The sequence below is a fragment of the Peptococcus simiae genome (genome assembly GCF_046569735.1).
GTDB classification, from domain to species: Bacteria; Bacillota; Peptococcia; order Peptococcales; family Peptococcaceae; genus Peptococcus; species Peptococcus simiae_A.
In genome coordinates this window covers 56,645-98,309 of sequence record NZ_JBKICG010000006.1, presented here as the reverse complement: position 1 = coordinate 98,309, position 41,665 = coordinate 56,645, and the positions used below count along the sequence as shown (strand labels likewise).

44 protein-coding genes and 1 riboswitch (1 of these 45 only partly in view) are annotated in these 41,665 nt (G+C 56.3%); of the genes, 18 read left to right on the top strand and 26 right to left on the bottom strand.

Annotated elements, in window-relative coordinates; all coding sequences use genetic code 11:
• Positions 1-104: 104 nt before the first annotated feature.
• The 9 genes from ACLGL1_RS03980 to ACLGL1_RS03940 form a co-directional block, all read right to left on the bottom strand.
• Positions 105-533 carry a hypothetical protein gene (locus ACLGL1_RS03980; RefSeq protein WP_411007496.1) on the bottom strand — a complete coding sequence of 143 codons (429 nt, stop codon included), beginning with the start codon at positions 531-533 and terminating at the stop codon, positions 105-107.
• Complete coding sequence (locus ACLGL1_RS03975) at positions 514-1,086, bottom strand: TetR/AcrR family transcriptional regulator (RefSeq protein ID WP_411007495.1); 573 nt, start codon at positions 1,084-1,086, stop codon at positions 514-516. Before ACLGL1_RS03975 ends, ACLGL1_RS03980 begins: the two co-directional genes overlap by 20 nt.
• Before the next feature lie 142 nt (positions 1,087-1,228).
• Positions 1,229-2,200 (bottom strand): hypothetical protein, encoded by a 972-nt coding sequence (locus ACLGL1_RS03970; protein WP_411007494.1) that lies wholly within the window; start codon positions 2,198-2,200, stop codon positions 1,229-1,231.
• 96 nt (positions 2,201-2,296) lie between these two features.
• Positions 2,297-2,560, bottom strand: coding sequence for a 30S ribosomal protein S20 (gene rpsT / locus ACLGL1_RS03965; protein WP_411007493.1), 264 nt, complete (start codon positions 2,558-2,560; stop codon positions 2,297-2,299).
• 170 nt (positions 2,561-2,730) lie between these two features.
• Complete coding sequence (gene holA, locus ACLGL1_RS03960; protein WP_411007492.1) at positions 2,731-3,717, bottom strand: DNA polymerase III subunit delta; 987 nt, start codon at positions 3,715-3,717, stop codon at positions 2,731-2,733.
• The gene (locus ACLGL1_RS03955) at positions 3,714-5,102 is read right to left on the bottom strand and encodes a D-alanyl-D-alanine carboxypeptidase family protein (RefSeq protein WP_411007491.1); all 1,389 of its coding nucleotides are present in this window, start codon (positions 5,100-5,102) and stop codon (positions 3,714-3,716) included. The genes holA and ACLGL1_RS03955 overlap by 4 nt, the downstream gene beginning before the upstream one ends.
• Before the next feature lie 89 nt (positions 5,103-5,191).
• On the bottom strand, positions 5,192-7,414 hold the full coding sequence (locus ACLGL1_RS03950) for a DNA internalization-related competence protein ComEC/Rec2 (protein WP_411007490.1): 2,223 nt from the start codon (positions 7,412-7,414) through the stop codon (positions 5,192-5,194).
• Between the two features lie 33 nt (positions 7,415-7,447).
• Entirely contained in the window at positions 7,448-8,089 is a 642-nt protein-coding gene (locus ACLGL1_RS03945) for a helix-hairpin-helix domain-containing protein (protein WP_411007489.1), read from the bottom strand.
• Positions 8,090-8,098: 9 nt separating this feature from the next.
• Entirely contained in the window at positions 8,099-9,604 is a 1,506-nt protein-coding gene (locus ACLGL1_RS03940; protein ID WP_411007488.1) for a hypothetical protein, read from the bottom strand.
• 222 nt (positions 9,605-9,826) lie between these two features.
• Here ACLGL1_RS03940 and ACLGL1_RS03935 point away from each other — a divergent pair, with 222 nt between their 5' ends.
• On the top strand, positions 9,827-10,690 hold the full coding sequence (locus ACLGL1_RS03935; RefSeq protein WP_411007487.1) for a hypothetical protein: 864 nt from the start codon (positions 9,827-9,829) through the stop codon (positions 10,688-10,690).
• Positions 10,691-10,752: 62 nt separating this feature from the next.
• Here the strand turns inward: ACLGL1_RS03935 and ACLGL1_RS03930 are convergent, their stop codons facing one another.
• The 3 genes from ACLGL1_RS03930 to cls form a co-directional block, all read right to left on the bottom strand.
• Entirely contained in the window at positions 10,753-11,535 is a 783-nt protein-coding gene (locus tag ACLGL1_RS03930) for a PhzF family phenazine biosynthesis protein (RefSeq protein WP_411007486.1), read from the bottom strand.
• 63 nt (positions 11,536-11,598) lie between these two features.
• The gene (locus ACLGL1_RS03925) at positions 11,599-12,600 is read right to left on the bottom strand and encodes a DMT family transporter (protein ID WP_411007485.1); all 1,002 of its coding nucleotides are present in this window, start codon (positions 12,598-12,600) and stop codon (positions 11,599-11,601) included.
• A 143-nt stretch (positions 12,601-12,743) separates the two neighbouring features.
• A complete protein-coding gene (cls, locus tag ACLGL1_RS03920) occupies positions 12,744-14,291 on the bottom strand; it encodes a cardiolipin synthase (RefSeq protein ID WP_411007484.1) in 1,548 nt (515 codons plus the stop codon).
• 726 nt (positions 14,292-15,017) lie between these two features.
• On the opposite strand from cls, the gene ACLGL1_RS03915 reads away from it, so the two are divergent.
• The 8 genes from ACLGL1_RS03915 (at position 15,018) to ACLGL1_RS03880 (ending at position 21,732) form a co-directional block, all read left to right on the top strand.
• Entirely contained in the window at positions 15,018-15,701 is a 684-nt protein-coding gene (locus tag ACLGL1_RS03915; protein ID WP_411007483.1) for an ATP-binding protein, read from the top strand.
• 30 nt (positions 15,702-15,731) lie between these two features.
• On the top strand, positions 15,732-15,956 hold the full coding sequence (locus ACLGL1_RS03910; RefSeq protein WP_411007482.1) for a ferredoxin family protein: 225 nt from the start codon (positions 15,732-15,734) through the stop codon (positions 15,954-15,956).
• A gap of 7 nt (positions 15,957-15,963) precedes the next feature.
• Positions 15,964-17,025 (top strand): 3-methyl-2-oxobutanoate dehydrogenase subunit VorB, encoded by a 1,062-nt coding sequence (locus tag ACLGL1_RS03905; RefSeq protein ID WP_411007500.1) that lies wholly within the window; start codon positions 15,964-15,966, stop codon positions 17,023-17,025.
• A complete protein-coding gene (locus ACLGL1_RS03900) occupies positions 17,025-17,786 on the top strand; it encodes a thiamine pyrophosphate-dependent enzyme (protein WP_411007481.1) in 762 nt (253 codons plus the stop codon). Before ACLGL1_RS03905 ends, ACLGL1_RS03900 begins: the two co-directional genes overlap by 1 nt.
• Position 17,787: 1 nt before the next feature.
• Positions 17,788-18,357 (top strand): 2-oxoacid:acceptor oxidoreductase family protein, encoded by a 570-nt coding sequence (locus ACLGL1_RS03895; RefSeq protein ID WP_411007480.1) that lies wholly within the window; start codon positions 17,788-17,790, stop codon positions 18,355-18,357.
• Positions 18,354-18,839: a ferritin-like domain-containing protein gene (locus ACLGL1_RS03890; RefSeq protein WP_411007479.1), complete on the top strand. Its 486-nt coding sequence runs from the start codon at positions 18,354-18,356 to the stop codon at positions 18,837-18,839. The genes ACLGL1_RS03895 and ACLGL1_RS03890 overlap by 4 nt, the downstream gene beginning before the upstream one ends.
• Before the next feature lie 232 nt (positions 18,840-19,071).
• A complete protein-coding gene (gene brnQ, locus ACLGL1_RS03885) occupies positions 19,072-20,451 on the top strand; it encodes a branched-chain amino acid transport system II carrier protein (RefSeq protein WP_411007478.1) in 1,380 nt (459 codons plus the stop codon).
• 93 nt (positions 20,452-20,544) lie between these two features.
• The gene (locus tag ACLGL1_RS03880) at positions 20,545-21,732 is read left to right on the top strand and encodes a PLP-dependent aminotransferase family protein (RefSeq protein ID WP_411007477.1); all 1,188 of its coding nucleotides are present in this window, start codon (positions 20,545-20,547) and stop codon (positions 21,730-21,732) included.
• A 213-nt stretch (positions 21,733-21,945) separates the two neighbouring features.
• On the opposite strand, the gene ACLGL1_RS03875 is transcribed toward ACLGL1_RS03880, so the two are convergent.
• Positions 21,946-22,473 carry a biotin transporter BioY gene (locus tag ACLGL1_RS03875; RefSeq protein ID WP_411007476.1) on the bottom strand — a complete coding sequence of 176 codons (528 nt, stop codon included), beginning with the start codon at positions 22,471-22,473 and terminating at the stop codon, positions 21,946-21,948.
• 91 nt (positions 22,474-22,564) lie between these two features.
• Positions 22,565-23,458 (bottom strand): DMT family transporter, encoded by an 894-nt coding sequence (locus ACLGL1_RS03870; protein ID WP_411007475.1) that lies wholly within the window; start codon positions 23,456-23,458, stop codon positions 22,565-22,567.
• Between the two features lie 135 nt (positions 23,459-23,593).
• Positions 23,594-23,687, top strand: a riboswitch (TPP riboswitch).
• A gap of 52 nt (positions 23,688-23,739) precedes the next feature.
• Between ACLGL1_RS03870 and thiW the strand changes: the two genes are divergently transcribed.
• Both thiW and cytX read left to right on the top strand, forming a co-directional pair.
• Entirely contained in the window at positions 23,740-24,228 is a 489-nt protein-coding gene (gene thiW / locus ACLGL1_RS03865; protein ID WP_411007474.1) for an energy coupling factor transporter S component ThiW, read from the top strand.
• A 70-nt stretch (positions 24,229-24,298) separates the two neighbouring features.
• Positions 24,299-25,501: a putative hydroxymethylpyrimidine transporter CytX gene (cytX, locus tag ACLGL1_RS03860; protein ID WP_411007473.1), complete on the top strand. Its 1,203-nt coding sequence runs from the start codon at positions 24,299-24,301 to the stop codon at positions 25,499-25,501.
• A gap of 111 nt (positions 25,502-25,612) precedes the next feature.
• Here cytX and ACLGL1_RS03855 read toward each other — a convergent pair whose 3' ends face one another.
• Genes ACLGL1_RS03855 through ACLGL1_RS03845 form a run of 3 tightly spaced genes read right to left on the bottom strand, consistent with a single transcriptional unit; the run spans position 25,613 to position 28,923 of the window.
• On the bottom strand, positions 25,613-27,664 hold the full coding sequence (locus tag ACLGL1_RS03855; protein WP_411007472.1) for a hypothetical protein: 2,052 nt from the start codon (positions 27,662-27,664) through the stop codon (positions 25,613-25,615).
• Positions 27,639-28,538 carry an ABC transporter ATP-binding protein gene (locus tag ACLGL1_RS03850; RefSeq protein ID WP_411007471.1) on the bottom strand — a complete coding sequence of 300 codons (900 nt, stop codon included), beginning with the start codon at positions 28,536-28,538 and terminating at the stop codon, positions 27,639-27,641. Before ACLGL1_RS03850 ends, ACLGL1_RS03855 begins: the two co-directional genes overlap by 26 nt.
• The gene (locus ACLGL1_RS03845; RefSeq protein WP_411007470.1) at positions 28,525-28,923 is read right to left on the bottom strand and encodes a GntR family transcriptional regulator; all 399 of its coding nucleotides are present in this window, start codon (positions 28,921-28,923) and stop codon (positions 28,525-28,527) included. The genes ACLGL1_RS03850 and ACLGL1_RS03845 overlap by 14 nt, the downstream gene beginning before the upstream one ends.
• Positions 28,924-29,281: 358 nt before the next feature.
• Between ACLGL1_RS03845 and ACLGL1_RS03840 the strand changes: the two genes are divergently transcribed.
• The 4 genes from ACLGL1_RS03840 (at position 29,282) to ACLGL1_RS03825 (ending at position 32,227) form a co-directional block, all read left to right on the top strand.
• Positions 29,282-29,938: an HAD family hydrolase gene (locus tag ACLGL1_RS03840; protein ID WP_411007469.1), complete on the top strand. Its 657-nt coding sequence runs from the start codon at positions 29,282-29,284 to the stop codon at positions 29,936-29,938.
• A 63-nt stretch (positions 29,939-30,001) separates the two neighbouring features.
• A complete protein-coding gene (locus tag ACLGL1_RS03835; RefSeq protein ID WP_411007468.1) occupies positions 30,002-31,156 on the top strand; it encodes an LCP family protein in 1,155 nt (384 codons plus the stop codon).
• An 11-nt stretch (positions 31,157-31,167) separates the two neighbouring features.
• The gene (locus ACLGL1_RS03830) at positions 31,168-31,890 is read left to right on the top strand and encodes a WecB/TagA/CpsF family glycosyltransferase (RefSeq protein WP_411007467.1); all 723 of its coding nucleotides are present in this window, start codon (positions 31,168-31,170) and stop codon (positions 31,888-31,890) included.
• 145 nt (positions 31,891-32,035) lie between these two features.
• Complete coding sequence (locus tag ACLGL1_RS03825) at positions 32,036-32,227, top strand: ferredoxin (protein WP_408977587.1); 192 nt, start codon at positions 32,036-32,038, stop codon at positions 32,225-32,227.
• A 111-nt stretch (positions 32,228-32,338) separates the two neighbouring features.
• On the opposite strand, the gene ACLGL1_RS03820 is transcribed toward ACLGL1_RS03825, so the two are convergent.
• The 5 genes from ACLGL1_RS03820 to amaP form a co-directional block, all read right to left on the bottom strand.
• Entirely contained in the window at positions 32,339-33,769 is a 1,431-nt protein-coding gene (locus tag ACLGL1_RS03820; RefSeq protein WP_411007466.1) for a hypothetical protein, read from the bottom strand.
• 180 nt (positions 33,770-33,949) lie between these two features.
• Positions 33,950-34,939, bottom strand: a complete 990-nt coding sequence (locus ACLGL1_RS03815) for an Asp23/Gls24 family envelope stress response protein (protein ID WP_411007465.1) — start codon at positions 34,937-34,939, stop codon at positions 33,950-33,952.
• 64 nt (positions 34,940-35,003) lie between these two features.
• Positions 35,004-35,486, bottom strand: coding sequence for an Asp23/Gls24 family envelope stress response protein (locus ACLGL1_RS03810; protein ID WP_411007464.1), 483 nt, complete (start codon positions 35,484-35,486; stop codon positions 35,004-35,006).
• 74 nt (positions 35,487-35,560) lie between these two features.
• Positions 35,561-35,914, bottom strand: a complete 354-nt coding sequence (locus tag ACLGL1_RS03805; RefSeq protein WP_411007463.1) for a DUF2273 domain-containing protein — start codon at positions 35,912-35,914, stop codon at positions 35,561-35,563.
• 8 nt (positions 35,915-35,922) lie between these two features.
• Positions 35,923-36,480: an alkaline shock response membrane anchor protein AmaP gene (gene amaP / locus ACLGL1_RS03800; RefSeq protein WP_411007462.1), complete on the bottom strand. Its 558-nt coding sequence runs from the start codon at positions 36,478-36,480 to the stop codon at positions 35,923-35,925.
• 362 nt (positions 36,481-36,842) lie between these two features.
• Between amaP and ACLGL1_RS03795 the strand changes: the two genes are divergently transcribed.
• The 3 genes from ACLGL1_RS03795 (at position 36,843) to ACLGL1_RS03785 (ending at position 39,207) form a co-directional block, all read left to right on the top strand.
• Positions 36,843-36,983 (top strand): hypothetical protein, encoded by a 141-nt coding sequence (locus ACLGL1_RS03795; protein ID WP_411007461.1) that lies wholly within the window; start codon positions 36,843-36,845, stop codon positions 36,981-36,983.
• Between the two features lie 70 nt (positions 36,984-37,053).
• Positions 37,054-38,553 carry a DUF1538 domain-containing protein gene (locus ACLGL1_RS03790; protein WP_411007460.1) on the top strand — a complete coding sequence of 500 codons (1,500 nt, stop codon included), beginning with the start codon at positions 37,054-37,056 and terminating at the stop codon, positions 38,551-38,553.
• 3 nt (positions 38,554-38,556) lie between these two features.
• Positions 38,557-39,207 carry a hypothetical protein gene (locus ACLGL1_RS03785; RefSeq protein WP_411007459.1) on the top strand — a complete coding sequence of 217 codons (651 nt, stop codon included), beginning with the start codon at positions 38,557-38,559 and terminating at the stop codon, positions 39,205-39,207.
• A gap of 202 nt (positions 39,208-39,409) precedes the next feature.
• Here ACLGL1_RS03785 and ACLGL1_RS03780 read toward each other — a convergent pair whose 3' ends face one another.
• The 4 genes in view from ACLGL1_RS03780 to ACLGL1_RS03765 are tightly spaced (at most 41 nt apart) and all read right to left on the bottom strand, a layout consistent with a single transcriptional unit that may run on beyond the window.
• Positions 39,410-39,601, bottom strand: coding sequence for a DUF951 domain-containing protein (locus ACLGL1_RS03780; RefSeq protein WP_411007499.1), 192 nt, complete (start codon positions 39,599-39,601; stop codon positions 39,410-39,412).
• Positions 39,602-39,642: 41 nt separating this feature from the next.
• Positions 39,643-40,683: a mechanosensitive ion channel family protein gene (locus ACLGL1_RS03775; protein WP_411007458.1), complete on the bottom strand. Its 1,041-nt coding sequence runs from the start codon at positions 40,681-40,683 to the stop codon at positions 39,643-39,645.
• A gap of 15 nt (positions 40,684-40,698) precedes the next feature.
• A complete protein-coding gene (locus ACLGL1_RS03770) occupies positions 40,699-41,385 on the bottom strand; it encodes a hypothetical protein (RefSeq protein ID WP_411007457.1) in 687 nt (228 codons plus the stop codon).
• Positions 41,382-41,665, bottom strand: partial view of an NAD(P)/FAD-dependent oxidoreductase gene (locus tag ACLGL1_RS03765; protein ID WP_411007456.1) — the 3' end only. 955 nt of this gene lie beyond the right edge of the window; the window shows 284 of its 1,239 coding nt (coding positions 956-1,239); its start codon lies beyond the right edge, outside the window — the gene reads right to left on this strand; it ends in the stop codon at positions 41,382-41,384. The genes ACLGL1_RS03770 and ACLGL1_RS03765 overlap by 4 nt, the downstream gene beginning before the upstream one ends.

The following is a 41,665-nucleotide window of genomic DNA, read 5'->3' as shown; positions in this document are numbered from 1 at the left end:
GCATGGTCCCAAAGAGCTGTCAACTGTTTTTTGGCCTTTTTTTCTTTTTTGCAAAAAAAGCCTGCACTAGGCAGGCGCCGGCGAAAATGGCTGACCCCTCTCAACTAGAAGGGCTTGACCCGCCGGGCGGTCAGCCGGTACTGGCGGAAGAAGAGCAGGCCGGCCAGGGTCAGGGCGGCCCCCAGGCCGCTGTAGAAGACGGCGATACAGATATCCGGCAGGAGCCGGAGCTGGCGGAGGCTGATGCCCAGGCTGATCATGAGGGTCATGACGATAAAGCCCTTGCGGTCTAGGAAGCGGTAAAAGGGCTGGAGGGTCGGGTAGGCGGTGATGCGGGCGGTATTTTTACGGACCAGGGGGCCGAAGACAAAGTGGATGAAGGCGTAAAAGATGGCCAGGGTCAGGAGGCCGTCTAGGCAGTTGAGATAACCGGAGAAACTGATGAGGCCAATCCGGAGGACATTCAGGCCGGCAAGAAGCCAGACCAGGCCGGCGATAAAGAGGAGTTGTTGGTTAGTAAAGGCTGGACGCATGGGGATCCTCCTTTTCTAAAAGGGCGACCAGGATGGCCAGGAGGTCATCACAGTTGGACCGGTGGTCACTGGCGGCGTATTTGAGGTGGGTCAGGGCAAAGTGGACGACTTGGTCCGGGGATAGGCCTGTCTTGGCGGCGGTGGCGGGCCAGTGGGGGTCGGCTTCCAGGGTCCGGACCAGGGCGGCTTGGATGTGGGCGTGCATGGCCTGGAGGCCGGGACTGGTGGCCATGATGGTCCGGTGGTCATGGGCGGCCATGAGGTCGGGGTACTGGGCCTGGGCGGCCTGCATCCGGCTGTAAACCCAGGCCAGGGCCGGCAGGAAGGCTTGGGGCTGGTGCTGGTTTTGGCCATGGAAGGCTTGGAGCCAAACGGACCGGATGACGGCTTCAATAAGGGCTCCTTTAGAGGGAAAGTAGTTGTAGACGGTGCCGACGGAAACGCCGGCGGCGCTGGCCAGTTTTCTGACGGTCAGTTTTAAAAGACCTTCCCGGGCGGTGAGGGCCCGGGCGGTGGTCAGCAGGGCTTCTTTAGATGTAATGGGGCGGTTCATGGCATTCCTCCATTAAGGCTGGCAAGGCTATAAAAATGAACGTCGTTCATTTTTATATTATAGCAGACCGCCGGGCCGGTGAAAAGGGACCTGTTTAAAAAGGGCATGAAAAAAGCCCATCGCTGGGCGATGGGCGGGCCGCTTATCTGGGCCGGTTCATTTGAAGTTCTTCTAAGATATCGTCAATGGTTTGCAGGTCTTTCCCGATGACATCCATTTCCCTTTCAAAGATATCGGTGACCTTGGCCAGGACGAGGTCGGACTGTTCCAGGGCGGCCTGGAGGGTTTGCTCCGCCCGGACCCAGTAACCCTGGTAGTCATCTTCGGCCTTATCCATGTAACGGTTTAAGATATTGACGGCCTGTTGCCGGGAGCTGGTTAAGGCGGTGCGGGCTTCGGTGAGCCGCTGTTGGGACAGGATTTGGGCCCCGTCCAGCTTGCTTTTGATGTCGGCGTCGACTTCATCGTAGCGGGCCTTGATTTGCTCTTCGGTATCCTGGAGGAGCTCCTTGGACAGGACGCGGGCATCGTTAACAATATGGTCCGCTTGAACGGTGGCTTCGGCGATAACGACTTGGGCCCGGGCTTTGACCCGGCGCAGGGGTTTGTAGGTCTCATCGTTGTGCCCATCGGCGGTAAGGGCGTCCATGAGGTTGTCGTCGGCAGCGGGCCCTTCAGACTCACAGTAGGCCAGGAGTTCTTCAACCAGGGCCAGGGTGCTGGCCCTGTCGATGATGACGCTGTCTTTGCGCAGGAGGGGGCTGGGGGCCTCGATGAGTTCATCGGCCAGGGCGGAGAGTTTTTCCGTTAGGGGTCGGCTACCGTCGGCGATGATGTCCCGGCGGCTGGCCGGGACCGGGGAGACTTCCGGGGGGTCCGGGGCATCGGCAGGGGTCTCTTCCGGGTAGGGGTCGACCGGATCATCCAGGTCATCCGCCGGAACATAGGCTTCCCCTTCATCTAAGAGACTTTCGTCCAGGGGGGTATCGTTAAAATAGGCCTCGTCTTCAGCTGGGGCCTCCAGTGCCCGGGAGACGTCTCGCGGGTCATCCGTCTGGGCTGCGGACCCATCAGACGGGGGATGGGTAGGGGGCCGGTATTTATCGTCTGACATCTCTTTCCTCCTCTGCTACAGCTACTTTGTGGGCATGGGACGGCAGGCCGGGCCTGCTATAAAAAAAGCCACCGACAGGTGGCACAGCAAGCGTGATTACGCCATGTTGTTAAAAGCTTTTGCGATTCTGGATTTTTTGTTGGCCACGTTGTTTTTGTGTAAAAGCCCTTTGGAGCCGATTTGGTCAATGCGTTTGATAGCGACGGCCATGGCTTCCTTAGCGGCCTCTTTATCTTGAGCTTCAACGGCTTTGTCAAAATTCTTGATCGCGGTACGCATAGCAGTCAGTTTGCTGTTGTTGCGCACCCGGCGAACGTCAGCCACTTTAGCACGTTTTTTAGCGGATTTAAGATTTGCCATACAAAACACCTCCCTTGACTTGGGTTACAAATAGCATGGGCTTGCCCCATGCTATGAACCATTTATTGTAACAATCCTCATTATATCATTTGAAAGCTATGACTACAAGAAAAATTTTGCCGGGATACCGGCCCAGGAGGTTTTTTAGGCCGGAGGGCCGGCGGATGGGCCTAGCGCCGGCTGGTGATGGCAATGAGGGTTTCCCGGATGAGGGCTTCTTCATCGAGGCCGGTCAGGGTCTTGACCCGGATGTCCTGGTCCAGGAGGTAGCTGAGCCGGTCGACCAGGCGGCCGGTGGGGATGCCCCGGGCCTGGGCCAGGGATTTTTTGATGACGAAGGGGTGCTTGCCCAGGCGTTTGGCCATGTCGGCCTGGGTGCGGTGCTCGCTCTGCAGGCCCTGGACGGCCAGGAGGGTCCGGGTGGAGTCGATGAGTCGGGCCAGGACCTGGGGGGCGGACTTCATTTCACCGGTGCCCAGGAGGTCGTCATAGGCGGCCAGGGCCTTGGCGGTTTGGTTGGTCATGGCGGCGTCCAGGAGGGTAAAGATGGTGGTCTGGACGCTTTTGGAAAAGACCCGGGCCAGGTCTTCGGCGGTAAGCTTGTCCTTGTCGACGTAATAGAGAAGAACCTTGTCCAGCTCGGCCTGGAGGGTGGCGGCGGTCCAGCCCCGGGCGGCCTGGAAAAGGAGGGCATCGGCCTCGTAGTCCAGGCTTTTGCCGGCGGCTTTGAGGCGGTCCCGGGCGGCCCGGTGGAGGCTATCGGGCTTGGGTTTGGTGCAGTCGTGCCAATCGGCTTTTTCGGCCAGGGCTTTGAGGAACTTGCCGGGGGTGGCGTCGGTTTCCAGGCGGAAGATGAGGCCATGGACCGGGTTGGGGTTATCCAGGTAGGCCAAGAGGGCCTTTTGGTCCTCGGTCAGGTGGCCGCCGGGGCGCTTTTCCAGGGCAAAGGCGGGGTTTTTGACCAGGGTCAGCCGCCGGTCGGCGGCAAAGGGCAGGGTGGCGGCGGCTAGGATGACGGCGGCGGCCCCGGTATCCGGACCCAGGGTTTCAAAATTAAAGGGGCGCACCTCTGCCGGGAGCGCCCCTTGGATATAGTTGTCAATGCCTGTGTCTAAGGCGTAAGCGTCGTCACCGTAGAAAACGGCGAGGGCCTTCATCGGTCATCACCCGGGTATTCCCGGTGGATGGTGTAGGTGGTGCGGCGGTTTTGCTCCTTCCGCACCCGGTCTTCCAGGCCGCGCCGGCCCCGGTCAGACCCCTGGGAGGGGTTGTGGGGAAGGCTGGCTTTGGGGGCCTGGGCACTTTTCAGGGCCCGGGTCGGCGGACGACGTTTTTTCCCTTGATGGGGGCTCTTGGGCCGCCGGCGGCTCAGGGCGTAGAGGCGGATAATGACCAGGGCCAAAAGGGCTAATAATAGGACAATGGCCAGGCACTTCCACCAGTCGAAGGGTTTTTTCACGTCATCCAGGGCGACCAGGGGGACGCCGGTGGCCTTGCTCCCCTCACCGACCTTGGCTTCCCCGACGACATCCCCTTTTTTGATGGGGAGGTCGATTTTATTGAGGACGGTGGCGACATCCGGTCGGAGGCTGTTGCTGGAGACGGTGGTAACGCTGACGTCCTTTTGGGCGGCGACCCGGAGTTTCTGGTCACCGGCCAGGGTCAGGGTGGCCAGGGGGGTGTCCTTGCTGATGAGCTTCATGCTCTTGGTGTTTTCCATGCCGAAGGTAAGCAGGTTTTCGATATCGACATAAAGGCCCGCTTCGCTTTCGGCACCGGCTACGACAGCAATGACGGTTCGGCCGCCATGGGTATAGCTGGCAGCCAGGTGGAGCTTGTCTTCCTTGCTGCCCTTTTCATTGGAGAGTTTGAGGCCAATGCCGTCTTCCATAATTTGTTGGAAGCCATTGGCATTGGGGATATTGTCATGGGCGAACATTTCGCCATTCCAGTTCATGGTGGGCTTGAGGGTATATTCGACGTATTTTTTCAGGCTGGAGGCCTTGGCGGCCAGGAGGGCCATGTCATGGGCAGTACTCTTTTGTCCCTTGGCACCACCGTAAACGCTCTTGAATTCGGTGCTGTTCATGCCCAGTTCCTTGGCCCGGGCATTCATCATGGCCAGGAATTTTTCCTCGGACCCGCCAATGTGGACAGCTGCGGCGTAGGCGGCGTCATTGGCGTTATAGACCAGGATGGCTTCCAGGAGCCGGGAGAGCTTGAATTCTTCATTTTTCCGCAGGAAGACGGTATTGCCGGAATTGATGGCGGCCGGCATTTCCGGGGCGGTGACGGTATCTTTTAAGTTGCCCTTTTCGATAATCAGGACAGCGGTCATCATTTGCACCAGGCTTTGGGGATCGAAGGTTTGGTCGTATTTTTTACCAAACAGGACTTCATGGCTATCGCCGTCCATGACCACGTAAGAGGCACCGGCCACTTCAGGCAGGCCTTCTTTGAGGACATCGGCATGGGCTGCCGGCGGCAGAAGGCCGGCCACAAGGGATAGCAGGAGCCACAGGGCTACAAGCTTCTTCTTCATTAGATCACTCCTTGACACAGGGTTGGATTTTTTATCATTATACCGCTTTTTGATAGGAATATCCATAGGCAAGACCGGGGCCGGTCTTTTTAGGCATAGGGGGTGCGGACTTCCAGCCCTTCCGCCTGCCGGAAAACATAAAGACTGCCGGCCTCGGCGGTCAGGTAAAAGGGGATCTCGGCCCGGCGGTAGGCAGCCCGGACCTGGGGGTGGGGGTGGCCGTAGCGGTTGTGGGGGCCGGCGCTGCAGCAGGCCAGCTGGGGCCGGTGGGCCCGGAGGTCGGCCGGGTCCAGGCTATAGCGGCTGCCATGGTGGGGGACCAGGAAAATGTCGGCAGCAGGCCGGTCCCAATGGGCCAGGCTATCAGCCGGGCTGTCGCCGGGAGCGGCCAGGGAGAGCCGGCCATCTGTCAGGTAGGCAGCGAGCTGGTTGGCATTGGCTCCGTCTTCGCCACTATTTAAGAGGGTCAGGCGGAGGGCCAGGTCCTTGAGGCTAAACCTTTCCCGGTCGGCCACCGGGACCAGGGCCGTATCAGCCAGGCGGGGGGCCAGGGCTTGTAGGGCCTCTTCCTCCATTAACGGGGCGGGGATAAAGAGCCGGTCCACCCGGACGTCATCCAGGAGCCGGGCCAGGCCATTGATATGGTCGCTGTCGCCATGGCTCAGGATGACCCCGTCCAGGCGGTTGACGCCCAGGACCCGCATGGCGGCGGCTGCCCCATCGGTGCCGGGTCCGGTATCTAAAAGGAGGCGGGCGCCGGCGGGGCTCTGCCAGAAGGCACAGGACCCCTGGCCCACATCCAGGACCAGGCAGCTGAGGTCATCCCGGACCGGGGTCCAGAGGAGGGCCACCATGACTGCCGGCAGGGCCAGGGCCAGGATTCGGTGCCGCGAGTCGATGGCCTTGAACCGGCAGCTGATGACCAGGCCCAGGATGAGCAAGGCATAGGCCAGCAGGACCATTTTGAAGGAGGGGGCGCCGATGTTCACATGCCGGTCGGCCAACCAGGCCCCGGGGACCTGGACCAGCCAGATGAGGAGGGCTGCCAGCCGGTCTGCCAGCCAAAATAGGAATAAGGATAAGGGCGGCAGGAAGGGACCGGTCAAAAGACCCAAGAGGACCAGGGGCACGAGGACCCCAACAATCGGCACAAAGAGGACATTGGCCAGGACGGATAGGGGGGTCCAGAGGTTGAAATAATAGGCCAGGAGGGGCGCCCCGGCCAGTTCGGCGGCTAAGGCTACAGCCAGAGTGCCGGTCAGGGCCGGCGGCAGGGGGGCCAGCAGGCGCTGGAGGGGCCGGATGAGGAAGACCAGACCGGCGGTTACGGTAAAGGACAGCTGGAAGCCGATTTGCCAGAGGCAAAAGGGGTCCATGAGGACCAGGGCCAGACCGGCATAGGCCAGGATGCTGGGCGGGTCCCCATAGCGGTAGCTGCCCAGGGCCAGGAGGGCCAGCATGGCCATGACCACTGCCCGGATGGCCGAAGGCGGGGCCCCGACCATGAGGGCATAGCCGATTAAAAGGGGGGCGGCCAAGAGGAGCCTGGCCCAGGGCGAGGTCAGCCGGAAAAGGTGCAGGATGGCCATGATGAGGCCCAGGATCATCCCCACATGGAGGCCGCTCACTGCAAAGACATGGACCATGCCCAAGAGCTGGGCCCGGTGGTAAAAGTCCGGGTGGAGGCCGGCGGTTTCCCCCAGGAGGATGGCCCGGCTCAGGGCAGCCCCTTCCGGGGAGAGCCGACCATCCAGGCTGGTCTGCATATACCGGGCCACCCGGTCGGGCAGGCTATCCGCCGGGGGCAGGGCCCGGACCGCTTCCTGGGCCCGGGCCACAGCAAAGGCCCCCTGACCATGGAGGTATTGGGCCTCATCAAAGCCACCCGGGGCCCGCCTCTTAGCCGGCGATTCCAGGCAGGCGGCCACCCGGATCCGCTGGCCCCGGTGGAGGGGGGACTCATCCCCGTAGGCCCGGCGGAGGGAGACCCGGAAGGACTTATCCAGGGGCCGGTCATCGACCCGGTCCACTTGGACCAGCTGGCGGGTCGGGCTGCTTTTGACCACCCGGGCAGTCAGGAGGACTTCCTGGCCAGTATCCAGGGGCTCCGGGGGCAGGGCCACCGCCCCCTGGCCCCAGAGGCCGCCGGCCAGGGCGACGATGATGGCCAAGGGCAAGGCCCACTTGGCCGGCCGACAGGCCCAGAGTAAAAGGGGGACGGCCAGGAGGGGCCAGTAGACACCGGCCAGCAGGAGCCGACCAATGATAAAGGCCAGGGCCAGCCAGGCGCCGGTTCTTTTCAGATGCCACATGCCATCACCCCCGATGATTGGTCGTCAAGTGTGTTAGAGTTGGATATCGGCCGCCAGGCGTTCGTAGGTTTTGTCGCCAATGCCGGAGACTTCTTTTAATTCTTCCAGGGCCCGGAAGCCGCCATGGGCCTCCCGGTAGGCCACAATGGCCTGGGCCTTGGCCGGACCGATACCGGGCAGCTTTTGCAGCTCTTCCACTGAGGCGGCGTTAATGCTCACCGCCCCGGCCCCGGTTGACCCGGTGCCGACCGTACCGGGCGCCGGAGCCGGCGGGGCCTCGCCTTGGCGGGGGACGGCGATTTTAGTCCCGTCGATGAGTGGTTGGGCCAGGTTGAGGGCATCCAGGTCGGCCTCGGGCAGGGGGCCGCCGGCCACTTGGATGGCGTCATTGACCCGAGCATCGGCCGAAAGGGTGTAGACGCCGGGCTTGGCCACAGCCCCGCTGACGTGGACAGTGGCCTCGGTGGGCTTGTCCTTGTCCTCATCCAGGGCTGCGAATTCATCCGGGGCGTCGGTTTTGATGAGCTTGGCCGTATCGGCAACGACAGGCAGGCGGTCCTCGCCCGTAGGGCCCTGCTGCCAAAACCAGACCCCGGCTAAAAGCAGGGCCAGGATGACCATGGCCCAGGTCCGTCGACCGCCATGGTCATCCAGCCAATTGAAAAACTTATCCATGGTCCCCTCCTAGTCTGTGACAGAGAAACGGATAATCCGCCACTGGCCGGCAAAGAGCTGGTAGCGGATGGCAACCTTTCGCCATTCACTCCGGCCGGCGTCATCGGTGGCCACCAGCTGGAGGTTGCCTTCAGCCAGGCCGGAAACCGGGTTGATGACCCCCTCTATCCAGCTGCCTTCCACATGGCGGTTGGCGGCCAGGGGCTTGTCGGTATCGCACTGGTCGGCCATGGTCTGCTTGACCAGGTCAGTGCCGGCCAGGTCCTGGAGACTGGCCAGGCCCGCCGGGTCGCCCAGGAGGCTGTCACCAAAATAGCGGACGGTGTCGGTCAGGGCCTTTTCCAGGCCCAGGGGGGCGTAGAGCCAGGGGCTCTGCCAGGTTTTTTCGGAAAGCAGACTGCCGGTGGTCAGGTCCAGCTGTTCGGCAGCCGGCCCGGCACACTGGGCCCTTTTTCCGGTCGGGTCCACCAGGAGACCGGCACCGGATAGGGTCAGCCGCTTCTGCTCGTGGCCGTCCGGGGCCAGGATATGGCAAAGGTAGGCATCCTTATCCGGCTTGGCGGCCTGCTGGACGCCGTTGTCGCCGATCCAGTAGATGCCGCCATCGGCAAAGAAGCCGGCCTGGTAGACATATTGGTCAGTGATTGTGAGGGCCTTTTCCGGGGCGTTAAAGTCGGTCACCAGGGTCAGGCCAAAGCGCTGGTCGCCCAGGAGGAGGACCCCGGTCCCATAGGCATCCAGGTAGCTGCCCCGGCCCAGGGCCCGGACCGTTTCCCGCCGGTTATCGGCGATGACAGTCCAGAGGCCCTTTTCCAGGTCTTTTTCCTCCTGCCGCCATTGGTTGGCGTAAAAGTAGGTCTTGCTCAGGGGGGCCATATCATAGATCCGCTCCTGCATTTCATAGAGGGGGACGCTCCGGCCGGTATCCGGATAATAGGCAAAGGTCCCCCGGCCCTGAGGAGTCATGTAGAGCTTGCTGGATTCTGTAGGAGAAATAAAAAGGTCGGCCAGCCGGGTGGGGCTGGCCATATCTGCCGGGCCGTCCAGGCTCTTACGGCGGAGGTCTCCGGTGTAGAGCTGGCCGCCGGCCAGCCAGTAAAGGCGGCCGGTGGTCCGGTTGACCCGGACCTGGTCCGGGGCCGGCACATAGCTGTCTAAAACCGACCGGGTCCCGGTTTGCAGGTCCTCGATGAAGAGGGTGCCCCAGGCGGTGGGCGGAGCCAGGATCCCGGTGGATTCGAGCCCCATGGGGTTGGAATCGGCCCGAAAAAGCCACATGACCTGGGCCTCTTCATCTATATAAATAGGGCTTTCATTGGGAGCCGGCGTCATCCCCGGGAGGGCATCGTCCTTAAAGGGCTGGGGCCCGTCAGCGGTAATGACGCTCACCAATTCATCTTTATTGGTCTCCCCCCGGTTGACCATGTAGACCTGGTCGTCCCGGTAGAGACTGTTCTGGCATGCACTGGTCAGGAGCAAGATAGCCAGCAGGCATGCCACTCCGGTTTTTTTCATGATAACCTCCTCCGGCCGCACCGCCGCCCGGGCCGGCTTGTCGTCGCCGGGTGGTAGGATCCCTGACCCGGCCCTTGTATATTCGCTTCCGTATCCGTATAATAAAGCCACCGCCCGGGATGGGACAGGGATGGCCCGGTCCGGCCCGGTGGTGTAAGATTACCTTAAGTATACCTATTGGCGCGGCGCTCGTCTAGTAAGGCCGGCAGAAAGGAGACCGCTATGGCATTTTACCCCCAGCTCTTTAACGCCTCTCTCCCGGGCAAGCGGGACGATACCTTCTACCTCCACCACGACCCGGCAGCCTTTGAGGCCCTCTGGCAGCACCCGGACAACCGCTACCACAGCCTGGCCGCCTGGCAGGGCCGGTATGACCTGGTCAGCCTGCCGGTGACCCATGAGCTTATTGATATCATCATCTACCGACCGGAAGGCAGCGGGACCCTGCCCAGCTACCACGCCCATATGAACGGGCCCTCAGTTTGGGAGCTCCTTCCCCAGTATGCCGCTGTCCAAGACCTGCCCGAGGCCCATGTAGCCACCATGATTATGGGCCTCTTTACCCCCCATGTCCAGGTGGTCCTGCCGGTGGATGTGCCTACCCGGCATGTCCTGACCCCAGAGGCCCAGATAGAACCCTTTTCCGCCCAGGTCTGCCTCCTGGCCAAGTCCCTGGACCTCTTCCGGACAGAGAAGGAATACCTCAAGGCCCTGGTCCAGGCTGAGGGTCTTCCGGTCATGCCCGGGCTCATCGTGGCCCCGGCCTTTGCCATAAACCGGACCACCACCGAGGATGGGGACTATATCATTGACCACGAGGCCCGCTGGGCAGCCGACCGGGTGGGCCGGCGGGAAAATTATGTGGTTGGCTGCGGCCAGGTCCGGTATGTAGAGGACCTGCACCTGGACGGGGCCCCCTTTGCCTGCGCCATCCAACTGAACACTTTCTTTGGCGGCCTCACCCTCTGGGCCAGCCCGGAAAACCTTGACCACCGGCCGGCCCAGCCCGGCGACTTATGTTACTTTATCGGTAACCTATCCGCTGACTGCGCCATTTATGCAGCAGCTGGCGGTTTTGGCCATTAAAAATCCGCCCTTGGGCAAGTTGAGCCCAAGGGCGGATTTTTTTGTTGCTTTATATTGTCACTTTAATCTTCCGGGAGAAAGATTTCCCCCCGGGAAAAGAGGGCTGCCTGCCCACCGAGTTGGACCCGGTCTCCAACCAGACGGCCGTCAATATCGCCACCGCGGGCTGAAGCCTGGTAGCCCTTGAGGGCCGGCTTATCCAGGACCCCGGCCCAGTAGGGAAAAATATGGCAATGGCCTGACCCGCAGACCGGGTCTTCCGCTATGCCAAGCTTGGGCGCGAAGGACCGGGAGATGGCGTCATAATCCTCTCCCTGGGCAGTCACGTGGACCAGGAGCCCGTCCAGGTCAGCCAGTTTGTCCTGGTCCGGGGCCAGGGTGCGGACATCCTCCTCCCGGTCCAGCCGACAAAGGAGGTCCCGACCCAGGTAGGCCTTAATCGGACGGACCCCCAGGGCCTCGGCCATCCGGTCGGTGACCGGGACCTCTGTCAGGTCATAGGCCGGGAAGTCCATCCAGAAGAAACCCTCTTCTCGTCGGACGGTCAGGGTCCCGCTCTGGGTTTGGAAGGCCACCTCATCCTTATCTGGGGTCAGGATGGTCAAGACCACAAAGGCGGTGGCCAGGGTAGCATGGCCACAGAGGTCTATTTCCGCTTCTGGGGTGAACCAGCGCAGGCGATAGCCGCCGGCTTCCTCTGTTAAAAAGGCCGTTTCAGACAACTTGTTTTCAGCAGCGATCTTTAGCATGGTTTCATCGGTCAAGGGCCGGTCCGGTAGGCAAACCGCCGCCGGATTCCCCTTAAAGACCTGGTCGGTAAAGGCATCTACGATAAACTGTTGCATAAGGATCCCTCCCTGGTTGGCGTGCTCCATATCTACCAAGGACTTACCCGCTGGGCAGGTTTTTTAAAAGGCGATCGGCTTATTTCCTACAGCCCCTCTTTCAGGCAAACCGGCCCGGCTCCGGCTGGCTGACCGGCCAGCCTTGAAGCTTTCCAGGGTAATGGCCAGGGACCCCACAGCGACAATGAAGATACCCAGGACGGCTGAGAGGGTTTGCCCCTCGCCCAGAATAAGATAACAAAGGATGGGCGCCAAAACCGGCTTTATAAGGAAGGTGATTGAGGCCACCGTCACCGACCCATACTCAATGGCCAGGCCATAGGCGGCAAAGCCCAGGCCGGTGACAAAGATAGAAATATAGAGCAGGAGGGGCAGGCCGGTCAGGCTGATGCCGGCGAAAAAGGGAACCTTGGCGAAGGCATCCAGGCCGATCCGGGTTAAAAAGGCAGCTACAGGCGTCGTATGGGTCAGGCCCATGAGGACCAGAAGTTCAGCCGTCCCTAGGAGGAAGGTGTAGGCCGTCGGGATGAGGCCATGGTAGGCACTCCTGCCCTGGCCTACCTTGACCAGGACTGCATAAAGGGCAAAGAGGACGGCCGACCCGATGGCCAGGAGGATGCCGGTGGCGTCCCCGCCCATATGGAAGGGGTCCATGAGGATAAAAAGACCGGTAAAGGCAATGACCAGGCCCAGGGCCGTCGGCCGGCTAACCGGCTGGCGGAGGAAGGCAGCGGAAAAAAGCACCGCAAAAAAGGCATTACAGCTGAAGATGACCGCCACTGTCGAGGCATCCGTATAGCGGATGGACAGGAGGTAAACGGTCATGGAGAGGACAAGGCAGATAAAGCCTGTTAGGCCGTAAAAAGCGTACTCCCAGAGGGGCAGGCGGCGGGGCAAGTCCCGGTTCTGCCGGTGGGCCAGGGGAAGGAGGATGATTCCCCCGATCAAAAAACGCAGGGCATTTAATTGTAGGGGCTGGTAGCTGGTGCCCGTCATCTTGAGGGCAATTTCCATCGAGCTGAAGAGGACCGCTGCCAGCAGCATATAAAAGATTCCTTTTTTCATTTTTGGCTATCCCTTCTTTCTTCCACCCCGTTATAACGCCGGCGGCGGTAAAAGTCAAGGCAAAGAAAAAAAGACCACCCTGAGGCGGTCTATACCTATCGTCAGCTTGGGCAATGCAGGTATCCCCTTACATGAGAGGGCCGTTACATGAGAGGGCCGAAAATCCGCATGACCCGGCCGATGGCCCGGTGGTGCCAGGGGGTCATATTGTAGTCCTCTATGGTCATCTGGTGGCTGACCTGGGCAGAGGCCTGGAAGTCGGCCTCGACCTGGCTAGCAAAGTCATCATTATAGACCAGGACCCCGTTTTCAAAGTGGAGGTAGAGGGACCGGTAATCGAGGTTGATGGTCCCCACCACTGCCAGGCAGTCGTCAGAGACAAAGGTCTTAGCATGGACAAAGCCCGGTTCGTATTCTAAAATCCGGACCCCATGCCGGATCAGCTCCGGGTAAAAGCTGCGGGCAATGTAAAAGGGAATTTTCTTGTCCGGTACATGGGGCATGAGGATGGCCACGTCCACCCCCCGCCGGGCGGCAAAGATCAGGGCCTGGACCATCTCATAGTCCAAAATCAAATAAGGGGTCATAATATGCACATAGCGGGTGGCCATATTCAGGATGTGCATATAGACATGCTGGGCCAGGATGGCCCCGTCCTCCGGAGCGTCCGCATAGGGGATGACCCAGTTGGGGGCATCGACTGGCAGGGCATGGGGCTTCCGGTCCAGCCAGTGGGCGTAGTCGGTCCGGTCCTCCTCTTCCACATGCCAGAGCTGGAGGAAGATGGCCTGGAGGGACTGGACCGCATCCCCTTCCAGGCGGATGACTGTATCCTTCCAGTGGCCAAAGCGTTCTTTTTCATTGATGTATTCATCGGCCAGGTTAATGCCCCCGGTATAACCCACCTTACCGTCGACAACCAGGATTTTCCGGTGGTCCCGGTTGTTTTGGTAGGTGGAAAAAACTGGCTGGAGGGGCGAAAAAATCCGGCAGTTAATACCGGCATCGATGATCTTCCGCTGGAAGCCCTTGGGCAGGGAAAACATATTGGTCCCGTCATACATGAAGCGGACAGTGACCCCTTCTGCCGCCTTGCGTTTTAAGACCTCAAAGAGGGTATCCCATAATTTTCCTTCCGCAACGATGAAAAATTCCATGAAGATGTACTCTTCCGCCTTTTCCAGGTCCTCGAGCATGGCCGGGAAGGCATCATCCCCCAGGGGGTAGTAGCGGGTCCGGGTATCCGTGTAGGTGGGGTGGACGCCCACCTTAAAAAGATAGTCGGCCAGGCCGGCAAAGCGGGCACTGTGCACACGCAGACTTTCAATAGCCACTTTATTTTGGGGAAGAAAGGTAGACGTCGCCCGGATCCGCCAGGTCACCCGCTCAGCCAACCGCCGGGTGCCGGGGATCAGCTGGATCACTAGGAAAAAGAGCCCCCCAAAGATGGGCATCAGACACATAATAATGACCCAGGCAATTTGATAAGCCGGGTTTTGGTGTTTATTCAGCAGATAAATGACCAGGCTGATGGCCAGGGCATACCAGAAGGCAGTCGCAATTTCCAGGTAACTGCGCAAGAGGTAGTAGCCTGCAAATATCAATAAAATTTGCAAGACCAGCAGGATGGCCATAATACCAATAGGCTTCATAATAACTTCTTTGGGCTTGCTGGTATTGATTTTAGACACTGGATGGCCCCCTCTCTCAGGCTTCAACAGAAAGCAAAAAAATTATAATTCTATTATATGAAATTAACCCAAGGGTGACAAGGCTCTTTCAGGGCCCAGAAAGTCCAGCTGCCGGCTATCTATTTGAAGAAGTAATAAAGTAATAATATCTCTTTTAAAGCCTCACTACCCCCTGCTTGGCTTAGGAAACAGCTCCGGAAATCAGGCTAGTGACCGCTTAATTGATAGATCAATAAGTCATATGAATTCTGAGTCAGGGACATTATTGCATCCATTAGTTTTACTTATATTGTCTTTCTTCTTCTTATTTGTAGGCAAGTCTTATCATTTTATTGACAATATTAGTCTATATGTGGATAATTGTGCATCATTTCTCATAAGTGTACTATAATACTTTCCCAATGCAAGACCAGGCCGTGTTTTTACCATTAAACCAGATATATCCGCATAAAAATAACTTTTATCCGGTATTTATTCATCAATTTGTATATTGCACCATCCAGCACATTAGTTTTAAAAACTTGTTTAAAATTTTTCGTAAACTGTATTATAATATCTGTTCGTTGCATATTATTTACTCGTTTGCTCTCATTTTCTTATCTCATTTTACGTATTCCCTGTTTTTTCTCTTCACCAATTGTTGATTTTTCATCTTATTTAAGCTATTATAAGAATGAAAGATATCTAAATTGTCGCATTATTCAACCTCTTGAAAGGGGGGCCGCCATGGAAAAAAGACAAGATCAAGCACGGATCCACCTGGTCAGCGGTCATTATGGCAGTGGTAAAACAGAGTTTGCTCTGAATTATGCCCTCTACTTACGCCGCTATCACCAGAAGGTGGCTATTGTAGACTTGGACATTGTCAATTTGTATTTCCGTAGCCGCGAGTATGAAGATATGCTGGCAGAGCACGATATTCAAGTCTTTGGCAGTTCGGTAAAGGGCAGTCAGGTAGACTTGCCGGCCCTAGCGGCCAATATTCAGATGCCACTGCAAGATTCAGCCTACCAAGTTGTCGTGGATTTAGGTGGAAACCCTGTCGGTGCGCGCGTACTCGGTTATTATCGCGATGTGCTGGAAGGGCACAATGCAGAATTATTATTTGTTGTCAACCGCCACCGGCCTGAAACGAATACGTTGAAAGATACCGAGCTCTTTATGCAGGATATCGCCCGCTTAGCCCGGATGCCGGTCAGTGCCCTGGTCAACACCACTCACCTACTCAAGGAAACCACCGTCCAGGATGTCTTATACGGTCAAGAGCTTTGCGAGGCCATCCGGGATAAGTATGATATTCCCATTCGTTACATTGCTTGTCGCTCTGAGATCTGCGATGAATTGCCTGAAAATTTAGATGGCGAGGTCTTTCCGCTAAAGATTTTCATGCGCGCAGATTGGATGCTATAAATATGCCAAGAGGCAATTGGAGGTAATCAAATGGCAAAACCAAAAGGAAAGGTCACATTCGATTCTAACCTGTGCAAGGGGTGTGGCGTCTGCGTAGCATCATGTCCCGTAGGCATTTTAGCCCTGGACACGTCCATCATTAACGACAAGGGCTATAGCCCGGCCGTTTGTGTCGAACCGGACAAATGCATCGCCTGTGCCAGCTGCGCAATCATGTGCCCAGACTCAATCATCACTGTTGAAAGAGTTCAGTAGGAGGTAAATTATGGCAAAAACACTAATGAAAGGGAACGAAGCCTTGGCAGCTGCGGCCATTGCCGCCGGTTGTAAATACTTCTTCGGCTATCCAATTACCCCTCAGAGTGAAGTGCCCGAGTATTTCTCCCGGGAATTACCCAAGGTGGGTGGGGTCTACCTGCAAGCGGAATCCGAAGTGGCTTCTATTAATATGGTTTATGGGGCTGCCGGCGCTGGCGCCCGGGTTATGACCTCTTCATCCAGCCCAGGTATGGCGCTCATGCAGGAAGGGATTTCCTACATTGCAGGTGCAGAACTCCCTTGCTTAATCATTAACATGATGCGTGGGGGCCCCGGTCTCGGCGGGATTCAACCCTCCCAGACAGACTACTACATTGCTACCCGCGGCGGCGGTAACGGGGACTACCGGTTAATCTCCTTTGCCCCGGCCAACCTCCAGGAAATGGTTGACCTCATCGGCGAAAGCTTCGACATTGCCGATAAGTACCGGAACCCGGTTATGATTATCGGTGATGGGATGCTTGGGCAAATGATGGAACCGGTCGAAATTAAAACCCGGGACCAAAAGGCCATCGACAAGCCCTGGGCCAGCACCGGTACCGAAGAAAAGCGGGAACCGAACATCATCAACTCCCTCTACCTGGACGTAGAAGGCCTGGAAGCCCACAACAAGCACTTACAAGAAAAGTATGCTGAAGTCACGAAGAACGAGGTCCGCTATGAAACCCAGGACCTGGAAGGGGCCGAAATCGTCCTCTGTGCTTATGGGACGGTCAGCCGGATTTGTAAGTCCGCTATACAGCAACTGGCCAATGAGGGCATTAAAGTTGGGCTGATCCGCCCGATTTCCATCTGGCCTTATCCTTTCCAAGCCTTTGAAGAAATTGATGACACGACCAAGAACCTCTTAGTTGTGGAAATGAACACCGGGCAAATGCTTGATGACGTCAAGATTGCCTCTCACGGCAGATGGCCGGTTCACTTCTACGGCCGTCAGGGCGGGGCTATTCCGTCTATTGAAGAAATTGTCGACGAGGTCAAAAAGATTGTGGGAGGGACGAAATAATGTCAACGATGACGCAAGACAACATTGTCTATAAAAAAAGTAAGGGTCTGACTGACGCCGTCCTCCACTACTGCCCGGGCTGCACCCATGGTGTGGTACACAAACTGGTTGCAGAATGCTTAGTGGAACTTGGCGTTTTAGGAAAGGCCATCGGTGTGGCCCCGGTCGGCTGTGCCGTGCTGGCCTACAAGTACTTCAACTGCGATATGCACGAAGCCGCTCACGGCCGGGCTCCGGCTGTGGCCACCGGCATTAAGAGAACCCGTCCAGATAACTTTGTCTTCACCTACCAGGGGGACGGGGACTTGGCCTCTATCGGGACTGCTGAAATCGTGCAAGCCGCCCACCGGGGCGAACACTTCAGCACCATCTTTATTAACAACGGGATTTACGGGATGACCGGTGGACAAATGGCCCCGACTACCCTAGTAGGCCAGGTCACCACGACCAGCCCCCTGGGCCGTGACCAGGCCCATTGCGGGAAGCCCATCCGGATTGCTGAAATGCTGGCCACCATTGACGGGGCACGGTTTGTTGAACGGGTCGCTGTCAATAACCCGGCCAATGTCCGTAAGGCTAAACGGGCCATTATGAACTGCTTCAAGAACCAGCTGGAAGGTAACGGCTTTGGGATTGTTGAAGTCCTGTCTACCTGCCCGACCAACTGGGGCTTAACCCCTGTGGATGCCCTAAAACGGGTGGAAGAAGAAATGATGCCTTACTATCCGCTTGGCAACTTAAGAAACGGGGAGGGCTTATAATATGGAAGAACGCATCTTATGTGCCGGTTTTGGTGGCCAGGGTGTTATGGCCATTGGTCAAATGCTCACCTATGGCGGCATGGTAGATAACTATGAATGCTCCTACCTACCGTCCTATGGCCCGGAAATGCGCGGGGGCGCTGCCAACTGTTCGGTTATTCTGTCTGATAAGCCGGTTGGCTCACCAAACGTTACCGCTCCTGCCGTTCTAATTGCGATGAATAAACCGTCCTTAGAAAAATTTGCACCAACTGTTATCCCTGGTGGGGTTATCTTTGTCAATTCTTCTTTAATTGATACCAAGGTAGACCGGAAGGATGTCAAGGTCTTCTATATTCCGGTTACGGATATTGCCCGCAATGATATCGGTAATGCAAAAGCCGCTAACATGGTTATGCTCGGGGCCTACCTGGGCTACAGCAAGCTCCTTTCAGATGAAGCCGTTAAGGATGCCTATATGCACGTTTTCGGTGAACGAAAGGCCAAATTCTTTGATATGAACCGCCAGGCTATGGACGCTGGGATTAAAACTGTTGAAGAACAGCACGCTGAAATGGAGGGCGCTCAATGAAAGAAATTAAGGATATCATCAACCAGGCCATCTTAAATGAGGTAGAAGGCGCCCAGTTTTATCGGATGGCGGCCAGCCAAAATACCACCCCTGAAGCGGTAGAAGCCCTTAATAAACTGGCTGAAGAAGAACTGGCCCATATTGACTTCTTGAAACGCTTTAGCGAGGAAGTGGCCGGCGGCGATATTACCGTTGACGAAGCCCTAAGTGCCAATGTCCCCTCCCCAGAAATTTACAGCTGGGGCAAGCTGGACAAGCAAAACTTAAGCCTGGCTCTTTCCGTTTTTAGCGTCGGCATGCAAATGGAGCGTGATTCCATCGCCTTTTATGAAGATGCTAAAAAACAGGTCGATGACCCCAAGGCTAAAAAGGTATTTGATGAGCTCATCAAGTGGGAACAAGTCCACTTGGAACAGTTTTCTACCCAGTATGAAATTCATAAGCAAGAATGGTGGGCTGACCAGGGCTTCTCTCCCTGCTAAGACACCTGCCAGACCCCTAGGATAATCAGATAGAATGATCGCGCCCTCGAGTTTTTGACAATTGTTAACTCTTTTTGCTAAAAGGCTCGACAGGCGCGATTGTTTTTGCTATTATATAACACACCTATGTACAAGCGGCCTCTCCCAGCTTCTTGTTTATAGGCTAAAGGCGACTCGCCGGCAATGGGCAATCTCAGCCTGTATTTATTTTACTGAAAAGAGGGGAAATTGTATGAACAAGAAAACAAAAGACGTCATTATTGTAGGTTTTGCATTATTTGCCATGTTCTTGGGCGCCGGGAACTTAATCTTCCCGCCCTACCTGGGCTTTAACTCCGGGACGGCCTGGCCCATCAACTTATTCGGCTTTATTCTTACCGGGGTAGGTTTACCCTTCTTAGGGGTCTACTCTACCATGAAATCCGGCGGTAACGTCATGACCCTGGGCCGGTATGTCGGTCGGGGTTTCTCCATCGTCCTTGGGGTGGCCATTATCTTAGCCATCGGCCCCTGCTTCGCTATTCCACGGACCGCAGCCACCACCCACGAAGTCGGCGTTATGCAGTTTGCACCCAACCTGCCACCGATTGTTACCAGCCTGGTCTTCTTTGGCCTGGTTATTTTCTTCTGCATCAACAGTGCTAAAGTTATTGACTATATTGGTAAATTCCTAACACCCTTTTTGATGATTACCTTGTTCTCCATCGTTATTCTAGCCGTTATTAAGCCCATTGGTGCCCCTGTTGAATTAACCGGCGAAAACGTCTACAACTTTGCCGGCAGTTTTACTGAAGGTTACCAAACCCTGGACGCCTTGGCTGCTACCATGTTCTGTGGGACGGCCTTGGCCTCTATCGTCAGCCGGGGCTATAACACCTTAAAGGACCAGCTGAACTTAACCATTTATTGCGGGATCATCGCAGCCGGCCTCCTGGCCATCGTTTACGGCGGTCTGCTCTATGCCGGTGCTTCCGCTTCCGGCACCATGACCTTCCCGGAAGATGTTACCCGTCCGCAAATGCTGATCCAGATCGTTCACGAAATCTTCGCCGGCGTGGCCACCAGCTGGGGGCCCATCGGGGCCGGCCTCTTGGCTTTAGCCGTTTCCCTGGCCTGCCTGACCACGGCTGTTGGGCTCGTTACCACCTGTGCCCAGTACTTCAACAAGCTCTCCAATGGTAAATTAAGCTACCGGATGCTGGTCCTGGTGACCACCGGTTTCTCCTTCCTCGTATCCATCATGGGCGTTACCTGGATCATCAACGCCGCTGTACCGGTCCTCTACTTAATGTACCCGGTCCTGATCGTCCTCTTGATTTTCACCGCCTTTGATAAGTTTATCCCGAACAAAAATGCCTACACCGGCGGGATCATCGGTGCTTTCTTAATTTCTATCATTGACGCCCTGTCCACCTTACAAGGCGGCTTTGGCTTTGAATCCAGCTTCATTGACAGCTTGGTGGCCTTTAAGGGCCGGATTCCTCTGGATAGCCTAGGCCTGGCTTGGGTCATCCCGGTTATCGTCTTAGCTGTCATCGCCAGCTTCTTACCGCGCAAACGGGTTGACCAGGAAATGACCGAACTCGTTTACTTTGAAGAAGGCACCAAATAAATCAAGTACCTGTAGATAGAAAAGAGGCCAAGTCATTTGTCTCTTTTTATAAAAGACACTTCCCGACCGACCATTGAAAGGAGTCTTAACGTTATGGCACTTAAATTTGCAAAGCGCATGGACAACATGAAGGCATCGGAGATTCGTGAACTCTTAGCCCTAACAGCCAAACCGGAAATCATCTCTTTTGCAGGTGGCCTCCCGGCCCCAGAACTTTTTCCGGTCAAAGAATGGAAGGAAGCCGTCAATAAGGTCTTAGATGAAAGAGGCCAACAGGCCCTCCAATACGGCCCGACCGATGGCTATGAACCCCTCCGCAAGCACATCGTCCAACGGATGAACAAGGTTGGTGTGAAAGATGCTAAGCCGGAAGACTTTCTGATTTTATCCGGGTCCCAGCAGGGCTTAGACTTTATGGCCAAGGCCTTTATCGACCCCGGTGACCAAATCATCGTTGAAAGCCCCACCTACCTGGGCGCCTTAAACGCCTTCAAGGCCTATGAGCCCTCCTTCCTGGAAGTTGAATTGGATGACAATGGCATGAAGATGGACCAGTTGGAAGACCGGCTCAAAAATAACGACCGGGTGAAATTCATCTACGTAATTTCCGACTTCCAAAACCCCTCCGGTAAAACCTGGACCATGGACCGCCGGGAAAAACTCATTGAATTAGCCAACAAGTATGATGTGGCCATCTTAGAAGACAACCCCTACGGGGAATTACGGTTCGAAGGGGAAATCCAACCTTCCCTGAAGTCCCTGGATACCGAAGGCCGGGTCGTCTTCATGGGGACCTTCTCCAAGGTCTTCTCCCCCGGGATCCGCTTAGGCTGGTTCTGTGCCGCTCCTGAAATCTTAGACAAGTTCAACAAAATCAAGCAGGGCGCCGACCTCCAGACCTCTACCATTTCCCAGATGGAATTGGCCCAGTGGCTGGATGACAATGACCTGGAAGCCCATATCCAGAAGATTATCGAAGTTTACGGCAAACGTAAAAACATCATGGTTGACGCCATGAAGGAATACTTCCCTGAAGGCGTCACTTTCACCAACCCTGAAGGGGGCCTCTTCCTCTGGGTTGAACTGCCGGACTATATGAATGCCCGTGACCTGGCTGTCAAGGCCATTGAAAAGAAGGTCGCCTATGTGCCGGGTGGCGCCTTCTTCGCTGACAATATCCGTGAAAACTGCTTCCGTTGCAACTACTCCTGCATGGACGAAGAAAAAATCGTCGAAGGGGTTAAACGGTTGGCAGAAGTCATCAAGGCTGAAATGAAATAAGGCCAAGGCGCCTGATATGGGCCCCAAGGGCTCGCAAAAAGTCCCTCCTCAAGTGATTGAGGAGGGACTTTGCTTTGTCCATCACCGGCCGCTCATTAGGAGGACACCAAGCTGCTGCCGGACCGAAGACCAGACGATATAGAAAAAGGGGCAGGTGAGAAGGATAAGGCCTTCTCACCTGCCCCCGGCTTATACATGTTTGGCCGTCGGCCCCTACAGGGGCAGGCGCCGACGGATTTGCCGGGCCAGGAAGTAACCCAGGACAATGCTCAGGACGTCTTTAATAACGAAGGGGGCCACGCACATGAGGACCGCTTCGACCAGGCCATTGCCAGTCAAGAGGATGAATTGGAAGACCCCGGCGGCGTAAAGGACCAAAAGGCCCAAAAAGCCGCTGGCCAGGGCAGCTAGAGGCCCGGCCTCTCTTTTAAGGCCACAGAAGAAGGCAGCCAGCCAGAAGGCCCATAAGAAGCCCCCGGTCGGCCCCAAGAGGGCGGCAGCTCCGGCCTTAAAGTTAGCAAAGACCGGGACCCCTACAGCCCCTAACAATAAGTAAACCAGGACCGCGATAGCCCCCCGCTTGGCCCCCAGGCTATAACCGATCAGGGCCAGGGCAAAGGTTTGCAGGGTAATGGGGACCCCTGACGGCATGGGAATCGCCAGTTGGGATAACACCGCCAAGACGGCTGCAAAGGCAGCTATAAAGGTCATGTCCCTTGTTTTTATTTTTTGAGCAGTCATTACCACCCCTCCTTAGTGGCATTAGTATACGCCGGCGGAGGGTTTATTGTCAACCTTTTTTATTTTATAGGTTGACAATAAACCCTCCCGGCTACTTGCCCAGGAGGAAGATGGTGGCCATGATGCAGGCAAAGCCTAAAATATCCATGCCCGTAAAGACCGTCCCTAAGAAGACTGCCGAACAAATGGCCGCTGAAAGGGGCTCGGTTGAGGCCAGCATGGAGGCCCGGACCGACCCGACCATGACCAGGCCCTGCATAAAGATGATAAAGGCCCCGATGGTCCCCACCAAGACCAGGACCAGGCAGCCCAGAAAGACGCCCAGGTCCCAGCTGACCGCTGCCTGCCAGGGGTTTTTCATCAGGGACAGGAGGATGCCGGCCAGGACCAGGGCGCTCCCGGTGGCGGTGGCATTCCCCCAGCGGTGGATCAGGGGCTCAGAGGTGATGAAGTTAATAATCAGGCCCAGGGCAGCCAGGAGACCCCAAAAGAGAGCTGCCGGCGATAGGGATAGGGAACCGATGGACCCGTGGGTAGCAATGAAGAAGGTCCCGGTCACCGCCAGGATAATAGCGGCCAGTTCCCGGCCCGTCGGCCAGCGCCGGGCAAGCAGGCACTGGTAGAGGAGGACCCCAATGGGCCCGGTATACTGGAGCATGGTGGCCGTTCCGGCGTTCGAGGCCTCAATGGCCAGGACATAGGCGTACTGGGCCAGGTTCATGCCGATAAGGCCAAAGGCCAGGACCCGGATGACGCTGGGCAGGTGCCGCCAGAGGGCAAAGATGCCCAGGCCCTGGCCCTTAAAGGCATAGAGGAGGATAATCCCCCCACCCAGGAGCATGCGCAGGACAGAAATCCAGTCGGCCGAGAGGCCCTTATGGGCCATGAGGTACTCGGCGGTGGTGCCGGAAATCCCCCAGCAGATACCGCCGAGTACGCAGTAAACCGTCCCCATGACCAGGGCTTGCTTGTCGCTTTTTACCATCTGATCCCCTCCTGGGCTCATTTTAGCCACAATTTCAGAGACCGTCAAGCAGGCCACCGGCCCGGGGCCGGTCACTTTCGGCCAGGATTTTACGCTAAGGACTAGCCTTTAATAGATAAGGTATGCTATACTGTAAATCAACACTAGGGGCGTCTTGTGAAAGACTGAGAAAGCACTCTTTGAACCTGATCTGGCTGAGACCAGCGTAGGAAAGTGGCAGATTGTTTTTGAGCGCCTACAGCTTGTAGGCGCTTTTTATTTTTTAGAAAGGAAGGAAACCGATGAATCGAACAAGGAAATTAGTGACGGCAGGCTTTTTTGTTGCCCTGAGTGTGATTTTCAATTCCTTTATTGTCTTTCCCATTGGTATCGCTAAGGTGGCCCCGGTCCAGCACCTGATGAATGTAATCGCGGCGGTCTGGCTGGGCCCGGGCTATGCCCTGGCTTGTGCCTTTGTCACCTCGGTCATCCGGAACATGATGGGCATGGGGTCTATTTTGGCCTTCCCGGGTAGCATGGTTGGGGCCCTCCTGGCGGGCCTGGCCTACCAGCGGTCCAAAAAGATCAGCCTGACCGTCTGTGGGGAAGTGGTTGGAACCGGGATCCTGGGGGCCATCCTGGCTGCCCTGATCGCTGTTCCCTTTTTCGGCAAGGAGATGACCCTTTTCGTCTTCCTGCCCAGTTTTTTTATTTCATCCCTGGTGGGGGCGGTCATTGCCGGTATCCTCTTAAAGGCCCTGGAAAAACGGGGTCTCCTGGATAAAAGATAGGCAGGTGGCCTGTGCGGATCCATCAAAAAACAAAGGACGACCCTGGTCGTCAAATCAAAGGAGGCTTATTATGAGCGACGACACACGTACTTCTGTGACAACAAATGGGATGCTATGGCTGGGGGCCGCCATCGGCATTGCTGAAATTTTTACCGGGACCCTCTTTGCCCCCCTGGGCTGGCAAACGGGGCTCCTGGCCATTGTGCTGGGCCACCTAATTGGGGGCGTCATGCTCTTTTTGGTGGGTCGGATCGGGGCCCAAACGGGCCGGACGGCCATGGAGACCCTAAAGATTGCCTTTGGCGAGAAGGGCGGCTTATTTTTCGCCGTCCTCAATGTTCTCCAGCTCCTCGGCTGGACGGCGGTCATGATTGTCAGCGGGGCCAGTGCTATCAATGTCCTCTTTGGCCGGCCCGATGCCAGTGTCATTGGGGGCTGTGTCTTTATCGGCCTCCTCATTGCCGCCTGGCTGATGTATGGCCCCCATTCCCTGGGGCGGGTCAATTCCCTGGTGGTCCTGGGCCTGGCCGCCCTCTGTATCTTTCTAAGCTACCGGATTGCGACCACTGATGTGGTCACCAGCCAGACCCTTGAGGCCATCAGCTTTGGGGCCGCTGTAGAGCTGGCCGTAGCCATGCCCCTGTCCTGGCTACCGGTCATTTCAGACTATACCTCCCGGGCGGAAAGGCCGGTCTTGTCCAATACGGTGAGCAATATCAGCTACTTTATCGGGTCCTGCTGGATGTACACCATTGGGATGGGGGCAGCCATCAGCACCGGCTATACGGACTTATCTATGCTCATGCAAATGATGGGCTTTGGGGTAATTGGCCTGGGGATTATCGTCTTCTCCACCGTCACCACCACCTTTTTAGATGCCCGGTCGGCAGCCATCAGCTTCCGCAGCATCAATACCAGGATCGCTGAAAAGCCCCTGGCCCTCCTGGGCACAGCCATCGGGACCCTGGTGGCCTGCTTTGTGCCCATGACCTCTTATGAGTCCTTCCTGTACCTGATTGGGTCCTGCTTCACCCCCATGGTCGGCATTTTACTGGCCGAATACTACCTCTTAAACCACAAGGCGGTCCGCCAGGCTATCAGTGGGGTCAACTTCATCATCTGGTGCCTGGGCTTTATCATCTACCGGGTGGTCCTGGGCATGGCCCCGGTCACCGGGATTACCCTACCGGTGGTCCTATTGATTACCCTCCTCACCTATCTTGTCCACCGGGTCCTAGAAAAAGAGGGGCCCGTCAGGGGCCTGTCCCATTAAAGCCTGGCCCAGCCCTTAAATCCGCTATAGACTGAATAAGAAAAGAGACGCATCCAACCAGGTGCGTCTCTTTTGTTTTGGTCTATTTTCATGCTGTCAGGCTGGGCTTGGTCATTTTTGACCTTTTTCCAGGTCCTGGGGTTCATGGCCCCGTAAGACATAAAGGGTATCGATGAGCCCTTCCCCGTCAAGGGTATAGGCCTTGTTGTAATCCAGGCCCGGGCCAATGAGATAGCCCGGCACCGTAAAGGGCAAGAGGTCCCGGATGGCAGCCGGATCAGTGACCTGGAGGACTTCCTCGCCATCGGCGACCTGCCGCAGGGTGAGGCTGCCGGGCTGTAGGCCGGGGTCAGCCAGGTCTTCGGGCCCGGGCAGGTGTCCCATGAGGGTCAGCCGGTTTAAGAGGGCCATGAGGGCCTGGTCATCGGCATAGATGGGGATTTCCATATTGAAGGCAGATTGCTTTTCATAATTGTCCCCCTCTTCCAGCTTAGGTGAAAAAATGAGCTCAGCTACCGGCGGCTCTTGGCGGATAAAGTGACGCCGGGCCGCCAGGTCTTCTTTAAGGGCGGTGATGATCTCGGCTCCGGAGACCGGTTGGCCACCGACCGGGTTGGTGGTGTAAGTATCCTGGACGTTAGCCTTGCCATGGTCAAAGACCTGCTTGTATTGGAGGGTAAGGCTTTCCAGTTGTTGGGGCAGGTTCTCGCTAAAGAGGTCCTTGTAGAGCCGGGCCCGGTAGGCGTTATCGGCGTAGACCGGGGCATAAGCCTCATTTAAGCTGGGCCGGGCCATGGTATAGCGACGGACAATGGTCTGGCCATTGTCGAGCTTCCAGGTCACCTGGCCCCCTTCCAGGTCTTCTTCTGCCAGGCCCCCCGATTGGACCCGGTCGGCATCCTTGGCATAGCCGGCCTGGAGGTTCTTGGCCAGGGTCAGGCCCTGGGGCAGGAGGGAGCCGGAGAGGCGGACTTCCTGCTTGGGGTTTTCAATAAGGGTCCGGTTGCCGCTGGCATCGGTCACAATCACCTGGCGGACATCTTGGTCTTCAGGCAGGTAGTCGTCAAAGCCGAAGATATCCTGGTGGAGGATTTGGAAAATCCCAAAGGAGATGAGGACGCAGACCCCGGTGGCGATGAGCCCCCGGTACAATTGGTGGACATTCCGGTGGAAGAGGAGGCTTAAGATGACGTGGAGGATGAGCCCCCCTATAATGAGGCCCACGATAAAGGCCGGGACTGCGTCATCGGTCATGCTGTAGAAGGCGAGGCCGGCCAGGAGGGTACCGGCAACGACCACCAGCCCCTTGACCGGGTACTCGGTCACCGGATAAATAAAGGTATAGCCGCTCCGTTCAGAGGGCCGGTGCCGGTAGAGGACCAGGGACAGGGCCAGGGCCAGGATGATGACAGCCAGGAGCCAAAGCCGGGTCTCCATGGGCAGGAGGGCAATCCCGCCTTCGCCATAATCCAGGCCGGTCAGGAGGAGGGTAGGTAGGGACCACATGGCCAGCTTATCCAACCAGTCGACACTGACAAAGGTATCCAGCTCCATCTGCATCCACAGGGTCAGGATGAGGGCCACCGTCGGCAGGCCCAGGTGGAAGATGGCAGCCATGCCCACATGGCCGACCATGTTGCCGGTCATTTGACCGGCCAGGAGAGTCACTGCATAGGCGGCCAGGTAAAAGACCAGGGTCTCCAGCATAAAGCGGAGGTGGAGGACCAGGGACACATCCGGGTAGAAGGCCCGGCAAATGATGTAGCTGGCCGCCCCCATAACCAGGAGGACACCGGCAAAAATCAGGAGGCCTACCGTGGAATAGAGGACCATCCAGCTGGTCCGCTTGACCGGCAGGGCATGGCGGTAGTCCACCTGGACCCGGTCGTGCTGGTAGGCACTGAAGATAAAGGCAAAGACCAGGCCCAGCATCACCGCCACCAGCATGCCGGGCAGGTAGAGGCCACCCTCCGTCAGCTGCCGGTAGGCACCCGCCCGGTCAGCCAGCGGGAGCGTTGACCGGATGCTGTAGAGGCTAAAGTAGGCCAGGACCGGCCCGGCCAGGAGCATGAAGAGGCCGGATAAGAGACCCAGCCACCAGTAGGCCTTGAGGTAAAGGCCCAGGCTCCGGCTAAAGCTAAAATGCGACGATTTCGGTGTCATAACTCTGCACCTCCATTTCTGCAATAAAGACTTCTTCCAAGGTCAGGGGGACCTGTTCCAGGTAGAGGGGGTTCAGAGCCCGGACCTGGGCCATGACGGTTTCCAGGTCACCCCGGCAGATAAACTGAACCAGCCGGCCCCTTTGGCTGAACTTGACCAGGTCCAGGGCCTTAAAGGCTTCAGCCCCGAGGGGTTCGTCAAAGGCACACTGGATGTGGTGGAGCTGGTCGGTGAGCTGGCCCATCTCCCGGTCTAGGACCAGCCGGCCCTCATGGAGGAAGGCGATGTGGTCACAAAAGTCCTCCAGTTCCCGAAGATTGTGGGAGGTGATGATGACCGACCGGTCGCCATCAGCAATGAGGTCGGCCAGGATGCGCTTGACCAGGAGCCGTTTAACCGGGTCCAGGCCGTCAAAGGTTTCGTCACAGAGGATGTAGGGGGTATTGGCGGCCAGGGCCAGGATGATATGGGCCTGGCGCTGCATCCCCTTGGAAAAGGTCGACAGCCGGGCGCTTGGATTGAGCTGAAAACGCTTGGCCAGGTCCTGGACCTGGGCCAGGTCATAGTTGGGATAGTACTGGCTGTAGTCCCGGGCCAGGTCATTCAGGCTGGCCCCGCCGGGAATATAAAAGGCATCGGGGATAAAGAAAATATTTTCCTTGGCGGCCGGATTTTCAAAAATATCCGCCTGCTTGTAGAGACAGCGGCCTTCATCTGCCCGGTAGACTCCGGCCAGGAGGCGTAAAAAGGTACTCTTCCCGCTGCCATTAGACCCAATCAGGCCAAAGATGCTGCCCGGCCGAATCTGGCTAGTGACCTTGTTTAAGGCGGTATGGTCACCAAAGGCCTTGCTTAACTTGTCAATCTGAATCATCTGCCGCCCTCCTTTCGCTTGTCTGGGCATAAATGCGGGCCAGCTCCCGGCCGGCTTCTTCTTTTGTCACGCCGACTTCCTTGAGCTGGAAGCCGGCTTCCCTAAAGCGGACCAGGGCCTCTGGCCGTCGCCGGGCCTGGAGCGCCGCCCGGTCCAGGGCAATAAAGGACCCCCGACCCGGCAGGGAATAAATAAAGCCGGATACTTCCATGAGCTGGTAGGCCTTGGCAATGGTATTGGGGTTGATGGCCAGGTCCTTGGCCAGGGCCCGGACACTGGGCAGCTGGTCCTCCCGCTTGAGGGCGCCGGCCAGGACCAGGGCTTCAAAGCCGGTCTGGATTTGTTCATAAATGGGGACCCGGCTCCGGTGGTCAATATGGATCATGCCCCATCCTCCTTTCTTTGATGTGGACGTCCAGCTGGGCAACTGTTAAGAGTGTACTAGTTGTGGTAGTACGGTTATTATATATCCGGACCAACCCGCTGTCAAGACCAAGTTAAGGGGCGAAAAAATATAGTAGGCGGAAGCTTAACAAGATGTTATTATTTTCTACACAAGTTTGTTACGATTTCTTAACGCCCATCCCTTATACTAATAACCAAGACGAGGTTTTCTCTCCCTTTCCTCGTCGCACAACAACCAACCATACATTGCAAATCCTTGACCGCCGCCATCTCCCCTGATGGCGGCGGTCTCCTTATATGGTAAAATAAGGGCATACCTCTTGAACAAGGAGCTTATGATGACAGCCTTATTAATTGATTGTGACGGGACCCTCTGTGATACCCTCTCTATTTGGACCCACCTGGCCGAAGATGACCTCATGGCTCGGGGGCTCAAGCCTGAAGCCAGCTTAAAAGAAGACCTTGCCCCCTTCAGCATGGCCCAGGCCGCCGACTTTATCTGTAGCCGGTATGGCCTGGGCTGCGGGCCTGAGGCCCTCATTGCCGCCTGGGAGGACCGGCTCAGCCACTTTTACCGGGCAGAGGCTCCGGCCAAGGCCGGCGCCCGGCAATTTTTAGAGACAGCCCACCAACTTGGCCTGCCCGCCTACTGTGTCACCCTAACCCCTCTGAGCCTGGTCGGCCCCCTCCTGGACCGGACCGGCCTGGCCCCCCTCCTGGCCGGGATCTTTAGCGGCCATGACCTCCGCCTGGGTAAGGATAGCCCAGCCCTCTACAGCTATGCTGCCAAAGCGGCCGGCCGGCCGCCTTCCCAGTGCCTGGTCATTGAGGACTCCCTCTTTGCCCTCCAGGTGGCCATGGGGGCCGGTTTCCAGGGCTGGGCCTTTATCGACGATTGGCATGGCCCGGACCAGGCTGCCGCCCTAGAGGCCCAGGCCCAGGCGACCCTCTACCACTGGTCAGAAGGGCCGCCCTTACTGGCCGGCCTAAAATGATAGCTGGGTTCTTGCAGTAGCTGGTGGCCTCTGCTAAACTGATACGGTAAAGGAGGCTTTCCTATGCGAAGCTCAGATGAAACCATCCGCCTGGACCACCATCCGGCGGTTGACGATACCCGCCGCCTGCCCCGGCACCGGTCCCAGGGCGGGCGGCCTCACCGGCCGGGGCCTGACCCCCGCCAGCAGCCGGCTAGACCGGCCCAAACCCGGCGACCGGCCGTCCAACGGGGCGAATATCCCCAGGGCCCGGTCCGGCATCGACCGGCCGGTCCCCCACCGGCCCAGACGCCCCCACCGAAGAAAAGGCGCCAAGCCCCACCAGGCTGTGGCTGCCTGGTGACCCTTCTAGTCATTTGCCTGGCCCTGGCCGCGGCATTTGCCGCCTTCTGGTTCTTCTCCGCCCGCCAGGTCCCGGCCCCCATCGACAGCCTACCGGCCGGCGAGCAGCGGGCCGAGGCCATCCAGCGGGCAGGTAAGAATACCAGCTTCCTCCTGGTCGGCGACGACGAACGGACGGAAGGCGAGCAGGCCCGGAGCGATACCATGCTCTACATGGTCATGCGGCCGGTCGATAAAAAAATCAGCCTGGTCTCCCTCCCCCGGGACTCCCTGGTCACCATTCCCGGCCATGGCGAGGACAAGCTCAATGCAGCCTTTGCCTATGGCGGGATGGACCTCCTCTTGCAGACAGTCACCGACCTCATCGGCCCCAAGGCGGACCATACGGTCCTGGTCAACTTCACCGGCTTTGAGAAGATGGTCAATGCCGTCGGCGGGGTAACGATTGATGTCCCTCAGAAGATGTATAAGCCGGAAGAAGGGATTGACCTGGAAGCCGGCCGACAGAAATTAAATGGCCACGACGCCCTGGCCTTTGTCCGCTGGCGGGATGACGGCCTCGGCGATATTGGCCGGATGGACCGGCAAAAAGAATTTATGGCCGCCTTTGCCAAGGAATGCCGGCTGATGTGGCCCTGGCAGGCCATCCGCCTGGCTTGGGCCCTCCACCAGGCTGTCGACACCGACCTCTCTGTCCTGGACAGCCTGAAGCTGGTGGTGGACATGGCCGGCATGGGGCCGGACGCTGTCCAGGTAGACCATTTCGACCTCAACCCCCAGTACATCAATAATGTGAGTTATGTCCTGCTGGACCCGGCCGACGTCCGCCGCACCATCGAACGGGTCTACTATGGCATTGAAATCAGTTCTATATAGGAGGATAAGGGATGGAATTATTCGGTATCCGGATTGACCCGGTGACCCGGGCTGAAGCCCTGGACCAGATTATAAGGACCTGTCAAGACCGGGCCAGCCTGCAGGTCATTACCGCCAACCCGGAAATTGCCCTGGCAGCCAAGGAAGACCCGGCCCTGCGGGACCTGATCAACAGCGCCGGCCTGGTCACCCCTGATGGCAACGGGATCCTACTGGCGGCCCGACTCTTAGGCGACCGCCTGCCGGAGCGGGTCACCGGCATTGATCTAGCGGAAGACCTCTGCCGGGTCAGTGGCCAACAGGACCTGGACCTCTACTTCCTAGGCGGTAAGCCCGGGGTGGCCCAGGCAGCCGCTGACCGGATGGCCCGGCTCTACCCGGGGGTCCGGGTGGTCGGGAGCCGGCATGGCTACTTTAAGGGCCAGGAGACAGAGGTCCTGGCGGATATTAAGGCTGCGGCGCCGGATGTCCTCCTGGTGGGCCTCGGGGCGCCGGCCCAGGAAACCTTTATCCGCCGCTGGCAAAAGGACCTGGCAGTCCCGGTGGCCATCGGGGTTGGCGGGTCCTTTGATGTCATGAGCGGGCAGATCCGGCGGGCCCCGGAGATGGTCCAAAGGCTCCGGCTGGAATGGGCCTGGCGGATTTTTTCCGACTGGCGCCGCCTGCCCCGGCTCCTGAACCTGGTCCGTTTTGTCGCGGCCGTCTGCCGGGAGAAAATCCAGAGCGGCCGATAAGTTAGCCCACTTATATATTTTATTTATAACAGGTATTTTAGCCCTTTTTGGCTGCTTTTTGCCTTGAATTGGCCTTTTATCTATAGTACACTTTGAATGGTGAGATACGACACAATATTTGTATTTTTAAAGGAGAGATAGAGTTATGTGGTTAATGGTAGATCAAGATGCATGCTTAGGTTGCGCTTCCTGCGAAGCAGTTGCTCCGGAAATTTTCAGCATGAATGCTGACGGTAAAGCTGAAGCTTTAAACGAAGTCACCGAAGATCAAAAAGCAACGGCTCAAGAAGCCATTGATATTTGCCCGGTTTCCTGCATCAGCTGGGACGAAGAATAATTTATTGTTAGGGCCCCTCAAGGGGCCTATTTTTTTGCCGAAAGGACAGTAAAAAACCACCTGCGTACACAGGTGGTTTTTCTTTTTATTTGAATGCCTTTATGCTTTTCTTTATTCCTTTTCCTTGCCCTTGGCCTTTTTGGCCTCGGCCCGCTGGTCCTTTTGCTTGTCCGGGGCCTGGCTTTGGTACTGGTCATTAAAGTCTTCCCTGACCATAATATCGACCACTTCCACATGGCAGGTATGGACGCTGAGACCGGCCTGGTCTTGGAGGGCGGCGTCCAGGCTGTCTGACAGGGCCCGGAAGACTTCCTTACCCTTGGCCCCATAGGCGAGGACTGCCTGGAGGTTCAGGTCAACCTGGCCGGCTGCCTGACCGGCCTCACTGCTAGCCATGTGCCCGTCTAGGGCCAGGAGCCCGTCAATATCTGCAACGGCCTGGGCAAAGACCTTCTGCAGGGCCTCCCTGCTCAGGGAGAAGGTCCGAGACTGGCCTTGGCCCTGGTCGCCGGCCGGCTGGGCTTGTTGCGCCTGTTGGGCCTCTTGGTCAGCTTGAGGCTGCTGGCCGCTCTGGGCGGTCGGGCCCTGGTAGTTGATGGCGCAGTAGCCGTCATCGCCGCCGGTGCCATAGTAGCAGTCGTAGGCGTTGGCGCTGTAATCGCCGTCGGCATGGGCCGGGGCCCGGTGGGGGGCCTCCTGGAACATGCCGGGCCCTTGGGGGCCGGCGGGACCGACTTGGCCGACCTGCCAGTCGCAGTAGCCATCGTCCTGACCGGTGCCGTAGTAGCAGTCATAGGCATTGCCCTGGTAGTCGCCGGTGTAGGTCATGGGCGCCTTGGCTGGCTGGACTTGCTGGCCGCCTTGAGCCGGCTGGCTATCTTGGGCGGTCGGGCCCTGGTAGTGGACGGCACAGTAGCCGTCATCGCCGCCGGTGCCATAGTAGCAGTCATAGGCGTTGGCGCCGTAGTCGCCGTCGGCATGGGCCGGGGACCGGTGGGGGGCCTCCTGGAACATAGCAGGGCTTTGGGGGCCGGCTTGGCCGAACTGCCAGTCGCAGTAGCCATCGTCCTGACCGGTGCCGTAGTAGCAGTCATAGGCATTGCCCTGGTAGTCACCGGTGTAGGTCATGGGTGCCTTGGCTGGCTGGACTTGCTGGCCGCCTTGAGCCGGCTGGCTGCCCCTGGCGGGCTGGGCGTACCGGTCATAGGGGGCTGTAGCCCCGGTATATTCCTGGCTATAGGCGCTGGCATAGTCACCATAGCGAACCGGGATCTGCCGGCTGGTTTCCATGCTGCCCCGGCGGAGGCCGGTCGGCCCTTGGGAGATATGCTGCTGACTTTGGCGCCCATGCTCGCCACCGCGGGTCCGGTGGACCAGGGGCGGGACACTATTGCCGGAGACGTAGGCATCATAGGGGTTGTGGCCATAGTCGGCGGCATAATCTTTAGAGCCCACAGGTTCCTTGGCAGTCTGGCCCTGGTGGCTGGAAAAGTCATAGTAGGGGCGTTTATTCTTCTTATTTTGCTTTTTCTTTTTACTCAATGAAAGCACATCCTTTCATATGGAGAAACCGGTGGGTTCCTATATGTCATGTACCCGGAAGGCCCCTGGTTTAATAAGCGGCCGGCTGGAACTAGACCCGGCCAGGGCCTGGGTGAAATTAGTTTGAAGGCGAACCTTTAACGATAAAAAGCGCCCCGAGGGGCGCTCATGACTATAAGCTTAGAAGTTGCCGCGATAACCGCCTTGGGGGGCCGGACGGCCATAGCCCTGTTGGTAGCCTTGTTGGGGGCTCTTGTAGCCACGGTTGTTCCGGTAGGATGGGTCACGAGGGTCCTTGTATTCATCTTCATACCGGTTGATGAACCGCTGGCCGGCCTGGTCATAGGTATTGAACCGGCTTTGGGCAGCCTGTTCAAATTCTTCCCGGGTCATGACATCGGTGACTTCAACATTTAATTCAACGAGTTCTAAACCGGTCATAACCGCCAACTGCCGGCCGATATGTTCACGCAGTTTTTTGAAGATTTCCGGTGCCGGAGCGCCATATTCCAGGATGGCCTTGAGGTCAACGACCACTTGCCCGCCACCGATTTCTACCTGAACGCCTTCTTTGGGGTCGGCGCCGGTATTATTTTCATCGAAGTTGTTCATGATGCTGCCGGCTAAGCCGCTGATGATATTGCCTTTCAGGGCCATAACGCCCTTGATTTCTCGGGCTGCGATCCCAGCAATTTTTTCGATAACGCTATCGGCGAAGACAAAGCTGTCTTCGTGGGGACGCTCATCAACATCAGCCGTGGCTTCTTCGTATTTTTCAGTGACAAAGTCTTTGCCCTGGGCTGCCTTTTCCTTGATGACATCCTTGGCGTCACCGGCTTTTTCCTTGACGGTGTCAGCAGCATCGCCGGCTTTTTCCTTAACGACTTCTGCGGCATCGTCAGCCTTATCGGACAGGTCTTTGTCATCTCTCTTCCGACCGTAGGCGTTGGGTGTATGGTTAGGGTTCCCGCCCTCTTGGTTGGCAATCGGGGTCCCTTGGGCCTGGGGGGCCAATTTCGGGTCTACCGGTTCGTTGATTTCGCAAGAACCACCGGGGGGAATCAAGGGATTGTTGCCTTGGCCATCGCCAGTACATCCACCCTTAATATCCGTTTTAGCCCGGAGGGCATCCATTTCTTTTTGAGATTGTTTTTGTTTTTTATCAGCCATTGTGGACTCCTTTCTTCACATGGACCAATTGATCTGCGGATCGGGTCTGACCCGCAAGTGGTGTTTAATAACCTTGAGGAAGACCGGCTTGGCGGTAGTTGTTTTCCTGACGACTGTCACGGTTTTGCTTTTCATATTCTTTTTGAGTCATGACGTCAACAACACGGACATTTAATTCACGAAGTTTCAGGCCGGTCATTTGGAAGAGTTGAGCCCGGACCCGTTCTTTCATTTCAGCAAAGATATCCGGGGCGGAAGCACCAAATTCTAAAATGAGTTTAACATCTACGGTAACATCTCTTTCACTGACATCTGCAGAAATCCCCTTGGTCACGTTCGGGCCGGAGGTGAAGTTTTCTGCAAGTCCGCTCATGAAGTTACCCTTCATGTCCAAGATCCCGGGGATTTCACGGGCTGTAATCCCGGCGATTTTTTCAATAACGGAGTCGTCAAAGGAAAGGGTGTCGGTATAGGCTTGGCCTTCAAGTTCATCTTTATTATTGTAGGCATCCGGTAAGTTGGCTGCGGTTTTGTTTTGTTCAGACATAATAGGCCTCCTTATAGGCATTTGATTGTTTATTTTTATTTGGAGAAGACTTGCTTAGGCATTTTCTTTCTTCTTTATAAGAACTTACTGAGTAAAGCGTATACAATCGGGTTTCCGTCACGCCAACCGCCATAGATATAAGCGATGGCCACGAAGATTGCCCCCAGTAAAGTGTAGCCGAAACCGAAGATAGCGATACACAGGGCCAGGACAACAGCGATGAAGATGCTGGTAATGGTGTGACGCCGTCTCTGCCATAGGGCCTTTACTGCAGGGCTGGATAATTGACGGTCCAGCCAGCCTTGGGCACGTTGATCGTTCATAGGCATATAGCCCTGATAGCCGGTCGCTTGCTTATGATAGGGCTGATTTGTCTGCGGCGGAGCGTCAGGCGCATCATAGCGGTCCCAGTTGATTCCGTTAGACATGATCTCACCTACCTATTCTTTGCGTCAGCCGGATCTGCTTCGTAAAAAGATACTTGGATCTCTTCAACGGGCAGACCGGTTAAAGTAGTAATTTCTCGACTGATCCGGTCTTTAATGGCTTGACCGTACTGGTCCAGGTTGGCCCCATGACGGATACCGCAGTTGACCCTGGCCCGAATACTAGGCTCGCGGCCGTCTTTAATATCCATCTGGACTTCACTTTCCTGGATGCCGTCATAGCCGGCCAGGGTAGACTGGACAGCGCCGGAAATCGCTTCCTCGCTCACTTCAACCGATCCATCATCATGGTTAAAGGTTAGCTTGCGGTCGCGCCGGCGAGCAAACAACCCCTTCAGCATGAGGTATAGGCCAACAAGGGCGGTAATGGCCGCCAAGGCACAAGTCAGGTAAAATCCTGCATAAAACATATTGTCTGTAAGGCCTAGACCTTGGGCCCAGTACCGGTTCAGGAACATAAAGCGATAAATCCCGTAAAAGGTACCAGCTACGTATAGGACCACAAACAGGCCTAAGAAAAAGCTTAAAAATTTTGTTGCTCTGCGCACATGCTCACCTCCGGATATATGCTTCTTTCAGCTTAAGTTAAAGAATATTAGTAGCTCTACACTTATAAATATAACCATTAGCGGACCTAGCTAAACACATTTCACCTATCTTTACAAAATTCACTTTTAAAAACTTCTTTTATATTCTTTCTGTAATAATGAATATTTACAAAAACAGACCTGCCATAATATTGATATTTATTTAGAGCAGGCATCTTATTTTTTACATCCGTTTTTTTTACAAACTTTTTATTAAATAATTTGTTTAAAATAATGAAAGCTGGGTATTTATTTTTATAGAGTATTTGTGAATATCACTATTGGATTCTAGAATGGGGATAAAGAAACAGGAGGTTATGATTATGTCTTTAGACAAAGATGCTATTGAAAAAGATCCTACCAGATTAACGGAAGGTCATGAAGAAGAAGATTTAGACGCTTTAAAGGGTGGCGGCACTGAAAATGTAGAGAGTGCCAATCTGGATAGCGATTCAAATAATTAATAGATGCCGGCGTTTTAAGGGCTCGTCACTGCGGCGAGCCCTTCTTTTTATAAGAATGGGGTGATGGTCTTTGGGCATACTATTATCAAAATTATCCGAGACAGTTATGGCGGTGGTACCGGTGAGCATCCTAGTGCTCCTCCTCCACTTTACGGTGGCGCCGCTGCCGGGCCAGGAACTGACCAACTTTCTTATTGGGGCCGGGTTAATTATTATAGGCCTGGCGGTCTTCTTACTTGGGGTCGACTTGGCGGTCACCCCGGTTGGGGAAAATGTCGGTAGTGCCCTGGCCCGTAGCCGGAACCTCCCCTTGATGATGGGAGGCGGGCTGGTCTTGGGTTTCTTCATTAATGTGGCCGAGCCCAACCTCTTGGTCATCGCCAATCAAATTTTTGAAGCCACTGGCGGGGTCATCAGCGTCTTTTCGGTGGTCCTCCTAGCCTCCATCGGGGTCGGCCTGATGATTGCCATCGGCCTCTTGCGGATTATTATGCAGTGGCCCTTAAATAATACCCTCCTCCTCTTTTTCGGGATTATTTGTGTCTTGGCAGTTCTTTCGTCTAATGATATGCTGGGGATTGCCACCGATACCAGCGGTGCCACGACTGGGTCTATGACAGTGCCCTTTATTTTAGCCCTGGGCATTGGGGTGAGCCAGGTCCACGGGGGGAAAAAGGCTGAGGAAGACAGCTTTGGGCTGGCCGGATTATCCACGGCCGGACCGATGAGTGCGGTCATGATCCTGGTCATTCTTAAGGGCTTAGACAAAGTAGACGGCGGCCTAAGTGAAGGAGGCGCCAATACGGCCGACACCTGGGCCTACCTCCTCGAGGTGGTCAAGGGGGTGGTTATGGATGTGACCAGCGCCATTGTCCCCCTCATTATCATTACCATTATTGCCCAGCTGACCCTCTTAAAGCTGTCTAAGCGGACCTTTACCCGGATTTTAATAGGTTTTGTCTACACCTTTTTCGGTTTTATCCTCTTTTTAAGTGGGGTCAATGTAGGCTTTATGAACGCCGGGAAGGTCATCGGCGAGTCCCTGGCCAACCAATCTGTGCCCCTGGTCATCCTAGTCGGGGCAGCTATCGGCCTCCTGGTCATCCTGGCCGAACCCTCTGTCCACGTTTTATGTGCCCAGATTGAGGATATCACCGCCGGGGCGGTGACCAAGAAACTCATTTTGGCTACCCTGGCCATCGGGGTGTCCCTGGCCATTGTCCTTACCCTCATCCGTTTGTCAGTTCCCGGGGCCCAGCTCTGGCATTTTCTCCTGCCAGGGTATATGATATGTATGGTCCTGTCCCGGATAACCCCGCCCCTCTTTGTGGGGATGGGTTTTGACTCGGGCACAGCCGCTTCCGGCCCGATGACGGCAACCTTTATCTTAGCCTTTACCCAGGGGGCAGCGACGGCTTGGGGTGGGCCTGCAGGCCTTATTGATGCCTTTGGGGTAATTGCTATGGTGGCCATGACCCCCATTATCTGTGTCCAACTTTTAGGGATTGTGGCCAACCGCAAAAAAGCGAAAGATCATCCTGCTGCATTGTCGAAAGCAGAAGAGAGGTAGATTATGCTTTGTCAATTTAACCTTAATATTGTTTTCCTGGATCCTAAAGACGATAAAAAGGCCCTCCTGGCCGCTGCTCACTCAGGTATTTCCGGCGCCACAGTCTTGTACGGCTTAGGGACCAATGCCAGCAAGCTATTATCCCTTTTAGGGCTTGACCAGTTACGGAAAGAAATCATGTTGCTTGTGGCCCACGAATCGGCGACCGATACCTTTCATAAAGAGCTACACAAGGCCCTGGAATTGGACAAGCATGGCCATGGTCTAGTGGTCACCGCCCCCTTAAACCGGGTTTTGGGATTGAATGAACTGAATGAGGAATGTTGGAAAGGAGACGGCAATATGGACTATGAACTGATTACAATTATTGTCGATAACGGCTTGGCCGATGATATTGTAGCTGCCGCCCGAAAAGGTGGCGCCAAGGGGGCTACTACCCTCCATGGCCATGGAACTGCCAGTAGTAAGGCAGCCAAGTTCTTTAACTTGGAAATTGAGCCGGAAAAAGAAATTGTGCTCATTGTCGCCCCCGGCGACCAGGTGGAAGGCATTATCGGTTCTGTCCGCGCTGCCCATGAATTTGAAGGGCCCAATAGCGGCGTCCTCTTTTCCATGGACTTGAGTAAGGTCACCGGCCTCTTTAAGGGCGAATAAAAGGGCTCGCCCGGCAGCAGATGATAACACATGTATACCAAGAGGGCGCTGTCAGGATGAGAAAAATCATTCGACAGAGCCCTTTTCTTATCAATAAAGTCAACAAGTATAGCCCTGCTACATCAACAAAGCCCCGCCTCATTGTTTTGAGGCGGGGCTTATGTGTTTTTAGCGGCTATTTTACAAGAGCCTTTATATTCCTTTAATCACGGGGGACTTGATAAACCATTTTTTTAATCATCTTTTCAAATTTCGGTCGCGGTAGCCAGACTTCCCGTTCGCAGCCCTGGCAGCGGATGCGGAAGTCCATCCCCCGGCGGAGGATTAACCACTGGTCACTCCCACAGGGATGGGCCTTCTTCATCTGAACCACATCGCCGACCTGTAAATCCATGGGCATGACGCCACCTCCCTTATCTTGGTCTTTGCCCGGTCTTAGTGGCCTTCTTTTGCCTTTTCCCGGTCAGCACTGGCCTCAGTCCTTGGCCCGGTCGCCTCCCGGATAACCATCTGGTCATAGGCCAGGGTCAGGCCCCGGCGGTCGAATTCATCCTTGATCATGACCCGGAGTTGGCGGCCATGGGTCCAGTGGCTCAGGTTGCCTGAAGCAAAGGTCAGCCGCCAGAGGGCCCGGCCCGGTTCAAAAGCGGCAATATCCAGAACTTCCGCCGGGCTATAGAGGTTTTCATTGGGCTGGACATAGGCATTAAAGGTCTCGCAGACCGCCTCCAGGGCCGCCCGAACTTCTGCATTCCTGTAGCTGCAGGAGACAGGGACATCCAGGAAGACGATATTGGGGTACTTGGAAAAGTTAACCACCACATCTATAAGGCCATTGGGGATGTAGACGGTCTCCCCGTAGTCGGTCCGTAAAACCGTTGACCGCATGCCAATACTCAGGACCTCGCCTTCATGGCCGGCAGCTAAGATCCGGTCACCGACATCATAATTCCGTTCTATTAGGGTAAATAAACCGCTGACCCAGTCTTTAATGATACTTTGAGACACAAAGGCGATAAGGACCCCGGCCAGGCCGGCACTGGCCACCAGGCCCCGGATGTCAAAACCGATGATGCTGAGAATCCCCATGATGCTGATGAAGATTATGAAGTAGTTGAAAATACTCTCAATCAAGTGGCCGGCTGTCGTCAGCTGGACGCCACCGGCTGCCGAAGCCCCCCGGCGCTGTTGGCGCATAATCCGCCGGATGAAAAAGCGGCCAAGCCGCCAGATGAAAAAAACCACCAGGAGGAGGATAAAAATCCGGATTCCATTCAGGGCATAGGCCCCCAGCCGGTCCGCTGTAAAGAACTGGGTCACAAGACTGAGCTGGTCAACAGCCGCATCAGCCCCGGCAGAAGCCGCTTCCTTGGCAACTTCTTTAGCTTCAGCCACCTCTGAACTGTCGGCAGCAAGGGCCGGTAGGGGTGTGGCCAGGAAGGCGGCCAGGCCAGCCATCCATAATTTAGTTTGCATTCAAACCTTCTCTCTTTAAGACATAAAGGGGCTGGTGCCCTGCAAAAAAACACCGACCAGGTACTTGAGGGCCGGCAAGAAAAAGCTCTCCTCCGCTGCTGACCCGACGGTGGTCCCGGCTCCAAAGGTAACCGCAAAAAGGCTGATAAAGCCCATGAGGACCAGGGACATACAGGCACTGACCAGGGCCCCGGCAAAGGCATCGGCCGTTAAGAGCAGGGGCACCTTTTTCAATAAGCGAAAGACCAGATGGCCTAAGAGGTAGAGGCAGGCCAGGGCAGCCAGCCATAAGATAACAAATAATAAAATCCGCCAGCAGGGCACCGAAAGGACATGGGCCACATGGCTGTAAATGCTTTCTGTGGCCTGGGCGCTTTGGGCCATGATCTGGTCATTGAGCCTTTCCCCGAAGTTGCCGGGGAGAGGCAGGGAGGCGATCATATTCCGTAGGCCGGTGGTATCCAGGGCCTCCTCGCCACCGGTTCGCTTGTGGAGGTAGTTTTCAATGAGCTTTTGCACGGTGGCCCGGCCCTTGATTTGCCGGTTGACCGCCGGCTCAATCCGGTCGATTTCCCGCCAAAGAACAAAGAAAATCATGAGAGACCCAACCCAGCCCCCGAGCCGGCGGAAGAGCCCCTTCCGGTAGCCCCGGGCCAGGGCCAGGGTGATGACTCCGACGACCAATATATCCCATCCGGTCATGACTGACCTCCTTTACCCGCATAACGGGCTGCTGATAGGCCGGCCAGGCGGCCGCTGGCCCATGCCCACTGTAGGTTGTAGCCGCCACAGTCCCCGGTGACATCCAGGACCTCCCCGCAGGCGAAGAGGCCGGGGACCAACCAGCTCATGAGGCTGTCCGGGTCAAAGTCGGCCAGGTCAATGCCACCGGCTGTAACCTGCGCATCCTTATAGGGCCTGAGGCCGGTAACCCGTATAGGGTAAGCCTTAGCTAATTTAACAAACCGGTCCGGAAAATCGG

Coding starts and splice junctions, on each gene's coding strand:
- ACLGL1_RS03980 (WP_411007496.1), bottom strand. CDS start 533: ATGCGTCCAGCCTTTACTAACCAACAACTCCTCTTTATCGCCGGCCTG.
- ACLGL1_RS03975 (WP_411007495.1), bottom strand. CDS start 1,086: ATGAACCGCCCCATTACATCTAAAGAAGCCCTGCTGACCACCGCCCGG.
- ACLGL1_RS03970 (WP_411007494.1), bottom strand. CDS start 2,200: ATGTCAGACGATAAATACCGGCCCCCTACCCATCCCCCGTCTGATGGG.
- rpsT (WP_411007493.1), bottom strand. CDS start 2,560: ATGGCAAATCTTAAATCCGCTAAAAAACGTGCTAAAGTGGCTGACGTT.
- holA (WP_411007492.1), bottom strand. CDS start 3,717: ATGAAGGCCCTCGCCGTTTTCTACGGTGACGACGCTTACGCCTTAGAC.
- ACLGL1_RS03955 (WP_411007491.1), bottom strand. CDS start 5,102: ATGAAGAAGAAGCTTGTAGCCCTGTGGCTCCTGCTATCCCTTGTGGCC.
- ACLGL1_RS03950 (WP_411007490.1), bottom strand. CDS start 7,414: ATGTGGCATCTGAAAAGAACCGGCGCCTGGCTGGCCCTGGCCTTTATC.
- ACLGL1_RS03945 (WP_411007489.1), bottom strand. CDS start 8,089: ATGGATAAGTTTTTCAATTGGCTGGATGACCATGGCGGTCGACGGACC.
- ACLGL1_RS03940 (WP_411007488.1), bottom strand. CDS start 9,604: ATGAAAAAAACCGGAGTGGCATGCCTGCTGGCTATCTTGCTCCTGACC.
- ACLGL1_RS03935 (WP_411007487.1), top strand. CDS start 9,827: ATGGCATTTTACCCCCAGCTCTTTAACGCCTCTCTCCCGGGCAAGCGG.
- ACLGL1_RS03930 (WP_411007486.1), bottom strand. CDS start 11,535: ATGCAACAGTTTATCGTAGATGCCTTTACCGACCAGGTCTTTAAGGGG.
- ACLGL1_RS03925 (WP_411007485.1), bottom strand. CDS start 12,600: ATGAAAAAAGGAATCTTTTATATGCTGCTGGCAGCGGTCCTCTTCAGC.
- ACLGL1_RS03915 (WP_411007483.1), top strand. CDS start 15,018: ATGGAAAAAAGACAAGATCAAGCACGGATCCACCTGGTCAGCGGTCAT.
- ACLGL1_RS03910 (WP_411007482.1), top strand. CDS start 15,732: ATGGCAAAACCAAAAGGAAAGGTCACATTCGATTCTAACCTGTGCAAG.
- ACLGL1_RS03900 (WP_411007481.1), top strand. CDS start 17,025: ATGTCAACGATGACGCAAGACAACATTGTCTATAAAAAAAGTAAGGGT.
- ACLGL1_RS03895 (WP_411007480.1), top strand. CDS start 17,788: ATGGAAGAACGCATCTTATGTGCCGGTTTTGGTGGCCAGGGTGTTATG.
- ACLGL1_RS03890 (WP_411007479.1), top strand. CDS start 18,354: ATGAAAGAAATTAAGGATATCATCAACCAGGCCATCTTAAATGAGGTA.
- brnQ (WP_411007478.1), top strand. CDS start 19,072: ATGAACAAGAAAACAAAAGACGTCATTATTGTAGGTTTTGCATTATTT.
- ACLGL1_RS03880 (WP_411007477.1), top strand. CDS start 20,545: ATGGCACTTAAATTTGCAAAGCGCATGGACAACATGAAGGCATCGGAG.
- ACLGL1_RS03875 (WP_411007476.1), bottom strand. CDS start 22,473: ATGACTGCTCAAAAAATAAAAACAAGGGACATGACCTTTATAGCTGCC.
- ACLGL1_RS03870 (WP_411007475.1), bottom strand. CDS start 23,458: ATGGTAAAAAGCGACAAGCAAGCCCTGGTCATGGGGACGGTTTACTGC.
- thiW (WP_411007474.1), top strand. CDS start 23,740: ATGAATCGAACAAGGAAATTAGTGACGGCAGGCTTTTTTGTTGCCCTG.
- cytX (WP_411007473.1), top strand. CDS start 24,299: ATGAGCGACGACACACGTACTTCTGTGACAACAAATGGGATGCTATGG.
- ACLGL1_RS03855 (WP_411007472.1), bottom strand. CDS start 27,664: ATGACACCGAAATCGTCGCATTTTAGCTTTAGCCGGAGCCTGGGCCTT.
- ACLGL1_RS03850 (WP_411007471.1), bottom strand. CDS start 28,538: ATGATTCAGATTGACAAGTTAAGCAAGGCCTTTGGTGACCATACCGCC.
- ACLGL1_RS03845 (WP_411007470.1), bottom strand. CDS start 28,923: ATGATCCATATTGACCACCGGAGCCGGGTCCCCATTTATGAACAAATC.
- ACLGL1_RS03840 (WP_411007469.1), top strand. CDS start 29,282: ATGACAGCCTTATTAATTGATTGTGACGGGACCCTCTGTGATACCCTC.
- ACLGL1_RS03835 (WP_411007468.1), top strand. CDS start 30,002: ATGCGAAGCTCAGATGAAACCATCCGCCTGGACCACCATCCGGCGGTT.
- ACLGL1_RS03830 (WP_411007467.1), top strand. CDS start 31,168: ATGGAATTATTCGGTATCCGGATTGACCCGGTGACCCGGGCTGAAGCC.
- ACLGL1_RS03825 (WP_408977587.1), top strand. CDS start 32,036: ATGTGGTTAATGGTAGATCAAGATGCATGCTTAGGTTGCGCTTCCTGC.
- ACLGL1_RS03815 (WP_411007465.1), bottom strand. CDS start 34,939: ATGGCTGATAAAAAACAAAAACAATCTCAAAAAGAAATGGATGCCCTC.
- ACLGL1_RS03810 (WP_411007464.1), bottom strand. CDS start 35,486: ATGTCTGAACAAAACAAAACCGCAGCCAACTTACCGGATGCCTACAAT.
- ACLGL1_RS03805 (WP_411007463.1), bottom strand. CDS start 35,914: ATGTCTAACGGAATCAACTGGGACCGCTATGATGCGCCTGACGCTCCG.
- ACLGL1_RS03795 (WP_411007461.1), top strand. CDS start 36,843: ATGTCTTTAGACAAAGATGCTATTGAAAAAGATCCTACCAGATTAACG.
- ACLGL1_RS03785 (WP_411007459.1), top strand. CDS start 38,557: ATGCTTTGTCAATTTAACCTTAATATTGTTTTCCTGGATCCTAAAGAC.
- ACLGL1_RS03780 (WP_411007499.1), bottom strand. CDS start 39,601: ATGGATTTACAGGTCGGCGATGTGGTTCAGATGAAGAAGGCCCATCCC.
- ACLGL1_RS03775 (WP_411007458.1), bottom strand. CDS start 40,683: ATGCAAACTAAATTATGGATGGCTGGCCTGGCCGCCTTCCTGGCCACA.
- ACLGL1_RS03770 (WP_411007457.1), bottom strand. CDS start 41,385: ATGACCGGATGGGATATATTGGTCGTCGGAGTCATCACCCTGGCCCTG.